The sequence below is a fragment of the Paenibacillus sp. H1-7 genome (assembly GCF_022354825.1).
Lineage (GTDB): Bacteria > Bacillota > Bacilli > Paenibacillales > NBRC-103111 > Paenibacillus_S.
The window spans coordinates 6,282,009-6,339,679 of record NZ_CP031168.1; the positions used below are offsets into that span (position 1 = coordinate 6,282,009).

The following is a 57,671-nucleotide window of genomic DNA, read 5'->3' on the forward strand; positions in this document are numbered from 1 at the left end:
CATATCGGCGGCATCCTAAAGCTGCTGAACCGGCTTCCGATTGATGAGGTTTTTATTATTGTCAACGGCTCCTCGAATCCCAACATTCGAGCCCTTCGTTCTTTATCCCGCTCCGTTATTATATGTTACCCTCAAACCGTTGGACAGGAAATCAGCCGGGCAGCCGTTTCAAAAATGGCCAAATCGGAGCTATTGCTGGTTCTGGACGGAGACCATCCGCTTGAAGAGGAGCAGCTGATTCGAATGATTCATGAAATGGATAACGGATTGGATCCCGATAAGGGAGAAAATCGTTTAGCAGATAGAGACGTGACTACGGTTTACCATTAGCGAAACAGAGCACAGGCAAGGGGGGCATAGCATGCGGTTGACCAGCATTATCATACCTAATTACAACGGAATTAAGTACTTGAAGCCTTGTGTAGAATCTATTCTAATCCATACATCATCCCCTTACGAAATCATCGTTGTCGATAACGGATCGGACGACGGTTCCATCGAATACTGCGAGCAGCAGAAGCTCAAGCTTATTTCATTGCCGACGAACTGCGGATTTCCGGCTGCTTGCAACTACGGTCTTAAGATGGCTGTCGGAGACTCGCTGTTGCTGCTGAACAACGATACGCTGCTTACGCGCAATTGGCTCGACAATATGCTGAGATGCTTGTACAGCTCGGCTGATATCGGCATTGTCGGCCCTGTAACCAACTATGCGACCGGTAAACAGAAGATCAAGGAGCCTTTCACATCCCTAAATGAGATGGCGGCAAGGTACAATGACCCCGATGCTTCCAAATGGCATCAGGTGGATCGCATCGTCGGGCTATGCTTCTTGTTCAAGCGGGAGCTGATGGACCGTGTCGGGCTGATGGACGAACGATTCTCGCCAGGGTATGTGGAGGATGACGATTACTGCTATCGTGCGCGGCTTGAAGGTTTTCGCCTGATGGTAGCCGGGGATGCGTTTATTTATCACAAAGGAGGCGGAAGCTTTAGAAAAAAAGGGAGGAAAGCCGTAAGACAATTGCTTCATCGAAATTACGCGCAGTTCATTGCAAAGTGGGGAGTACACCCGCGCACCTTTATTTGAGCTTCAATTAAGGAGGATGCCTCCCCCTTCCTTCCCCCGCCTCCTGGGCAAATGCCGTGATTCATAGAAGGCGAATGGCATATGTTATGGTGAAAATCAATACGGAAAGGAGGATTGAGAAATGCAAAAGCAGCTCACCCAAATTATTGAGCATATGGCGAACTCGCAGACGGAAATGGCAAAAATATTGGAATCGCAGCGTCATATCATCCTTCATGCTGCAGGAATCATCCACGATATCCCGCATGATAATCCTTCTTTTGGAGATATTGAAACGTTAACGGACAACGCGCTCAATGTAACGAAGAGTATGGCCGCATATTTGAACAGTCTGGCTGATTTGGAAGACACATTGGCCGATAATCTCATGCTCGTGCTTAAAGAGGTAGAAAAGCCGGACGGTGAAGAATAGATTGAAACTATTGATGGAGGCGAGGGGCTAGCTTTGAGCAGAACGAGTTCTTACCATAAGCTGCTGGTGTCCGCAGTCAGCTTTCAGAAAAACGTCTATTTAATTTTGGAGGCCAAATCGTTCGAAACGACCCGTGCCTGCCGCTGGATCTGTAATCACTTGGCCGCAGAGCACTTGGGTGACCATAACGATCAGGTGAAGAAGTGCTTGGAAATTCACGAGCAGCTGATTGAAGTTATCGACGGTTTGACAAAGATGGAGCAAGCACTCACCAAAAACCTGCAAGCTATTCTTGACGATGGCGAAGCCGACAACGGGGGCATCTCCGGATAATACAACGATTTTATGGGAGGATGCTCCAGATGAAGTGGCACGAGCAGGAAGTGAGGATGAAGCTGCATATATTGAACTCCTTGGCCCGAAGCCAACGCGCTTTGGCCGTTATCCTGGAGAGCATGGCGGATGTGGCGGGAAGCTCGCAGATGGTGGCCAAAGGGCTCGCTGAACAAATCGAAGCCTTCAGCAAGTATCAGAGGCAAATCGCAGTCAAAATGATCGGAGTGAAGCTTCGGAGAAGACGATACGGCAAGCCGGCAAAGCCATGGCTTAACCGGAAGCTTCATGTGCGGAGGAACCGGCCTGTGAAACGCCACAATTCCTCTGCATAACGTTAAGCACAAAAAACTCGGCCAGCCTGCTGGTCGAGTTTTTTCTCTTTTAGAACATGTTATTTGAATCCCAGAAGCCTTAGCCGCTGCTTTATCAGCTGTCCGACATGATAAGGCGAGTAGTAGGAATGAATGGTTTTCTGACCGGCTAAAGCAATTCTTCTTGCCCAATCGGGCTGAATAATCAGCTTGCGCATAAACTCCGATGCATGGTCAATATCCGGCTCAGCCCATTTTTGATGTGCATCATACGGCCCCCAATACTCCCCTACATCTACTAGCTCGTAATTAACGGCACAGGAATTGCCCGGATGCATGAAATCCGTATTCCCTGACCAGTTCGTTCCGACCACCGGCTTGCCCAAATACATCGCTTCCGCCAGGGGCAGGCCAAAGCCTTCCGCACGATGAAGCGAGACGAAACAATCAATGCTGCTGATTAACGCATTGACCTCCTCGCGCGTCAGCGTCTGGTCGATAATATAAATGTTCGCGTGCCCTGCCGCTGCCTGCTGCAGCGCTGCCGTCTCCTCCGGATTTGACTGCGCATTGTTCAATTTGATGACCAGTCCGACTCGTGGGTCTTCGCCTGCAAATGCCCGTTTAAAGGCCTCGATGGCTCCCAGAGGATTTTTACGCTTTTGGTAGCTTTGTGAGTCCGCCATCGCACAAAACAGGTAACGGTCATTCGGCAGCCCGAAGCTGTCCCTGTTCAATCCAAGCGGTACAGGGACTTGAATCCCATGCGGTATACGCACCACAGGTACTTTGGACTTCGTGGAAATGCTGTTTAGTACAAAGTTGGAAGGAACCCAAACCTCTTGTACTACATCGAAGCCGGCACAGTGAGACTGCGGATAATCAGGCAGCTCCCAATGCCAGTAGCCTATATTGTATCTGTCCCTGGTGATGCGAGGACCGAAATACGCCGCAGCCGGCTTGATCCTGTCTCCGTTAATGTGGAATAGATTCACCTTGTATACCGCGCTCTTCATTTCCATATGCGCCCAGGTCGTGTCATCTTCACGGAAATCGTGCTGCTCCGGATAATTGATAGTGCCGAAAGGAATGTCCGTATTGATCAATGATCTTGCAGCGAGCCGGACAGACTCTCCAATCCCCGTTTCAGCCCGAATGAAGCCGATCAGATTAACTCCCCTAGGATAAGCTGATTTTCTCCTTCTAAGCTTGACAACCCTCCGTGCGGCTTTCTTTATTACGGATTTGGTCTGTTTTTTTACAGGTTGTTTTTTCTTAACAGAAGGATCACTTTTTTTGTTACCCGTATTTTTTTTAGTTACTTTCGTTTGCTCGGGATTAGCTTTCTTTTTAACGTCCTTAACTACCGCACGCTTTGCCTTGGTAGTGCCGCGCTTTAGCTTCTTTTTCCTCGTTGGCTTCGGGGGGGCAGCTTGCATTTCCGGTTCATCTTCGAATGAAAACTGCTCATTCATAGTTTCATTTTCAATACCCTCTGCCATTCCTTGCTGATCGCTCACTGTACGATATCCCTCCTTCTCCAAACAAGCAGAGGTCCCCCTGAGGGAACCCTCGCTCCGATAACGTTATTTGGCTCTATTATGGCTGAGCTCTCCAATAGTTCAAAAGATCCTTTAACGTTTGGTCAAACGGAATTTCCGGCTTCCAGCCGGTCTGCTTATGAAACTTGGAGTAATCCCCAAGCAATATTTCGACATCGGAAGGCCGCAGCCGTTGAGGGTCCTCCTTGACTTCGATATCCACCGAGCTTAAGGCCAGCAGCTTGTTCAGCACTTCCTCTATCCTCCAACAGGTGCCGGATGCAATATTATAGGTCTCCCCGGAAACTCCATGGTGAACAGCAAGCCAGTAAGCCCTCACGATATCCCGCACGTCGGTAAAGTCCCGTTTGGCCTGCAGGTTGCCCACGTACAGCACAGGAGGCTGTTTGCCTTTCTCAATCTCTGCGATTTGCTTGGAAAAATTGGACGTAACGAAGTTCTCACCGCGTCGAGGTCCCGTATGATTGAATGTCCGTGTCAGCACGACATGCAGCCCGTAGCTTTTATTATACTGATAGCCTAGAACCTCTTGGGTCACCTTGCTAACTGCATAAGGACTCAAGGGACGCAGCGGATTCGTTTCCTTGATAGGAACCTCGTGCGGCTCGACATGACCGTATTCTTCGCTGGAGCAAGCGATCTGGATTTTGCAGTCCGGGTGGATGCGCCGCACCGCTTCAAAAATATTGACTTGACTGGAGACATTGTTATAGATCGTGTCCATCGGCGAATTCCAGGAAGTCGGAACAAAGCTTTGTGCGGCCAAATGGAATATTAGATCCGGTTTTACTTCTTCAATCAAGCTTTCCACAGAGAACGGGTCCCTAAGCTCGCACTCGACCAGCCGGATATCCTTTAAATGCTTGATATGGTCCAATCGGCTTCTTTGACGGATCGTACCGGTAACTTCCACTTGCTGATCCAGCAGAAATTCAGCCATATGGCTGCCGACAAATCCGGTTATTCCGGTTACTAGCACTTTCATAGAAGTAGGATCCTCCTTTAGTCTTCCAGTTGTTTCAGCATCGTTTTGATATGCTGCTCCTGGGATTTATGGCAAACCAGCAGACCATCGGCCGTAGAAACAATAATGACATCCTGAATTCCGATAACAATCGCTTTTTGATGTTCCGTATAGATAATGCTGTTGTTCGTCAACATGGAGTTGACGTCCCCCATCATGATGTTTCCTTCCGAATCGGTTCCAAAAACTCTTTCCAGCGATGTCCAGATTCCTACGTCGTCCCATTCGAACGTAACCGGAATCGTATAAATCATCGAAGCCTTCTCCAATATGGCGTAATCGATGGAAATTTTGGGCAGCTGATGATATACTTGCTCCCATTGTCCGCCGCAGCCTTCCAGCCGGGTCCACATTTCTCGTTGATACAGCATCATATAATGCTTAATCGTCGATGGCTTCCATATAAAAATACCGCTGTTCCAGTACATGTTTTTTTGCTGAATCAGCTGCTTCGCCTTCTCAAGGTGCGGTTTCTCGATAAATGCTTTAGCTACAACGACGCCGCCTTCTCCATCGGGTTCCTCCGTTTCGATATAACCATACCCTGTTTCTGGCCGGGTAGGCACGATGCCCAGCGTCACGATCGAGCGGCCTTTTTGCGCGATTTGCTCCGCTTGAAGTAGCGCCTCCCATAGGGCCTGGGCATCAGGAATATATTGATCCGAGGGCGTCGTTACCAATACCTCGTCATTTCCGCCAGAGAGAAAGTGCAGGGCAGCCAGTGCGATGCATGGCCCCGTATCTCTCGGTTCGGGCTCCAGCAAAATCTGCTCCTGCTTCAATTCAGGAAGCTGCTCGAAGACCATCGGGCTGTATTGTCGAGTCGTCAGCACATAGATGGATGTCAAGGGCAGGAACTGCGCAAACCTGCGAACCGACTGCTGCAGCATCGTCTCCGTAGAAGTCAGGGACAGAAATTGCTTCGGCTTCTGCTTGACGCTTCTGGGCCAAAACCGCGTTCCTTGGCCTCCTGCCATAATAATGATTTTCATTGGCCTATCCTCCTTTACCACGCAATCCGCATAAACTCGAGCAGTTCCGACAGCATAGAGGCATAGGACGGAACCTCGTAATCGATATCCTGCCGGGTGCACTTCAGCGTTCGATCCAGCTCAATGCCGTCATAAGGATGGATTCGGATCTCGTTTCGGTGGAATAATTGCTGCAGCATGAGAAGCAAATCATACTTGCTAATGATCTCAGGCGAGGTGAGATGGACGATTCCGCTTAAATGCTTGCCCTGCTCCAGTGTAAAATGAATGAATTTGGCAAGTTCCAGCGACGTCACACCATTCCACATGACATTAACGAAGCCTCTGATATCGCCCTTCTGCCGTAAAAACCAGTCCAGCAGCCCGATTCCTGCAGCATCGGGTTCAGGACCAATCAAAGAGGTGCGGATCGTTATATGCCGCGATTGGTTTATCTCTCCAAGCGCTTTGGTTTTGGCGTAGACCGATGTTCCTTCCGGGATGTGACGTTCCTCGTAAAGGCCCCGTTGACCTGAAAACACACCGTCGGTGCTCATATGAATCAATCGAATATTATGTCGATTGGCCAGCCTCACCAGCTGGTGAGGCAGCAGTCCGTTGATCCGATAAGCCTCCACTTCACGCTGACGCGCCATGTCGTTAACAATACTTGTACCGTTCACAATAACGTCGGGAGCCACGATGTCGATCAGCTTTTCGACCATCACATCATCATTGGCATCAAGGTACAAGCCTTTGGGCAGCAGGCTTTTTTGACGCGTCGTACAAAAAACTTCATAGGGGGTTCGTTCAAGCAGGTAAGGAATAAGGAGATGACCGACTATTTCATCGCCGCCTATGACTAGTACTCTCAAAGCAAAGAGCTACTTTCATTAGGGGATGGCCCTCCGCAAGGACTAATAGGTTCGGACATAGTTTTGCCTCTCTCTTAAGGAATCCCGCGACTTAGATGCTCGTCGGGTAAGTACTACAATATATTAGATGGGCAAGTACATCGGAACGTCACTTGTACCTGTGTATACGTACAAATGTAAGAGAAAAGACGTCTTTCGACGTCTTAGGGGGAGAAAACCTGGGGGAGCTGCTCGCCCGGTTCATATCCATTTTGTTATTGAGCTTGCCCTTCCTGCAATCCTTTGGCATAGCCCGCCCGAAAGCCTTCATCATAGCTTGCGTCAAAAGCTTTATTGTAGGCAAGCCTGTGAGTTTTTCCCGGACGTGTTTTTGTAGTGCTTTTTTTAGTCTTTTTCGCCTTGCTGCTGCGAGCCTTCGTTTGCTCGCTTTTCACCGTTTTGGCTGCCTTTACCTTCTTTTTGCTTTTTGCCGTCTTTTTAGTTCGGACTGCTTTTTTTTTATTTTTATCCACTGCTTTATGGATCCATACTTTCATTGATTCAGCACCGCCCTGCGATATTGTTTGTCCTTATCCCCTTTGCAATAACCTCTTGTGTAACATATGCGCAAGACGGGATACAGGTCAGAAGTTTACGAAAAATAGGCTTGGCATCGCTTGCCGGGACATACGATCCAGTCTATTTATATATGAGGCAAATGTCGTTTTTGCTATAGACTACCTTTTATCAATGCGATCACACGTTCCTATTTATACAAAAAAAAGACCAATTCATTCCACAGGGAACGAATGGTCATTTATTCAGCAAGTCGGATCAAGGAACTGCTATATGAACAAACAATATGGCTTCATCTCGGTCGGCAGCCTACTACCCGTTTTTTACAAAAATATCATCTACGACAATACGCTCGACAAGCGAGTAATTTCGAGACAATAAGTATTCTCTCAAGACGGAATCATGATAGTTATTCTCAACTACGAAGCAACGCACGTCCACTTTATCCAAATCGATAGACTGTATCACCTTCAACTCGGAGCCTTCGGTATCGATACTGCAAAAATCAATATGCTTGATTTGATTGTTATCAAGGATGGACTGCAGCTTGAACGTGTTAACACGGATGATTTCCTTCTCGCCCTTATAGCTGTCTATTAAATTCAGGTGGCGTATGTCATAGCTATCAACCAGGCCGCTCAGCATTTCTACGCCTTTCGCTACGAGAAAATCCTGCTCTCTCTCCTCCCCTGCTATGGCCCCTTCAATACATACGCACTTGCGGTTACGAATGAGCTGGTTATATATATGAGGCATTGGTTCTACACAAATTCCGTTCCATCCCATTTGCTTTTCAAAAAAATAGCTATTGCTGAAAGTCACCCCATCATATGCTCCGATATCTACAAAATATCCTCCGCACTTCCCCTCGAATACGAGCTCGTTCAAATATTTATCTTGGCCGAATTGGCTGTAATAGCTCAACGTTTCATCCCTCCATGATCAATTAAAGCTCCGCTGATAAACAAGGTCGACAAAGCACTTTATCGTATCTTATGCTCAGAAAGACCGCGATGCATGGAGAGTTGTCTATAGCAGAAACAATAACTATTCCAACTGACGAATCGAAGCAAGCAGCTGCTTCAAGGTATGCTCCAGCTCATCCAGAGCCAGATCCAGGGCCGGCAGGTCCGCCCCTTCCGTATCTTTAATCATGGATTCCACCTGCCCTGCCGCCACATACAGCTCGGCCGCCGATAAGTTGCCGGCTGCACCTTTAAGCGTATGTGCGAGCCGGTGCGCCTCGATAGGATTGTCCTTCTCAAGTGCCTGCCGCAGCTGTATGGAGAAATCATGATAGTCCCGCTCGAATGTTTTGACCATTTGCAGCAATATAGGCGTTCTTCCATTAAGCCGTGCCAGCGCTTTGCGCACATCGATCCCCTCTAGCTGCAGGATCGGCTCATCGCCATCCGGCTTGTCTGCACTGGCGGCGTGCCCGCTGCCCGATACGCCAAGCCACTTGCGGATCGTGGCGAACATCGGCTCCGCCTCGAGCGGCTTCGTGATAATATCGTCCATCCCGATACTCAAATACATTTCATGATCGTCGCGGATAACATTCGCCGTCATCGCGATGATAGGAAGCCCGTCGTAACGGGAGTCGCTGCGAATCCGCTTCGTCGCTTCGATTCCGTCCATTTCCGGCATGTGGATGTCCATCAGCACCAAATCCCACTCTCCGTCCTCCAGCTTCCGGAGCGCCTCCCTTCCGTCCTGGGCCACCTCGACATAATATCCGCGATAGCGAAGCATTTCGAATGCAACCTGCTGGTTGATCGCATTATCCTCCGCCAGCAAAATCCGCTTCTCCACCGGAATCGGCATCCCTGTCCTTATGCTCACCTCTGACGCAGTCGCTCCCTGCTCCGCCATGAAGCGCCGCTCCAATACCGCTTCAATCGCACGGAACAGCTCCGGCCGGCTGAATGGCTTAACGATCATGCCGTCGGGCCGGTAATCGATCGGCATTCCCATCATCTCATCCCGCCCGAAGGCGGTTGTCATGACGAGGGTCATCATTCCGGCTTCCGCAGCCGCTTTCTGAAAGGTAACCCAGGTTTCCGAGCCGTACATATCCGGCATCTCCATATCCAGCAAGGCCAGTACGCAGCCACTGCCGGTACGCTGTGTCTGCTCGATTTTGGCATAGGCCTCCTTCCACGAAGCGACAGGAACCCCTTCCAAACCGTAGGAGCTCAATAAAGAGCACAGATGATCTCTCATCACCTCGCTGTCCTCTACGACCCATACCTGCATTCCAGCGTAGGCATCCCTCACCTTGTACTCCCTTATCCCGGACTGCCGCGAGCGAGCGAACGAAACGGTAAACCAGAACGCAGTTCCTGCTCCCGGCTCGCTCTCTACCTCGAGATGGCCGCCCATCATATCGATCAAATAGCTCGAGATGACAAGTCCCAGTCCGCTTCCGCCGTATTTCCGGCTCGTCGAGCCATCCGCTTGCGTGAACGGCACGAACAGCTTATCCATTTGCTCCTTCGCTATGCCAATGCCTGTATCCTGCACCTTAAACTGCAGCTTGACCGATTCCAAGTTTCCCTCGATCAGCCGAATGCCGACGATAACCTGCCCTCGGCGGGTAAATTTGATGGCATTGTTGCACAAATTCAGAAGCACCTGCTCCAACCGCAGCGGATCGCCCAAGAGCCCATCCGGAATATTGTCCGGGATGTCCATGATCAGCTCGAACTGTTCTTTGCCTCCGAGAAAGACGCTCACGGTTTCGCTCAGCCGTTGGATGATGTCTTCGGGATGAAAGACGACCCGCTCCAGCTCGAACTTGCCGGCCTCCATTTTGGAAAAATCCAAGATATCGTTAATAATCCGCAGCAGCGTCTGGGAGGAGGATAAAATGTTACGCAAGTAATCGCTCTGCACGTCATTCAGCTTAGTACGCTGCATCAGCTGCGACAAGCCGATAATGCCGTTAAGCGGCGTTCGTATTTCGTGGCTCATTCTCGCCAGGAATACCCCTTTGGCCCGGTTCGCCTCCTCCGCCTCCTGCTTAGCCAGCACAAGCTCCTGCTGTACCCGCTTCTGCTCGGTAATGTCCCTGGCGATAGCCACTACCCCGATAAACTGCCCGTTACGGTCCCGCAATCCGTTGGAGTTGTGGGATACGGCTACGCGAGTCCCGTCTTTACGTATGAAATCCCAATCGCGATCGTAGGAAAATTCGATGTTCCTTAGTTCTTTGAACACCGTCACGTCGGGCGGCACCCGCCTTCCCAGCTGTCTGGTCAGCTGCTCCGCCAGCTCCCGAAGCTGATCGGGATCGTGGAACAGTAGAGGCGTCGCCTTGTACAAGACTTCCTCCGCCCGGTAGCCCAACAGCTTTTCCGCCGCTTTGCTGAAGTAATTGACCGTATAGTTCGAGTCTAGTGAGATGATAGCAAAATCGTTCTGGTTAATGATCGCCTCCATCCGCTCGAACATTTCCTTCAGCTGCGCCATCATGCCGTTGACCGATTGGGCCAATGTGCTGATCTCATCGTCATTTTGGATCGGAATCGGACTCAAGTCGAAATGCCCTTCCGCCACGATCGACGTCACCGATGTAATTTCCCTGATCCGTTTAATCTCCCGGTTGAACAGAATCGTAATCAGCAGCAGCATTACGGCTTCCGTCACAAGAATCGTTACGATCGTCTTCCATTGCAGCAACTGCAGCGGCTGCTCGAACTCCTGCAGCGAAACCTGATGCACCATAATCCAAGGCGTTCCTTTGACGGCCGCGTAAAAAACAAGCTGTTTGGAGTCCCCATGGGTCGTTTCTCCATACCCATTCCTTTGATTGATGATTTGATCGACGATTTCTTGGATCGACGTGTCCCTGATATTAGCTCGCCCGATCATCGACTTATCCGGATGGTAGATGATCGTTCCGTCAGTCGTGAACAGCAAGGTCGTATCCCCGCTGCCCACCTTGAAGTCGGTATGCTGGCTGAACGCCGTCTCGACCAGAATCGATACGTTCACAAGACCCGCCACGTCCTTTTCTCCATACACAGGAACCTGTAGTGTGAACAAGATGTTATTGGAATTCTTTCCTTGAAACGCATCGGAGACGACGCTTCGGCCCTTCAAAACGCCGTAAAATCCCGGCTCATCACTAATATTAATCGTGCCCCCGGAAGTAAACGTAAGATTGCCGTCCGTATCGGAAAAGCCGATATAGTTAAACTTGCCGACAGACCGCTCCGCTTCCTTGCTCAAATAAGCGAGCCGCTCTTCCATCGTTCCGAAGCGCACCTGCTCCGTCCGGCTCATGACCTCCACTTCCGCAAGCCGGTTCTCAATCCACGCCGACAGATTATAGGCCCGGGTCATCACCTTGGCATTCGCGTTGTCCTGCAGCGAAGCGACAATTTGATCTTTGGCGGCACGGTAATTGATGAATCCGACAAATAACAGCGAGATACTAGTAATTAATGATACAAGAATCATCATTTTCGACCGAATGGATAAGCTGTTCATCCAGAGACTCCCCTTATACTCCATAAGTATCCAAAACAAAAACTCCTAAGGCTTGAACCTTAAGAGTTGCCGATATATTTGTACCCGATTCCCCAGACGGTTTTGATCAGCTTGGGCTCCTTCGGGTCCAATTCGATTTTCTTGCGCAGATTGGCGATATGGACATCAATGGACCGGTCATTGACGAAGGAATCGATTCCCCGCAATGCATTGATAAGCTCGTCGCGGCTGAATACCTTCTCCTTATTGGCAACGAATAGCTTCATAATCTCGAATTCGGAGTACGTCGTATCCACGTAGGCATGGTTCACATAGATCGCCCGCCGCTCATAATCCAACGCTATCGGCTCGTCGTCATCGGACATGCCTGATGCATGAACGTTATGTACCGCCTGTTCCATTCTTTGCGGCTGCATGTGAGCGCGCCGGATCAATGCCGCTACTCTCGCCGTAAGCTCTCTCATACTGAAGGGCTTACACAGGTAATCGTCTGCGCCTGCGACCAGAGCATCGACCCGGTCCAGCACTTCCGTCTTCATGGAGACGGCCAATATCGGCACGCAGGATGTTTTGCGGATTTCCAGGCACAGCTCGATACCGCTAATGTCAGGCAGCATGATATCCAATATGACGAGGTCGGGATCGAACTCCTGCAGCAACTCCAGTCCTTCCTTGCCGCCGGCGGCTCGCTTCACGGAGTACCCTTCTTCCGATAAATACATGGTCGACATTTCCCCTACCATGTTATCGTCCTCAACTACCAATACTTTATAGTACATCCATGAATCACCTATTCCGCTTGATTGTTAAAAAAGAGTTAGAAAAGATAGGAGTTTTTTAACATATTTTTTGTATTTATGACATTCTTTTTAAGTAATCTATAATAATGATCTAAAAGTACTAGTTTTTCTAATACTTTAAATATACTATATTAAGGAAAACTTCGTCTATCATTCGAACTAAAAAAATATAAAATTGTTATCGCTTACAGTGTGGTGGCGATACGATTGCAGATCGGATTTGATATCGAGGCTATACATGCCCTTCGATACGTCCCTGCACAAAAAAACCGCAGCTTAAGCTGCGGCTCCAAAAGTATGAAATTAGTCCTTTCCTTGCTGGCTGCGTGTGCCTGCAGCCATCGCGCTTCCAATAATGCCCGCGTCGTCGATCCATTGCGCCTGCGAGATGGTCAATCGGTCCCAATACCCGGAATAGACCGACTGCTTCAATTGCTCCCGCATCGGAGCAAACAACCGTTCTCCGGCCATTGCGCCGCCGCCCCCGATAACAATTATATCCGGGCTGTACAGCGTCACGGCGCAGGCCAAGCCTTTGCCCAGCAGCCTGCCGGTATGATGCATCACTTCGATAGCCAGCGCATCGCCGGCATCGTAGGCTTTGGAGACGTCCGCTGCCGTAATGCGGTCGACCGGACCGCCGTTCAGCCATTCCGTAAGAATGCTGCTGCGTCCTGCTGCGATCTGCTCCCGCACCTGTCTGGCGATACCTGTCGCCGAGGCAACCGTCTCCAGGCAGCCCTTTAAGCCGCAGCCGCACGTATACGGGATTTCGTCCAGAGGAATATGCCCGAGCTCCCCTGCCATATAACCACCGCCGTAGTAAAGCCTGCCTTCGTTCACCACCGCTGCGGCGAGACCTGTACCGATCGTGATGCCCAGCACGTGCTCATAGCCTTGAGCCGCTCCGCAAACCGCTTCGCCATAGACGTACATCCTGACGTCGTTATCGATGAAGGTCGGAATGCCGGTCCGTTTGCGGATCTCTTCAGCCGTAGGGACGTTTGTCCATTGAAGATTGCTAGCAAACAGCGTTATTCCATTGGCCGGATCGATAAAGCCCGGGGTGCCGACTCCGATCGCCGCCACTTGATCGCGGCCCAATTGAGCGGATTGAAGGAGCTCCCCCACCATCCGGTCGATCTTATCGAATACGTGCGCGCTTCCAAGATGCGCTTCCGTCGATTGCTTAATTTTATTCAACAGCTTCCCGCTGGCATCGACCAATCCGCATACGATATTGGTTCCGCCGATATCCATACCGATTAAATAACTCATATTCAATCCAATCCTTCCCGGCTCCTTAGTAATGTTGATCCGCAACGAATAACTCCACATTGGCTAGGGCCAGCGCGTCAGCCAGCTCCTTACCCGGGGCTTCGTTCGTCACGCATCCGTATAACGACGTGAGAGGCGCGATGCTGAACAAGGAAGCTCTCCCGATTTTGGAATGGTCGACGACCGCATACGTCCGGATCGAACGTTTGATCAGCATGCGCCCGATCTGCGCCTCCAGCTCGGAATACGTCGTAACCCCCTGCTCCAAGGCAAAACCGTCCGCTCCCATAAACATCTTCCCGATATTCAGGCTCTCGACAATCGACTCTGCCAAAGGGCCGCACAGCTCAAAGCTGTTCTTGCGCATGACGCCTCCGGTAAGCACGACCTGGACTCCGTCACTGTCGGCAAGCTCCATGGCGATATTGACCGCATTGGTGACGACGGTGATGTTCTTCCTGCCCTTAATCTCCTTGGCAATGAGATACGTGGTCGTACCGCCTGTCAGCCCTATGACATCGCCTTCCTCGATCAGCGAAGCGGCCTTCGCTGCAATCGCTTCCTTCTCTACCCAGAGAAGCTGTCTTTTCTCATGAAAGGAAGCTTCCCGGATGCCGGGAATCCCTTCGAACTGAGCGCCGCCGATCGTTCGGATGACAGCCTCGGTTTTCACCAAAACATCGAGATCCCGGCGCGCCGTCGCCTCAGAGCAATGAAATTTGTCCATAATATCCTGGATTGTTATTTTCCCTTGCGTCTTGAGCACATTCAAAATTTTGCTGCGCCGTTCTTCCCCTTTGGACAATTCCTGGTCGCCCATGTCTGCTTCACTCCAACTACCGTTTGTAATAGCCAATAAGCCGAACTTGATGGTTATGTCGATAATTATATGAGTTTATAATGACAATTTCAATCATTTATTTGATTCCTTCTTGCAAAAAGCGCATAATATTACCCCAAAATGTGGATCTTTGGCATCGAGAACAACAATCCGTATGGTTAGCAGGGAGACCCAATTAGAACTTAATATGTATATTAAAAAACGCGGAGATCTTATTAAAAGACCTCCGCGTCCTATGATGGTTATGGATTAGTTCGCAGTACCGTATCCTTCGTAAACCCACGTTCTGATTTGCTCAGCAGCATCTGCTTTTGCTTTTGCTTGAGCATCGGCATCGTTTGTCAAACTGTTAATGTATGGATCGATGACAGCAGTCAATGCAGACACCAGATAATCTCCGGACAACCCGGTTGCGCCTGCCAGGCTTGCACCTGAATTAACCAGATCCTGTACGTCGGCCAATTCTTGGTCAGCGATGGTTGCCGCATCCGAAACGACCAGTTTCAAACGATCTTGCACTTGCGCGCTGATATCAGCAGCTTCTGCCGGCTTGCTTGCGCTGTAGCCCCCAGTCGATAGTGCAGCTTCGATTTGCTTTGCAGCGTCCGCTTTAGCCTGTTCTACAGCTGCGGAATCCGAAGATCCGGCGGAATCGATTGCTTGGTTCATCAGCAAGATCAGGTCTGCTGCCAGCTCGCTTTGGGACATGCCGACGGCTTGAGGAATCGTTGCTCCGTCTTTTACTTGCAGCAATACTTCACTATAATCTTTATCTGCAATATTGGAGGCATCGCTGATCAAGGAAGCCAAGTGCAGCTTGATTACACCAGCGAAGCTCGATGTGGAAGCCTGCTCGCTTACCGGACCTCCGCCAATCGTAATAGCTTCGGAGATTTTCTCAGCCGCTTCTTGCTTAGCTTGTTGAACTTTCTCAGGGTCTACCGTTAATTGGCCTACCGCATTGTCGATGCTTTGGCTCATCAGGCTGTTCAGAGCGTCAAACAGTACCATCTGAGGCATTCCCGATGCTCTTACCAGGCTCGCACCGGCTTGAAGCTGCGATTCGATATTCTCGAAATCTTCATCGGACACGGCTGCTACGTCGGAGACGATCGATTTAAGACGTTGTTGAATAACGGCGTTGAAATCTACAGTCGCTACATCCTCAACAGGATGATATCCGTTTTGAAGCGCTTCGCTGATCTGCTGTGCGCCTTCGTTCTTCAGCTTCTGGATTTCTTCTGCAGAAGCGCCGCTTTGCGTATAGTCGATGTAGGCGTTAAAGTTGTTAACCAGCTTCTCTGTCAGCTCGGAGGAGCTCAGGCCGGTTGCTTCCTCCAAATTTTGTCCTACGGACAGCTCGTATCTCACATGCTCTTCGTCTTTGGCGGATACACCGGCAGCGTAAGGAATCAGGTTGTTCAAGTATTTCGCTACGACAGGCGATACCGGTGCTGCTTCTGCTGCGAATGCGTTCGTTCCAGGAGCACAGGCAAAGCCTCCAAGAAGCAGTGCAGCTGCCACGCTTCCGCTAATGGCTTTTTTGGATAACAGTTTGGTTTTTTTCATTTTTGTCTCTCTCCATTCCTTTTGTCTCTATATATTTCGTATAAGAAATATTTCTATACGAAATATATCATAGTTAAACTTGTCTGTGAATCCATTTTGTGATACATTTCGTGAACTATTTATGAACTTCGTTAAAAATTCCTTAACAATTGTTATGTAAAAAATCACTACCTTCATAAATAGCGGATTCACAATGGCTTTACAAAACAAAGTATACCATAATGTTTACTAAATAAAAAGTAGTGACTTATATAAATTATACACCTTATTTTTCCTTTGAGGAAAAACCCATTAACAACAGTCAACAGCCACTAACGGTTCTCGCTAGTATCCTTACCGGATGAAGCGGCTTTCACATTGCTCCGGATCCGATGTAATACTTGGTTGAATTGACTTAACTCCTCAATGGATATTCCCTGCAGCCAACGGCTGACGATCGCCGTTTCTTTGGCCAGCAGCTGCTCCAGCATGGCTCTGCCCTCATCCGTAATGACAAGACAAACGACACGCCGGTCACCCTTGGTCCGTTCTCTTTGCAAATATCCGAATTCGATCAGCTTATCGCTCAGCAAAGTCACCGCGCTTGCCGATAAAGACAAATATTCCGCCAATTGGGATACCTTCACCGCTCCCTGAGCCTCCACCATTTCGAGAGCGCTAACTTGCGAACCGGAGAAGCGATGGTCCACATACTTGCAGTAAGATATTAATTTTCTCATAACGAGCCTTGCCGTTTCTTGCACTTGTGCGAGCTTTGCTGCGTCATCCTGTTCTTGGACCATTCGTATGACACCTCATGTCTATAATGGGACAGTTCCCGCATTCCTGAGCCGGATATGCGGGAACTGTTATCATTTATTTGAACACAGCTACAAGACGTTTGGCTTCGCCGAATTCCGTTTGAATCGATTCGTACACCTGGATGGTGCAGGAAGGATCTTGATAATCGGCGCGAACCTTGTTGAAGTCCACTATAACTTCTCCAGAAACAAGCTGGTTGATTCCGCCGGTTTCGGTGAACGACAAGTTTTGCTCGGCAAGGGTGCGGCCGGCTGAATCCACAAGAGCGACCTTCATCTTGGAGAAATCCTGATCGACAACGACGTCGTCGGTCTGCTTCACATCCAGGAACATTTTGAGCTTATAGCCGTACGTTAAGGTCGGATTGGCTGCGCTCAATAGGTTGGTGTAAGCCTGGATGCTCCAGTTTTCCACTTTCACCTGGAATGGATAGAACGACAGGACATCCCCTGCCTCAGCCAGCGGCTGCATCGCTACATTCAATGCGGCGACTGCCGACCGGTAAGGAGCGGCGGTTTGCATATCGGACAGCTTGAGTACCAGGTTCTCTCCGCTTTCGGTATTAGGAACGACGAAAGAATACGTTACAATATGGCTCAGCTTCGGCATCAGCTGTTTAGGCGGGTTCACCTGACGGCTGCCCGTATAAACAACGCCTTGCGGCGAATCGAGCTCCGTGCCGAAAGCAGGCAGCGGAAGCGGAGAATCGCTGCGGTTCGTCAGCTTGAACTTGGCAACGGCCGTTTTGTAGCCGATTCCTTGATTCTCATGCATGCTCAGCTCTACCAGCGATACGTCCACATCGGCAGGAATCGCTTTGTTGATGGAATCAAACACAATCTTGTCATTGTAGTTATACGTTACCGGCTGCAGATTAGAGGACAACCGGCCTTCAGGCAGAACGATTTGAACGCGTCCTACGTTGTAATTGACAGCTACAGCCTGCCCTTTGGCGTCCGTTTGCACGAAGCTCTCCGGCGTCAACACGTTGATGCTCTTCAAGACGGTATCCTGATTTGTTTCTACTGCATAATGCACATATTTTTTCTCGCCCGGTTCAACCGTTACTTTAGCTTGCTCCACTTGCTTGCCTTGGAAGGAAGAGATGCCGTCCTTGCCTTCGAGAATGAGATCCGGCACCGTTATCGTGCTTGTTCCCGTATTCTCCACGAGCATTTTTACGACATAAACCGTCTTTTGTGCATTGGTTTGCTTATCCATATCGACAGGAGTATAAGTCAAAGGAAGATTGCTGGACGAGATGGCGAACGGCTCACCCCAGTTTTTGATAGCCGCCGGATCGGTAATGACCGCGTCGCTGCCTGCCCAGCCAAGTCCTGAAGCCGGAACCGTCAGCACGGCGGTTTCCGTCTTCGGATATACGTTCCAGTCGACATCGACCCATTGAAGCTCGGACAAGGTAACTGCCTCTTTATTCGTCAGCTTCACCATGTAGCTCAGCTCGGTATCCGACATAGGCAGCGCGGAGCGTGCGTTTGAGGAGCTGCCGACCAGCGTGTACACGGCTCCGTCCGCAGTTTTGGCGCGAAGCTCATAATCGGGAATCCGCTTCGGGTCTGCGCTGTTGTTTCTTAGATTGACCACAAGGCCGATGCGAACACCGTCCGACGTTTTTTCATTCAGTACGCTTTTGACCTGTACTTGAAGCACATCGGTCAACTGCTGATAGGCGGGAGCGTTCGCTGCGGCAACAGGTGCCGGTTGATCCGCCCAGACCGAGGCCAAAGGCAATGATGCGCTGGACATTACTAAGGTGAAGGCCAATGCTGTTTTTCCCCATACGTTGTTCATCGTTTGTTTCCTCCAGAATGGTTTGCAGTATCGTGATAAGTGTTGTTATAAATGCTGCTGTAAGTGACTTAAGCTTTGACGGGTTCCGTTACATTGATGCCCGTTCCTGCAGCTGCCGGAGCCGGGGCCGGGGAAGCTTGCGCTTCCTTCGATTCTTGCGGAGGTGCCGCTGCAGGAGCGTCCGCCGCTTTCTTCTTGTCTCTTAATAAGAAAATTAACGGGATACAAATAAATGCCGGTATAGCCGAAACATAGAACGTATCCGCAATGGAGCGGACCATCGCTTCCTTTTGCATCAGACCGGCCAAATAGGATGCCCCTGTGGCTGCCGCCGTAGCCGAATCGATGCCGCCCTGGATCAGGGAAGCCGATATGCCGGAAATAAACTGATTGGCTGTATCCGAATAGCTCGGTACGTTCTCGGTAATGCGATAGAAGTGAGAGTATTGCCGCGAGCTCATGATCGTGGTCAATATGGCGATCCCCATCGAGCTCATAACTTGCCGGAATACGTTGGACAACGGCGAAGCGTCTTTAATTTGTTCCTTCGGTATATCAGCCATACCGACAGTAGAAATCGGCATCATACATAGCCCGATCCCGAATCCCCTGATCGTCAGTACTACGTTGATCCAAAGATGCGAAGTGTCCGCTGTTAATGAATGCAATTCATACGTGGTCACCCCAAGAATAAGCAAGCCGATAATACCAAGCGGCATAATCCCCATTTTCGTCAGCAGCTTCCCGCTGATCGGCATCATCAATGCCATCGCTACCGATTGCGGCAGCAGCAAAATCCCCGAATCGAGCGCGGTCATTGACTGGACGTTTTGCAGGTAAATCGGCATGAGGAAGGTTCCCCCCATCATCGCCATCATGACCAGGCCCGCCGTCAAAGTACTTGCCGAGAACTTAATATTTTTGAACACCCGCAGGTTGAGCAGCGGCTCCTTTACCGTGAACTCCGCCCAGATCAAGAGCGCCAGGCTGACTGCGGAAAGATAGAACAGACTAACGATATACAAGGAAGTCCATCCTTCGGTTTGCCCTTTACTAAGAGCAAGGAGCAGAGAACCGAAGAAGACGACGGAGCATATCGCACCCAAAATATCGAACTTGAGCGTCGTATTTTTGGGACTTTCTTTCAATAGAACATAACATGCGATAGCAGCGACAACTCCGACCGGCACATTCAGAAAGAACAGCGTCCTCCAGCTGTAATACTGGATCAAGTAACCGCCTAGCGTCGGCCCCAGCGCCGGAGCAACCATCGCCGCAACGCCCCAGATCCCCATGGCTAAGCCGATCTGATTGCGCGGGACGATTGTATACATGACCGTCATGCCCACCGGCATGATAAAGCCGCCCGTTAAGCCTTGAAAAATCCGGAACGCAATCAGGCTCGAATCGTTCCAGGCGATCCCGCAAAGCAGCGATCCGATAGTAAATCCGATAACGGATAGCAGCAGGACCGACTTGGTGCCGAACCGTGAAGCGAGAAATCCGCTGGCGGGAATAACGACGGCGGAAGCCAGCATAAAGCCGGTAACGACCCATTGGATTGTAGATGTCGGAACTCCGAATACCGAAGATAATTTCGGCAGGGCAACGTTCACCAGACTGCTGCTAAGCACCGAAACGAAAGTAGCCAGGATGATCGCAATGAGAGGAAGCCAGAAGCTGGTTTCGCCCTTATCGGCCGGTGGAGCTTGTGTGTTCATAGCTGTTTCAGCCACAATAACGCCCCCTATTCCACTTTCACCTTATTGCCGTCCGCCAACTGCTCCGATGGATTAATTACGATTTGAACGTTATCTTTCAAGTTCGCATTGTCTTTGACATAAACCCAATCCGCATTTTTGTCCGTTGCCGAGACTTCTACAGCTTTGACGGCATCTCCCTGAATGACATAGACGAAGGTTTTATTATCCTTCTTGACCAGCGCCGATTTCGGCACCTCCAGCCCCGCCTGCTGCGGACTATCCTTCAGATGAACCTCAGCCAGCATCCCCGCAAGCAAAGCTCCGTCCGGATTGCTGACGCTGACTTTTACAGGGAAGGTCGTGCTGTTGGCATTGGAAACCGGGCTGACAAACTCGATTTTCCCTTGGAATGTCTTGTCGGGAAGATTGCTCACTTTGACATCCACCGGGGAGCCGGCTTTCATTTTGCCGATTTGCGTTTCCGGCACGCTTAATTCAACCTGAACAGGATCCATTTTGACAACCGTCAGCAGCACTACGCCCGGCTGTGCCATTTCCCCTGGCTGAACGCTGCGTTTGGACACTATGCCGTCGATCGGAGAAACGATAGACGCGTTGGCCAATGCATTGTTGGCCAGCTCCAGTCCGGCTGTCAGCCGGTCCACATCGGCCTGCAGAGCTTCGATCGTATTCCCCGTCGCTCCAATTTTAGCCAGCTCCAGCTTCGATTTCGCTGCAGTCACTTGCGCCGCCGCTCCTTGCTGCTGCGCCTGCACCTGATCGTAAGCCGCTTTGGCTTTCTCGTATTCGTACGTCCCTTTATCCATATCTTCTTTAGTAACGGTAGAAGTGCTGTCATACATATTTCTCAAACGGTTATACGATTTTTGCGCCAGATCGAAGCCGGATTTCGCCTGCTCCACACCCGCGTTCACTTGGTTCAACGCCGCTTCCGCACTTTGTACGGCGCTCTCCAAGCCTTGAATCTCCTGGCTGCGCGCTCCCGCCTGCGTATCGGCAAGCTTCGCTTTGGAGGCTATCAAGCCCGCTTCCGCCTGCTTCACCTGCGAGGTCAAGTCGTCGGTTTCCAGCTGCACTAGCACATCGCCTTTTTTGACTACGGCTCCTTCAACCACCTTGACGTCCGCTACTTTACCGCCGGCCTTGGCTACGATTTTATTCTCCTGATCGGGAATAATTTTGCCGCTGAAGCCCGCATCGCTGCTTTGACCGAGCTTGATCGCTTTAACAGAAAGCGCCGATGACGCACCGGCCGCATTGCTCCCGGCATCTCCGCATCCAGGCAAAGCTACGGCTATGGCTAAAGAAAGGATCGCCGGGATCCATGTCATCTGTTTTTTTCTCATGGTCGTATCTCCCTTACCCTTTCAAATGAATTTTAATAGTAGTACTCATGCCTGGTGCAATGGCGAGTCCTTGATTGTCTTCGATCGCAATTTTGATCGGGATGCGCTGCGTTACCTTGGTAAAGTTGCCGCTCGTATTGGTGGCAGGCAGCAGGGAAAAGGTCGACGCCGTCGCTTCACCGATTTCCGTTACTTTCCCGCTCAGCGTAGAGCCAGGGAACGTATCCACCGTGAAATCAACAACCTGACCGACCTTCACCCGGTTAATATCGACCTCTTCAATGTTGGCCGAAATGTACAATTTGTTCTTGTCTACGATCATGGCAATGGTCTGTCCGGGGGACACCACTTCGCCTGCGCGCGCCATCGTTTTGATTACCGTTCCGTTGATAGGCGCACGCAATGCCGCTTGATCGAGACTGCTAGTAGCCAAATTGGTATTGTCCTGCTGGCCTACGATTTGATCCGACAAGACGGTATCGCCTTCGGCAATCGCAAGTGAGGTAAGCTTGGCGGATATTCTCGGCATGACGCGGTAAATATCGCCAGTTATTCTAGAATCCTCCGTCTTGATAAAATAATGCGCTTGATACCAGTAGGAATACCCCCCGCCGATAGCGGCAACCAAAGCTACGGCCAGGATGGTATACAATACCTGTTTCCTCTTCATGGTTTCTCCTCAACCTTCTTCTCTAAATAATTGGTCAGCAGCTCTAATGAACGGATGATATTGTCCAGCTCCTCAGGACTTAAATCCGCCAATAAATTTTCGTAAAAGCTTTCCTGGAAAAAATGCAGTTTCTCTCTTTCCGCCTCGATTTTGCTTGTTCGCTTGATCCAAACAATGCGGCGGTCCGTTTCATCGCGAACCCGCTCAAGCCATCCGTCCCGTTCCAAGCGGTCGATGATGCCCGATACCGTACTGTAAGACAGCTGCGTGCACTCCGAAATTTGGCCGATAGTCTTACGTTCGAAATATACTTGCCCGATCGTCGCAATTTGCGGAGTCGTCAGACCGATCTCCTTTAAGTCTTTCCCCATCATTGTATTGAAAATTTTCGTCAATTTTCGTATAGAATTGCCAATTTGCAAAGCTCTGCTCATGGTAGTCAACCCCCTGAAATTATTTCGTAGGCGAAATATTTTACAAAAAATATACCACACCAGGGTTGGTTGAACAAGGTAAATACTAGGCAGAACCGGCTAATTGAGACATCCGGCTGCTGTCAAACATACGGCCTGTGAGGAGTTTTCCGGACATTCGTCCTGCTTTCGCCGTGCCGGGTTCTATATGTATGCAGCCTCCTTTCGGCAAAATTACTTTAAACCGCGAACTATTTCGCATAAGAAATATTTCTTTACGAAATAATAACATGATTGAATTATTTTGAAAAGAACTATTTTCACAACAATTATTACGGAAAAACGACACTTAATGGACACTTATTCATCGCGAAAAAGGTCGATACCTCAACAAAAAGAAGCCGCTCCGGAAGAGCGGCTTTCCCTTAAGACTATGCCTTGGCGCCTATAGCAATCCAGTTTACGACTCCTTGCAGCTCCGGTGTGCGCTGATTACGAATAACTTGTATGATGGCACCGTCTTTGAATTTTTCCCGAATCACCGGATAACAGGAGCGCTGACTCGCCGTAGCGACCATGACATAGTTTTCGTCTACGAATGGTTCGTCGAATTCCACGATCATTTCCACCATTTCCTCGTTCAAGCGAATTTGGAACAAGGAGAGCCCGAATTGCTGGGTCACATTTTGTTTCACGGTCTGAACCGGCTGGAACGACAGCTGACGAGGCGTTACCGAGCCGTCGGCAATATGCTCCGTCCGAACGGATTCCCGCTGAAGATGCTCGCTGCCGACGGATTCGGCTGTCAGTGAAGCAGCCTGCGGTTCAATCTTTTCCGGCTCTACAGCCTGAATATTTTGAAGCTCCGGTTCTGCATCCGGGGTTTCATGAATTTCCGGTACCTCGACTTGAGGTTCATGAAGCTCAAGCACCGCGGCTGGAGCTTCCGTGCTTTCCACCGCCGCAGGCAAGACATTGCTCTGTTGAACTGGTGTCAGCTGGGACGAAATGGCGGAGCTAATCTTCTCCATCAATCCCGTTTCTAAGTGAAGCAAGGAGATGCTTCCAGGCAGCAGATGGTAGCCGGATATCGATTCCTGCTTAATGTGAAGACCGTCGATGGAGTCGTTGCTCAAATGCTCCATCCTGACCGCGCCCGGCGCCAGCTTCGATCCTGTCACCGAGCCGTCCTGCAGCTTCGCGGTGCCGATCGCATCCGAGACGATATGCCGCCCCTCTATAGCCCCGCTGGCGATTTTCGTTGCCGTCACGGCCAGCTCCTGCAGCTTCGAAGTACCGATGGCCTCCAGCGCCAGATGTCGGCTCTCCACCGAACCGGCCGCCAGCTTCGCACCGTTTACCGCCGATTCCTGCAAGTGCCCGGTACCGATCGATTCTGCCGACACATGACGGCTTTCCACCGCAGCATCCGTAATATGACCGGCGTAGACAGAGCCTCCCGACAGCTTAACGCTAGTTACCGCGCCGTCCTGCAGGTGCCCGGTGCCGATCGATTCAGCCGACACATGACGGCTTTCCACTGCTGCATCCGTAATATGACCGGCATATACGGAGCCTCCCGACAGCTTAACGCTAGTTACCGCACCGTCCTGCAGGTGCCCGGTGCCGATTGTTTCTTCTGCCACGTGGCGGCTTTCCACTGCAGCATCTGTTATATGGCCGGCGTATACGGCGCCTTCCGACAGCTTCGCGTTCGTTACCGTTCCATCCTGCAGGTGTCCGGTACCGATCGATTCTTCTGCTACGTGACGGCTTTCCACTGCAGCATCTGTTATATGGCCGGCGTATACGGCGCCTTCCGACAGCTTCGCGTTCGTTACCGTTCCATCCTGCAGGTGTCCGGTACCGATCGATTCTTCCGCTATGTGGCGGCTTTCCACTGCAGCATCTGTAATATGGCCGGCGTATACGGCGCCTTCTGACAGCTTCGCGCTCGTTACCGTTCCATCCTTCAGGTGTCCGGTACCGATCGATTCTTCCGCTATGTGGCGGCTTTCCACTGCCGCATCTGTTATATGGCCGGCGTATACGGCGCCTTCCGACAGCTTCGCATTCGTTACCGTTCCATCCTTCAGGTGTCCGGTGCCGATCGATTCCTCTGCTACGTGGCGGCTTTCCACCGCGCCGTCTGTCACATGGTCGGCGTACACGGAGCCCGCCGAGAGCTTCGCGCTGGTCACCGTTCCATCCTTCAGGTGTCCGGTGCCGATCGATTCCTCTGCTATGTGGCGGCTTTCCACCGCGCCGTCTGTCACATGGTCGGCGTACACGGAGCCCGCCGACAGCTTAACGCTCGTCACCGCTCCATCCTTCAGGTGTCCGGTGCCGATCGATTCCTCTGCTACGTGGCGGCTTTCCACCGCGCCGTCCGTCACATGGTCGGCGTACACGGAGCCCGCCGACAGCTTCGCGCTGGTCACCGTTCCATTCTGCAGGTGTCCGGTGCCGATCGACCCCTCTGCTACGTGGCGGCTTTCCACTGCTACATCCGTAATATGTCCGGCGTACACAGAGCCTCCCGACAACTTAGTGCTCGTCACCGCTTCATCCTGAAGCTGCTCGGTGCTTACGGCGTTTGCCGTCAGATGCTCCGTCGCAACAGAGTCAGGCGCCAGCTTCGTTCTTGTTACCGAAGCATCCTGCAGATGCTCCTTCGCTACCGCATCGCTGCCGAGCTCACGGCTGCCTACGGCTCCGGCCGCAAGGTGCCGCGCTTCGATTGTATCCGCGGCCAGTTTTGCTCCCGTCACCGATGCGTCTACCAGCTTCTCTGTGGTTACCGCGCCGACGGACAGCTGTTCACTGCCTACCGCTCCGGCCGCGATATGCGCCGAGTCTACCGAGCCGTTCGCCAGCTTCGCTCCCGTCACCGACTGATCGCGCAGCTGCTCCGTTCCGATAACTCCGGAAACTAAATGCTCGGTATGCACGGAACCGTGAGCCAGCTTATCTCCGGTTACCGCTTCATCCTGCAGCTTTGCGGTGCCGACCGCCTCTGCCGCCAGATGACGGTTCTCAACGACGCCTAGAGCAAGATGCTCCCCGCTTACCGAATCCTGAGCCAGTTTGTCGCCGCTAACCGCCCGGTCCTTCAGCTGCCCTGTACCGACTGCATCTGCCTTCAGATGGGCCGTATCCACTGCGAATTTCGCCAGCTTCTCGCCGGTGACCGCTCCGTCCTGAAGCTCAGCCTTGCCGATAGCATCCGGAGCTACATGAGCGTGAGTGACTACATGCTCAGCCAATGCATGGCTGCCAACCGCTCCATCAGCAATGTGCGCCGATTGTACAGAGCCGTTCGACAGCTTGGCGGCCGTTACCGCTCCATCCTGCAATTGGTCCGTACCTACGGCCCCTGCCGTGATTTGCTTGCTGCTGACGGCCCCCTCGACCAGATGGATGCTGTCAATGACTCCGCGCGCCAGCTTCGCTCCCGTAACGGATTGCTCTTGCAGCTGAGCGGTGCCGACGGAACGAGCCGAGAGATGCTTCGTCAAGATGGAATCCCACGCCAGCTTCGAGCCTTTGATCGATTCATCCTGCAAATGAGCTGCAGTTATCGCTCCTTCTTCCAGCTGAACGCTGCCTACCGAGCCTTCCGCCAGATGCAGCGACTGCACCGATCCCTTCGCCAGCTTCGCGGCTGTTACCGAATCGTCCTGCAGATGCTCCGTGCCTACGGATTTTTCACCCAGCTGACCCGCACCGACCGACCGCTCTGCCAGATGCACCGACTTCACGGCGCCATTTGCCAGCTTCGCTCCCGTAACGGCTTGATCCTGCAGCTGCTTCATCCCGACAACCGTATCCGCCAGGTGCTCCGTCGTGACGGCTCCAGGCGCCAGCTTCGCTCCCGTAACGGCCTGCTCTTGCAGTTGGTTGGTGCCGACTGTGGCATCTGCAAGATGCCTTGCTTCCACAGCGCCAAGGGCGAGCTTCGATGCGGTGACCGACTTCTCTTGCAGCTGAGGCGTGCCGACCGTGCCGCTGGACAAATGAACGGCTTCCACCGATTTGTGAGCCAGCTTCGATGCGGTAATCGATTGATCCTTCAGCTGCTCCGTACCGACAATTCCGGCTGACAGGTGCGCCGCCTCTACCGCTCCGGCAGCGAGCTTCGATGCCGTAACGGAGTTCTCCTGCAGCTTGGTGCTGCCGACCGCACCGGGTGCGATATGCTGCTCCCCGACCGAATCCGGCGCCAGCTTCGATGCCGTTACCGATTGTTCCTGCAAATGATCCGCACCGATGGCGCTCTTGCTCAGCTGTTCGGAGCCGACGCTGCCCTTGCTCAAATGCGCGGTTTCGACCGAGCCCTGCGCGATCTTCGAGGCCGTTATCGACTGATCCTGGAGATGAACGTTACCCGTGGATCCCGGAGCCAGATGGGACGATTTGACGATCCCGGCGGCCAAATGCTCGCTCAGCACCGCCTGGTCGGCCAGCTTCTCCGACGTCACCGACCGGTCCGCCAGCTTCTCTCGAGTAACCGCCTCCGCCGCCAGATGGGGCGGCTTGATGGCCGCTTTGGCTACATGCGGCGACTGTACCGCTCCTACAGCCAGATGGTCTCCCTGAACCGCTTCCCGTCCGAGCTTTTCACTGGTAATGCTGGCATGAGCAATCTTGGCGGTTGTGATCGACAGGTTCGACAATTTATCGGTCGATACCGATTCGCTCGCGAGCTTGGAGGTCGTTACGCTTTGGTTCGCCAGCTGTGTGCTTAATACGGCACCTTCCTGAATGTGTTGATGCTGGATGGAACCGAAGGCAATCTTTTCACCCGTCACGGAGCGATCCTGAAGCTTGGAGGTAATGACCGATTCCTCCTGCAGATGCTCCTTGCCTACCGTATGCGGTCCGATATGGGAGGACTGAACCGCTTTTTCCGACAGGTGTCCTCCATTTACGGAGCCTGCAGCCAGATGGTCGGAGGTAATGGATTTTTTGGCTATTTTACCCGAGGTTATGGACATATCCGTCAGCTTGGCAGTAGTTACGGAGCCGTCTCCGAGCTGGAACGTGCCCACGCTTTGCTCCGCCAGCTTGCTTGAGGTTACCGCACCTTCCGTCAGATGACGGTTCTCCACGCTTCTCGCCTGCAAATGTTTGGCTTCCAGTGCCGAATCCTGAATATGCGATCCGGTAATCGAATGCTTCGCCAGCTTCTCGGACTGAATGGAGCCATCCTGCAGATGCTCTCCACCGACGGATTCCCAAGCCAGATGATCTGCGGTGATTTGACTGGCCGCGATATTGCGGCTGCGAATGATTTCCTCCGCCAAATGCTCATGCAATACGACATTGGACTTAATATGCTCCGAAGAAACGCTCCACGGAGCCAGCTTTTCTACCGTCACCGCATGATTGCTAAGCTTCTCCGAACCGATTTCTCCATCCGCTATTTTGATAGAGGTAATGGAGTGGTCTCTCAATTTCTCCGTCGTGACGGACAAATCGGCGAGCTTTGCCGTGTTGATTACATAGTTCGCCAGATTATTGGTCAGAATCGCACCGCTCTTGATTTTCTCGGATGTAATGGATTGATTCAAGATCAGCTCGCCCGTAATCGCTTCTTCAGCCAAATGCTTCGTATGGATGGATCCTTCGGCGATTTTCATCGCGTCGATCGTTTTGTCGGCCAGCTTCTCGGACGTAATGCTGTTGTCCTGCAGCTTGTCGCCGCTGATCGCCCTCTCCTGAATTTTTTCGCCGGAGATGGCGTGTGGAGCGATATGCTCTTCGGTAACCGAGCGAACGCCGAGCTTTTGCTGCGTTACGCTGCGATCCTCCAGCTTCGATGAACTCACAGCATAGTCAGCCAGCTGATCCCGTCCGATAGCTCCACGCTTGACTTGACTTCCGTTGATCGAGTTGCGTGCAATCTTTTCCTCTGTAACCGATTCGTTTGCAAGATCATCCGTATAAACAACCGGCGCTCCTGCCGCAGTTTGTTTGCGTTCCTGAACCATGGATTGCACCTTGCTAGATTTGGGGGGCACCAGCTTCAGATCCTTGGCCCGCTCCTTCAGCTCCGCTTTTTTGGGAGCCGGCTTGACTGCCTCCTTCTTGACTGGGACTTCCTCATCAACGATCACCATATCCCCGCTCGAGATATTGTCAAGCGAATCCTCCATCGATTCCGCTTGCAGCTCCTCCAGCACCAGGTGACTGATCGTAGCGTCAGTTACCTCTTCTTTACGGGGGCGGACCGGTTTATCGGACTGAACGTCATCAAGCCACTTTAACTCGTTAAAAGTGCCGCTTCGCTTGCCGCCGAGCGGAGTTATTTTGGCGACATTACGGCCGCTTCGCTTCTTCATCCTGCACTTCCTCCCGTGATGGTGGTTCACATGTTGTACCTTTTTACAATAGACTAAAGCCACCATAAAGTAGTCTTTTGTAACATATGCATTCACCCAGAAGGAAGTCATTGCCTAGAGCGAAAATAGGCGCTAACCCAATCAAATTTCAAATCAGGCGGGCCATTGTCACAGGATTCGGCACAACAGTCCAAGTGACAAGCGGTACACAGCGGCTGGCGCCGGCTGACGTCATTTTAATCTTCGGAGCGCTTCCAGAGCAGCTTCCCTATCGTCAAAATCAAAGCGTTGTCCCCTCACGAGCTGATAAGCTTCATGACCCTTACCTGCAATCACGACGACATCGTCTTCGCGCGCGATGCTTATGGCCCTATGAATAGCCTCCTTACGGTCGGCGATCATCTCATAATGTGCGGCTGGAAACTGCGATTGCTCCAGTCCCGTACATATATCCTTAATAATGGCATCCGGATGCTCATACCTCGGATTATCGGAGGTCAGGATGATGCGGTCGCTATACCGCGCAGCAATACTGCCCATCTGCGGCCGTTTGTCCCGATCTCTGTCGCCGCCGCAGCCGAATACGGTAATAACCTGCCCGCGGACAAACGCCGTGACCGCCTTCAAGGCTTCCTCGAGGCCGTCCGGCGTGTGCGCGTAATCTATAAGCACCGTAAAATTTTGCCCCGCCTCCAAGCGTTCCATCCTTCCCTTCACCGGCTTCATGGCACACAAGCTCCCGGCAATGACAGTGAGGGGAAGCTGCTCGATCAAAGCGACGGCAATAGCGGCGAGCGCATTGTATACATTGAACAGCCCTACCAGAGGGATGTGGACTTCCATTTCCTCTTCCCGGTAAACGACGGTAAAGTCCGAGCCTTCGTCGGTTAACCGGATATGCTTTGCCATCACATCGGCATTGTTGCCGATTCCGTAGGTTATCGGCTGTGCGGCCGTCAGTCCGGCGAAATAGCCGGATGCGGCATCATCCGCATTCAATACGGCGAACGTTTTGTCGGCTGAGGCGGCATTGCCTAAACGTGAGAACAACAATCCCTTGGCCTCCCGGTAAGCCTCCATCGTACCGTGATAATCCAAATGATCCTGCGTCAGGTTCGTGAATACAGCGGTACGAAACTGCGTGCCGATGACTCTTCCCATATGAAGCCCCTGCGAGGTGACCTCCATCACGCAGTAATCGGTCTGCTTGTCGGCCATGGCAAGCAAGTTGCGCTGCAAATCCGGTGGTTCCTGCGTATTGTTGGCGAACTGCTTCTCTTCTTCTCCGATTCTTGTGGCGATGTTCCCCATCAATCCCGTCCTAAAACCACGATGCTTTAAAATGTGCTCAATCAAATGGCTAGTCGTCGTTTTACCGTTCGTCCCCGTCACACCGATGACTTTTAAGCGGTTCGAAGGATAGCCGTAGTAGAGTGCCGCCATTGTGGCTAGAGCATATCTGGCGTCGTTCACGAACACCCTCGGCACTCTCGGATCCGCTTGCACTTCTCTTTCCACAACCAGTGCCGCCGCGCCCCGCTTCACCGCGTCCTCCGCATAATCATGGCGATCCTCCAAGATTCCGGCAATCCCGGGGATGCACACAAACAGCTCCCCCGGCTTAATAAGCCTCGAATCCATCTGGATGCCGGTTATCGCAATCTCGCCGTCTCCTTCGATCCGTGCGTGGTGCAATCGGGCAGCCAAATCCTTCAATAACATCGCATCGTCCTCCTCGCGGGTTCTGATTACCATCTTAATCCAATATGCAAATGGTTTGCCGAAAATGACGCGCTTGTTATCAAGATATCAGAATAACGTCTTGGCTTTTTAACAAAACAAAATAACCCCGCACAAAAGAGGAGCTTTGGCAATCAGATATTGAGCAGGAGCCCCGATTATGCAAAAAAAGCCGTCCGATTCTATCGAACGACTTGATTCCTATCTATCAGCATCAATGCTTTATTTCAATAAAAAAATGCGGTTCCCATCAGCGCGGAAACGGACAGCACGACGAGCGGGTGCAGACGATACTTGGCGATCCCTACGACCGCGAAGATAAAGATAATGACGACCGCAAGCGTATGGCCATTGAGGCCGAGCAAAGGCTGTCCGTTAATCCCGACCCGATACGCTGCAAAAATAACCATGGCGGCAACCATCGGCTTCAAGCCGTATAATACGGCCTGCATTATGCCGCCCTGACCTTTTTTATAAAGAAACATCGCAAGAGCTATAATAATAAGAAACGATGGCAAAATCATACCTAATATGGAAGCAATGGCACCTGTAATCCCCGCCGTCTTGAATCCTACCAGAACCGCGCTGTTCGTCGCAATCGGTCCAGGAGACATACCGGCTAACGAAACCGCGTCGGCGAAGCTGTCTGGTGTCATCCACTGGTTGCCGATCACTTCATGCTCGATGACGGACAGGATAGCATATCCGCCGCCGAACGATACAAGTCCAATTTTGAAAAAAGTCCAAAACAATGCCAATAAAATCAAGGACAACCCCTCCCCTCATGCTCTGTCATATGCCGTCCCCCCAAATATATTGACCCGGAGCAACGGCTGCCGGTATCGGTTTGTCGGTTGAATTCTGCTTCGCCGCAGCTGTCAATACGCTTCCCATCCGGCGCTTCCACTTGTATACGGCGACTCCTGCGGACGTTCCTATCAGCAGCAGAACCGCCGGATGCAGTCCTGAGAACAACAGCGCCGCCAACGACGCGATCAGCAATAGAAGCGTCATCTTGTCGGAAACCGCAGATTTCATCATCCGCCAGCCGGATACGGCAATGAAAGCAACGACTGCCGCATGGATACCTTCGAAAGCAGCCGTCACCTTCTTCGCATCCTGGACCGCCGTATATCCAATCGTTAATAGGAGCATAATAATAAAGGTAGGCAAAGAAATGCCTATTACGGCAGATATCGCCCCTTTCCAGCCTGCAAGCCGATAGCCGATCATGGTGGCTGCGTTCACGCCGATTCCACCCGGTGCCGAGCCGGCCAAGGATAAGGCGCCGCTCATTTCTTCCGAATCCATCCAGCCTCGCTGCTCTACAATTTCCTTCTCGATAACCGGTATCATCGCGTAGCCGCCACCGAACGTTATCGGACTGATCTTGCAAAAAGACCAAAATATTTCCCACAGCAAAGACGCTTTCCCGCCATCTCTCTTGTTCATGCTGCAGCATCCCCCTGTCCGCTCTTTTATGTACCCCCATTATAGCTTACTTATTATCTTTTTGGAATAAACTCTAGCATAAATCTTTTTTATTTCAATGTTAAAGAGTGCTTATGCACATAAAAAGGGCCAAACGGCCCCTTAGTATAGCGGAATACTATGAATTAAAATATCACTTTAATTCATTTTAGTTTTTTCTTGCTTTTACTTTTTTTAGGAGATTGCTCTAATAGCTTCAATAGACGATGGGCTGTCCAGTCCCACGTAAAATGCTCACGGACTCTTTTCAAGCTCTCCTGACCGAATCGCTGCGCCAGCCCCTCTTGCGTCAAAATATCGTGAATCCTTTGCGGCAGCTCCCTGTTTACGAACGACGAATCGATCAGAAAGCCCGTCATTTCATGCTCGATAATTTCCTTCATCCCTCCGGCGCGGGTAGCCACTACAGGGACACCTGACGCCATCGCTTCCACATTGACAAGACCGAATGCTTCCTTCTGATTGGAGGGCACTACAAGCACGTCGGCCAAGTGGAACCACCTTGAAATTTCCGTATGCGGAACGTAAGGGATAAACCGGACGTGCTGCGGCATTCGGGAACCCAGCTCCCATAAATACTTGACATAAGGTGTCGCCCGGTTCGAGCCGTACGTTGCGCTTCCCACAACGAGCAGCACCGCCTCCGGAATGCGCTCCACAATTTGCGGCATCGCGAGCAGCAAGTTATGCACACCCTTGATTTTAATCAGCCTGCCGACATACAGGATAATTTTTTTGCCGGCCAGACCCATTTGGTGAAGCGTCATTTGCCGTTGATGCTCGCTTTCCTCCGTCCAGCGTGATGTAAAGCCTTCCGTATCGACCCCCAGATGGTTCACGACCATTTTGTGCATCATGCGGGGAGCTTTACGAATCATTTCCTCTCTCAAAAAGTGGCTGTTCACGATGATGCGATCAGCGGCGGCAAGACACGACCGAAGCTCGGAAGCCCGAATATGCGGCCTGGATACGAAGGTAAGCGAATGCAAAACAAGCCACAAGCTTGCCTTGGGATGCCTGCGGCGCAAGTAACGGATGAACCGGGGACGATTTTCCACCTGAATGACTTGGGGCCGGTAAGCGGCAAGCTTGCGGCTAACCCGTTTCATATAAGAACGCGGAGTCACTGCCCGTACCCTCACATACCGGACACCATCCAAATCCTCCACGGAAGGCCGGTCCTTTTCCTTTTTGCCGAACACGACAGGAGTTGCATCACGAGCCAATCGCTTGGCCACCTGTTCTATTACTAGCTCGACCGAGCTGCTGGTAGCCGAAGGAACGGCGTAGGAACCTGGCGACACAATGGCAATTACAGGTCGTTTCATAAGGGCGCCCCCTCTGCGAGATGATTCCTTTATGCATGCAGTGTATTCACTTGTCTGCACACAGGGAACGTCCAACAGACAACTTCTCCCGCCCCTTTCCAGGCAACCTTATGTTCTAATACGGACAGGCGTCACAAGGATCAATCAATGCCCACCACACCTGTCCATACGCTATGGACAATACTCACATATGATGTGCTTAGAAATGCTAACCGTGTCCAGCTTTGTAGGAAGGAGTGAAAATCGTGCAGCATTCATATGTGGGCATCCTCGTAAACGACAAATTGTATAACAGCATTCCTGTGGGGGATACGAAGTATGAAGCCATTGATTTTTACGTGGAGGCAGGCAGGAGATATGGAGTGACTCCGTGTTTCTTTCGCATCCATGACGTTCGTTCTGCAAATCCATGGATCAAGGCATACGTCAAGCAAGATGACCGCTTTGTTCTAACTCGCGTCCCGCTGCCAGTCGTCATCCATAACCGGGCCCTCTATCACGGCCGCAAAAAGTTTAGGGAGCTTGGCTCATGGGCCGACGGCGGCACACTGTTCTTCAATCAATGGAACCGGTACAGCAAGCTGCAGACCCAGCATATTCTCTTGAACGAAACATCCTTGAAGCCTCACTTGCCCGAAACGTTCACAGCGACCTCACGGCATATCGACATGATGATGAAGCAGTATGACAAGCTTATTATTAAACCGGACCAAAGCGGTGTAGGACGGGGAATCATGCTGCTCGAGCGAAACGGAGACAACTGGAAGCTGACGTATCCGGCAAGCTTGAGCGTACACAATCGACGCTGGAAGCAGATGGAGTTTAAAGGAAACCGGATCCCTTCCTTATTAACGCGATGGCTGCGCAAAAAGAAATTCATCGTTCAGCAAAGGCTTCCTCTTGCCACTTTCCAGGGGAGACCGTTCGATATGAGAGTGTCCGTCCAGCGCGACGGATCGGGAGAATGGCAGGTGACCGGGCTCGTCGCCAAGGTGGCGCCGCACAATCGTTTTTTGACCAATGTGGCGCAAGGAGGCTCTTTACAGCAGCTTCAGGACATATTAGCCCAAGAATATCCGCAGCTGCAGCAGCAGGACGTCTTTCAAGCGATACACGAATTCTCGCTCAAAATCGCCCGGATCTTGGGATCCAGCCTGCCGCACATGGCGGATCTCGGCCTCGATATTGGCATTACGAAGGACGGCGTTCCGCTATTCATCGAATGCAACGGCAAAGACCAGCGGTATGCCTTCCGCGAGGCAGGGATGACGGAGGAATGGAAAGCTTCTTACTACAACCCGATCGCTTACTCCAAATATTTGTTGGACCAGCGGAAGCAATAAAGAGCGGCTCGTATCGGGCCGCCCTTTTGTTTTTCAACGACAACATCAGGAGCTAATGGTCTCCGTTGTAACGGAAGCAGCTCACCGTATGATCGTTCACCATCCCCGTAGCTTGCATGAAAGCATAGCAGATCGTCGTACCGACGAATTTGAAGCCGCGCTTGCGTAAATCCTTGCTCATCGCATCGGATTGCGGCGTGCTGGCAGGGACATCCTTCAGCGACTCCCGATGATGTACGAGCGGAGCCCCTCCGACAAATTGCCATATGTAAGCATCAAAGCTGCCAAATTCCTTTTGCACGCTCAAAAAAGCTTTCGCATTCGTAATCGCCGACTGCACCTTCAGACGATTGCGGATAATCCTCTCGTTCGACAGCAGCTCCGCTACCTTGGCGTCATCGTACGCGGCCACCTTTTCCGGGTCGAAGCGATCGAACGCCTCACGGTACGCTTCACGCTTTTTCAGCACCGTATACCAGCTCAAGCCCGCTTGCGCCCCTTCGAGGATCAGCATCTCGAACAGCTTTTGGTCATCGTGAACCGGGACGCCCCACTCCTCGTCATGATATTGTTGGTACAACGGATCTTCATTGACCCAGCCGCATCTGGATTTTTCCATGATTATTCCCCTCTTTCTGTGAGACGTCACATCATCCCACCTATTGTAACACAGGGATAGGACAAGTTCTGTCACATACATATACAAGGAGAATTATCGAACATTTGTTCTCATTTGTCAATAACGGGGACTACCGCTCACGACAGCTTCATCATAAATGTCCAGGGCCGCTTGCACGGCTTTGCCGGTATGGACGTTTACTTGATGACGAAGCAGCACCGCCTCGAGAGCTCCAAGCAGATGAAGCACATTTCTCTTGCTGCAGCTGAACCCCATCGTTCCGATTCTCCATATTTTCCCTTTCAGTGGCCCGAAGGAGCTGGCTATTTCGATTCCGAACTGCTCCAGCAGCATCATCCGCACCGAATCCCCATCCACTCCGGCAGGAATCCGGATGCAAGTAACAACGGTCATTTTGCAATCCGGTGAACCGTACAGCTGCAGCCCCATAGCCTGAAGTCCTCCGACCAAGGCTTGCTCATGGAGCTTATGGCGGGCAAAACGCGCCTCCAGCCCCTCCTCCAGCACGAGCCGTACCCCTTCGCGCAGTGCATACAGCATCGAAGTCGCCTCTGTATGATGATTCAGTCTGGCAGGGCTCCAATAGTCCTGCAGCATGCTCAAGTCAAAATAGTTGCTGCGGATGGTTTGTGCCGGCATCCCATCAAGGGCGGCGCTTTTATCGCTTAGCCCGCGCTCGATTTTTTTCCTGCGCAGCACTTTGGCCTCGATCCTGTCGTTATAGGTGATGGGCGACATGCCTGCGGGGATGGACAAACATTTCTGCGTGCCTCCGATAACCGCATCCAGCATCCATTCATCCGTCTTCACTTCTACACCGCCGATGGTGGCGACCGCGTCGACGATCAACAAGCTGCCCTGCTCCCGGCAGGCGCGACCGATGTCCGCAAGAGGCTGGATGCGTCCGGTAGAGGTTTCTCCGTGGACGATAGCCACGATGTCAGGCTTTTCGCGCTGCATTGCATCTATGACTTCTTCAGACTCGAACACGTATCCCCATTCCTTCTCGATAGCGACGACCCGGGCTCCGCAGCGCTCTGCGATTTCCCACAAAAGATAGCCGAACCGCCCGTACACCGGTATGAGCACCTTGTCTCCCGGCTCGATAACGCTTGTCATGACCGCTTCGATCCCGCTTCGGGAGGTACCGTCGATAGGATAAGCCCACCGGTTGTTCGTTTGGAACAGGCTTCGCAGCATTTCCATCGTTTCGTTCATCAGTCCGGTAAACTCCGGATCGAACTGCCCGAGAATCGGGAACGACATGGCGCGAAGCACGCGTGGATCTACCTCTACCGGCCCCGGTGTCATTATGGTTCGAAGAGATGGGGCTAAATCGTTGTACCGCTTCATACGACCCCTCCTTTATACGCTTCTGCATAACCCAGCTGATACAGCATCCTGCCGAGCACATATACCCCTCTGCCCAAGTCATCGGGCGAAGTGTACTCCAATGGCGAATGACTGATCCCGCCCCGGCTCGGAACGAAAACCATAGCGGTGGGGCACATGCGCTGGAATACCTGGGCGTCGTGGCCCGCCCCGCTGACCATTCGCTTATAGGATAAACGATGCTCACGGCATATCGTTTCCGTCAAATCCGTCAACGCCGGATGCATCGGCGCCGGCTTCACATCCATCCATAGCGAATGAGCCATCGCCACCCCGTTGTAATCGGCTATCGCCTTGAATTCGCTTATCATTCGGGAGCAAAAATCACCCAGCACATTCTCATCATCATGCCTCACATCTACAGTAAACGCCGCTTTCCCCGGGATGACATTGGGTACGTTCGGCTCCAGCTCAAGCCGGCCCACCGTTGCAACAAGGGGAGCTCCATGAAGCGTCGCCGATTGGCGAACGGCGCTTATCATCTCTGCCGCTGCTGCAAGCGCGTCTTTCCGCATTCGCATAGGCGTCGTACCGGCATGGTTTGCTTCCCCGGTTATCTGGATGGCAAATCGTTTTTGGCCGACGATGGCTTCCACTATACCAATGGATGTGCTCTCGCGCTCCAGCACGATCCCCTGCTCGATATGAAGCTCGACAAACAGCGCAATATCGCTGCGCCTGCAGTCCTTTTGCTCCGGGTTCCCGAAGCCGGCCGACTTCATTGCCTGCCGGAACTCTATGCCGGTGCTGTCTCTCATGCCCTCAATATGCCCTTCGTCATACAGCCCCGCTATGCTCCCCGATCCCCAGTAGGTCATCGGAAAACGGCTGCCCTCTTCTTCAGCCAGCGCTATAACCTCTATGCTGCGCCGTGGTTTGCCGAACCGTCGCTGCAAATGTTCCACGGCTAGGAGAGCAGCTATAATGCCGTAGGCACCGTCATAGCGGCCGCCGGAGGCGACCGTATCGATATGCGAGCCCGTCAGAATGGCAGGCGCATCACAATCCTCGCCTTCCAGCCTGCCGAACAGGTTGCCCGCACGATCGAAGCTGACAGCGAAGCCGGCCCGCTTCATTCGCTCAGCCAAAGCGAGCTGGGCTTGGGCCCAGCTGTCGGAATACAGCAGCCGGGTAACACCTCCTTGCGGATCGGCGCCATAGCCAGACAGCCAATTCAGCAGCTGCTCGGCCTCCCGGCCGAAGCTGGCGGCTAGCTCCGCTTCTCCTTCACCCGGCAGCTCGCTCCATGTTTCCATATGTGTATGCCTCCCTGCATTTTGTCATGTCCGGCTGCATATCAACAATCTGCAGCGATTGCCCCTTCGGCCGTAGCCGTCTTACGTACTGCAGCAGGCTTAATCCACTGTCCGTGCCCTTTCGGACCCAGTCCTTCCTCAAGCGAATATACACGTTCCCCGCGACTGAATGTCGTGACGACCCGGCAGTCGAACGTTCTGCCCACGTAGGGACTCTGTTGATGCCGCGAGTACAGATGCGCCGCTTCGAGCGTATAGCTCTCATCCATCTTAACGATCGCGAGATCGGCATCAGCCCCGATGGCGATCTCGCCCTTGCGCGGATGCAATCCGAACCTTCGCGCAGGCTGATAAGACAGCATTCGCGCCAAGACCGGCAGCTCTATACCGCGCTTCAAGTGCCCTTCGTGGAGCATCAGCTCGAGCGTGCTTTGCGCTCCGCTAATGCCTCCCCATGCGCTGAAAAAGCAGCCGTCGCCAGCTGCCTTCAGCTCCGGAGGGCAAGGCGAATGATCCGATGCGATGATGTCGATCCTTCCTGCACGCAGCGCCGCCCAAAGGCGCTCCTGCTCGTCGGCGCTGCGCAGCGGAGGCGCGCATTTGGACACCGGGCCGAGCGACTCCATGTCTTCCTCGGTCAGGGCCAAATAATGCGGGCACGTCTCCGCCGTAACGTTCAGCCCGACCTGCTTCGCACGGTCGATCAGCTCAATGGCCGCCTCGCTGCTTATATGCACAAAGTGCAGCGAGCAGCCTGTGTGACGGGCATACAACAATGCCCGATTGACCGCCTCCAGCTCCGCAATAATCGGGCGGGTTGCCGCATAATCGCGGGCGGTGCGCCTGCCTTCGCGCATGGCTTTGGCCGCGAGCGTCGAGGTAAGAGAGTCGCTCTCTGCATGGAGCGCCAAAATCCCGTTCATGGCGGCGATCCGCTTCATGCCTTCATATAACGCGAGGTCGTCAACCTCGCGGAATATATCGTCCCCTTGGCCGCCGGGGTCCGAGAGAAACGCCTTGAAGCCGATAGCTCCCATAGCGGTGAGCGGCTCCAACTGGTCCCGGTTCCCGGGCACGAGTCCTCCCCAGATCGCGTAGTCCACATAAGATTGCCCCCGCGCAGCCTCCAGCTTCTGCTCAAAAGCCGCAGCCGTCACCGTAGGCGGCCTGCCGTTGAGCGGCATATCCACATACGTAGTCGTCCCTCCTGCGGCTAGCGCCGCCGATCCTGAAGCGAAGCCCTCCCAGCTTCCGAGGCCCGGTTCATTGAAATGAACATGAACATCCACCACTCCCGGAAACACATAGCAGCCAGAGGCATCGACGGTTTTCATCGATACCTCCCCACAGGCCTCCAGACGTTCGCCGAGTCCGGCGATACGCCCGTCGCGAATGCCGATATCCAATTGGCGAGCCTCATCGCGCAGCACGACCATTCCGTTTCGAATTACGGTATCGAACGTTTCCGGCATATCGGAAGCCCCCTCCGAAAAAATTGATTATTTATGCGTTACAGAGTGCGCTCGACCGGTTTCCCTGCACGTAACGCGGTTTTTCCGCGTTACAGCACCACTCTCGCGACCGTCACCACTTATCGGCAATCCGTAACACGGTTTTTCCGTGTTACAGATCACGCTCGCACAATTTCCCTGATCGTAACGCGGATTTTCCGCGTTACAGCTTGCTTCTCGCGACCGTCACCGCTTATCGGCGATCCGTAACACGGTTTTTCCGTGTTACAGAGTGCGCTCGCTCATTTTCCCTGCCCGTAAAGCGGTTTTTCCGCGTTACAGCTCCCTTCTCGCGACCGTGTCCGCTTATCGAAGAGCTGTAACGCGGATTCTCCGTGTTACAGAGTGCGCTCAACCGGTTTCCCTGCACGTAACGCGAATTTTCCGCGTTACAGCTTCCTTCTCACGACCGTCACCGCTTATCGACGATCCGTAACACGGTTTTTCCGTGTTACAGAGTGCGCTCAACCGGTTTCCCTGCACGTAACGCGAATTTTCCGTGTTACAGAGTGCGCTCAACCGGTTTCCCTGCACGTAACGCGAATTTTCCGTGTTACAGAGTGCGCTCAACCGGTTTCCCTGCACGTAACGCGAATTTCCGCGTTACAGCTTCCTTCTCGCGATCGTCACCGCTTATCGACGATCCGTAACGCGGTTTTTCCGTGTTACAGAGATCACTCGCACATTTTCCCTGCACATAACGCGGATTTCCCGCGTTACAGCACCACTCTCGCGACCGTCACCGCTTATCGGCGATCTGTAACACGGTTTTTCCGTGTTACAGAGTGCGCTCAACCGATTTCCCTGCACGTAACGCGGTTTTTCCGCGTTACAGCACCACTCTCGCGACCGTCACCGCTTATCGACGATCCGTAACACGGTTTTTCCGTGTTACAGAGTGCGCTCGCACATTCCCCCTGCACGTAACGCGGTTTTTCCGCGTTACAGCACCACTCTCGCGACCGTCACCGCTTATCGACGATCCGTAACACGGTTTTTCCGTGTTACAGAGTGCGCCCGACTAGCTTCAACTCCCCCGGTAGGTGCTGTACCCCCCGGGTGATACCAGCAGCGGAACATGGTAGCTTCTGCCCTCATCGCCGACACAGAAGCGGATAGGCACCCGATTCAGGAACGGCACCCCGCCGCCGGCCATTCTCGCCCCGGCTTCTCCCGCCGTACCCTGGAAGTAATCCGCAACGAAGAACACAAGCTCGTATTCGCCTGCCTTCAGGTCGGCACCCTCCAGCAGCGGACGCCCCGTCCGGCCGTCCGAATTGGTTACGCTGCAGCCGAGTAGCGTTCTTGCCTCCGCTTCGCCGATTCGGTACAGCGCCACTTCGATTCCGGCCGCCGGCCGGCCGCACGACAAGTCCAGCACGTGCGTCGATATTTTACCCGCCATAAGCATCAGCCCTCGCTTTGCACCAGTGTCTTATCACCGCTGCGAGCCGCCGCCAAGTCCTCCTGCGTCATCGAAAACCCTTGGAAGCCGTAAGGAGGCCGCGGTTCCGTATACACTCTTCCTTCCGAGCCCGGGACGTGCTCGACGACCGTTTCCCACGTCCGGTTGTTCGATTCGAACTGGACCTCAGCAAGTTGCGGGAAGCGCTCCAAAATCCGCAAGCCGATATAATAGATCAGATTTTGAATCGACGGGCTGTTTTTCTCATGAAACATGGTGTGGGCAATATCCCTGATTTGCTCGGCGGGCACATATTTTCCCGAATCCGTGGACAACGAATCTTCTACATCGGCATATTTCCAGTGAATGTCGAGATAGATGAACAACGGACGGTCATAAGTTTCCGGAAGTGTCGTATATTCATCCCGGACAAAGTTCGCAAAGCCGCTGCCCTTCACTTTGATCAGCTGCAGATCCGCCAGACCGCAGCGGTGACTTACTATATCCGCTTCTCCGTCCTCGGAGCGGACGATTTCGAGCGTAGCCGTCGGGTGGTCGTTGTGCGAATAGCGGTACACGAGTCCGCTATCCGTCAAACCGCCCGCACCAGGCACCTGCAAGCCCAGGAATGGAATCCGGTCTCCGGTCAGTATGATCCCGGTCATCTGCGGATACGTCTCAAGAAACCGCCGGCTGACGAATTCCAGGAACCCTTCCGTCGTATCGCCGTCAAATTCCGCCGCATGGCGAAGGATAAAATTTTTCATCGAGTCGGTCGCCACGACCTTCGTATTGTCGCCTTCGGTAAAGGAAGCCAAGAACTGCTCCCCCTGCACTGCAATCTTAATGTTGTGGGCAAAAATCACATTATCGTCACCGGTAAAGGCCGACTCCGGTATTTTCGCAATCCCCTTCATCGGTTCCCCGAATGTTCTGTAGACCAGCACATCACCTTTGCCGTAATACATTACTCGCTCTTTGCTCATCTTATTCCCCCGCCTCTCCCGACTTTATAATATCTTCCAAGCGCAAACGCGCGATTTTGGCCACTTCCGACAATGCCCTCCCGAATTCATCCGTCTTTTCATGCGTCACCCGCTCACGGATCGCCGACAATATCTCCTCCTTGCCAAGCCCTCTGACCGCAACGATAAAAGGAAACCCGAAGCGGGTAACATACGCCTCGTTCAATGCGGTCATTTCGTCGAATTCCTCCGGCGACAGCCGGTCCAGCCCTGCTCCCCGCTGCTCCTTTTGCGAAGCGTCGGTCAGCTTCATTCGTCCCGCTAAATCCGGATGCGCTCGGAGAAGCGACAGCCTTTCCCCTTCCGAAGCCTCCTCAACCTGACGCACCATCAGCAGGTGCAGATGACTGAGCGAGCGGAAAGGTTTGGCCCCGTAAGCCCGCTCGGCCACCCATGGTGAATGCTCGAACACCCATCCGATGGATTCGACGAACTGCTGCTTGCTCATTTCGCTGAGTTGATGGACCGTAAACTTCATGCCGCGTATCCGCCTCCTTTTTTGAGTCCCAATCCCAAGCCGTACCGATTTTGCCCCTTAGTATCTTTTATGTTATTTTTCATTACACAAAAACTGATAAACATTAGTTAATGAAATATTTATGTTATGTTATATGACACAATTATATGCATGCTCTCGAAAAGGTGTCAACCACTTCATTTCGACAAGCAGTACATTGTCCTAGCGAATACAGGTTTTTTATTCTAATTCTTGTATTACATCGCACTCGAATTGTATTTGATCTATTGAAATATAAATGTAATGTTACATGACATAAATGCAGTTTAGAATAGGGTTATATATCTGCCTAATCTGAATCAAACCGCCTGCACGAAAGCGGAAAAATGTCTTATTCCAGAAACGACGAGGAGCTGAATTCATCTCGAGCCGCGATTCAAAAAGGATACAAAAAAGAGTAGAAGCTTTTGATGGAGGCAGGTATCTCACAGAACTTCACCATTCGTTTGAACAGTGTGAAATTGCACGCTTTGTTGAAAAACGACGCCGGAGCATTACTATTCAAAAAATTTACGTCATGGGAAGGCGTCGTCAATGGAGATACCCCTAAGGTAACCAAGCACTTAAAGGCACGGGTATCGGACTGTAACCCCTCTCGGATCGGAACTTCCTGGCAGCACTGAATTTAGCAGACTCCTTACCCAAGCAGCACGGCTTCAATAACAGCAAAAGGCTGTCGCCTCAAGCAGATGAACCTGCTCAAAGTGACAGCCTCTTTCCCGTACCCGCTCCTGCGATCACAGCAAACAACGCGTAGTCCGGGTTAAATCATGGATTTATAACGAAACGCCGAGAAATCCTCTCGTTAATTGAAAATCAATATTGCCTTGCCGATAAAGCCGCGGAGTATAGCTGTGCTCCAAGACCTGCTTGCAGCTCTCCAAAATCTGCTCGTTCCAAGCGGACGGAGCCCCGGTTAACAGCAGATCCAAGTCGTCTGCATAAGCTTCCTGCATGGCCGGCTCCGACGCAACTTGCAGCATGGGCACGAACGGATGCGTCTGCATCGGCCGGCGATGAACCAGCGCAATGATCAATTCTACCCCCGTTGCCGCCAAGCCCGTCACCGTCTCCACCCAATGCTCGGTCGGGGTTTCCATAATGTGGAACCCGCTTCTGTCGGAATGTTCTCCGTAAGCCAAGGACGGCTTAACATCGGATGAAGCCAATACAGTGTCCCGGTACGCAGCCGTTGTAAGGAGTCCGCTGTTCTCCGGTACGACCACCATACCGCCGGCGCCGGCAATCCATTGGGTCAATATGCCGAGCTGCTCACCGGCAGCCTCTCCAACCGGACCATCGCTCACGATTCCGATGCGCAGCCCTTCCAGACCGGTCTGCTCCGTCAACGTCGGCCCAGCTGCCGACAGCTGATCGGCAAACCACGCCTCCACCTTGCGCGACACCTTTTCAATGCCGCCGTCCAGTTGAATGCTGGCATAGCCCAGCCGGCTCGGGTCAATCCCCATCTCCTCCATCCGGTGGCGCATGTAGTCATTATGCGTTTTCTCGCATCCATGCTCCAGAAGCAGACATTGCCTGACCAGCGGGTGGGTGACGTAGCCGATCATGGTGCGGGAAAACAACTGCTCCGCCTGACCGCCTGAATTACCGCAGCCTTCCGTATGAGCCAAAGCAACAAAGCGCGAGAGATGCCCGGGTTGGCCGAGCCCCTTTTTGTTCATCTGCGATGCGATCATTTTGGCCACCTGCCCGGCACACAGACTGGTCGGCACGATTAACCCGATCCGGTCGCTGGCCCGATGATCTTCGAAGCGGTTGAAGGTGAAGCTGATCGGAGGGGCAGCTTCGGCTGCGTCCGTGCGAATCGCAATGGGTTCCCCGGTCGGCTGAGGGGCATGAAGCAAGGAGTCCAGCCGGCTTGCATCGGTTTGCCGCCAGTTACGCCAAATTTGCACCTGCGCATGGCCGGCCTTCTCGCCTACACTGCGCTGACCTGAGGCAACCTGCACCATCCGTTCAAAGGTGTCCTTGCCCAGCTCATCCATGGACACACCTTCCTGATAGCGCCCCGCATTGATATCCATATCATTGGCAAGCAGCTGGAAGCGCTGCGTCGTCGTAACGACCTTGATCGTCGGCACAAAAGGAAAGTTCGTCACCGAGCCGTTGCCCGTCGTGAAGAAAATGAGATTGCAGCCCGATGCCACCTGTCCGGCAATGCTCTCGAGGTCGTTACCCGGGCTATCCATAAAGTAAAAGCCGGATTCCTTCATAAGTGCGCTATAATCAATGGCGTAGTCAAGGACGGTAGCCGGGTCTTTCTTTTGGGCGGCGCCGATGGACTTAAGATAAATGTTATAAAGACCGCGATATTTGTTGCCTCCGGACGGATTTCCTTCCGCGTTGGCGCCGTGCCAAGCCGTCCGCTCTTTGAATTGCTCGATCAGCTTTAAAAAGGTGCGCGCGGTTTCCGCATCGCGAACCTTTTGCAAAATATACGTCTCGGCACCGATCAATTCATCGGTTTCGCACAGGTTGGCGCTTCCGCCGAAGCGTACAAGCTCCTGCGCAACCCAGCCTAGAAGCGGATTGGCCGAAATGCCGGAGAAGGCATCGGAGCCGCCGCAATTGAGCGCAATTTTGAGATGGCTGACCGATTCAGGGGTCCGTTCGACGGCGTTGACCGTCGGCAGCCAATTACGAACAACAGCTTCACCCCTATCCAGCTGCTCTTCAAAACCGCCTTGAATGGTCAAGAACCGGTGCAGCACTTCATTCAATGGATAATTGTGCGCGCGCAGATACGACTCCACCATCCCATTGTTGATGGATCCCATGCCGTCATCGACTATCAGCACGGCGCCCACGTTAGGGTTGACGATAAATCCGGCCAGCGTTCGCAGCAGCATCTCCAGATTATTGGGCCGATCCGTAGCTCCCTCGGTATGCGCCACGGGGACAATTCCATCCACCTGGGGATATAGCTTCAGATCGTTTTGAAGACGGGCGGCGAGTTGGGTCACATAGCTCCCCGTACGCGAGGTTGTGCCCAATAGCACAACGTTGTTGCGGGTACCGACTCCGCGAGCCTGACTGCGCCGATAGCCTAAGAATGTACGCGTATCCGGATAGTCGGGCAATCTCGTGGCCGGCTGAAATTTCTCTTCGTCCAGAGCAAAGGCCGGAACTTGATCGATAAAATTAGGCGCCGCCGGCAACGTAAAATCAGGCGAACGCCCGTGAAGCGCCTCCAGAACGTCATTATTGATCACATAATTGCCTGGATGTATCGGCTGAATCGCTTCTCCAAACGGCAGTTCCCAGGACAATAAAGCCTCCCCCGGCGCTATGGCCTGCACGGCAAAGCGGTGGCCCTCCAAGACGGTATAATCCAAGGTCAACGTTTGATCTTGACAGGAAATGACGGTGCCGGCATCCAGCCTGCGAGTGGCAACGGCAACATTATCTCCTGGCAAAGGAAGCCTGGCGACTTCGTCAAAGCGGTAAGAAACGCTCATAAATTTCTAGCTCCTTATTGGATGATTTGAAAGAGTTATTTACAAATCCGTTGTATCCGTGTGCATGCTGTGTAAAAGCTTCCGTCGAGTTGTTGAATACGCTTACGGTACTAACCGCCCGTATGGGCAGCGGATCGTTCTACTCTTGTCCGGCAATAAGCTGCCTGTATGCTTCTGCAGTGAGCAGTGGATCCAGAGCTTGATCCGTATCGCCGTCCACCTCGACTTCGACAATCCACCCGGCCTCGTAAGGCTCGCTGTTAACCAGCTCCGGCGAATCCAGCAAACCTTCATTCACTGCCGTTACCGTCCCCGCAACCGGACTGAACAGATCGGACACCGTCTTAACGGATTCGATCGTTCCCATGGGCGCATGCGCCTCCAGTCTGGCTCCGACCTTCGGCAGCTCTACAAACACAATATCCCCAAGCTGCTGCTGGGCGAAGTCGGTAATGCCGATTCGGACCACCGCCGCTTGTCTCTTTTCAGCCCACTCATGCTCTTCCGTATAACGCAAACCTGCTCTTACTTCGCTCATCGTCAACACCCACCCGTTTCATCAAAATGTTCAAGCTTTTTGACGTTTCGTTGGAACTCGTTCCCAAAGACCAAAAAAGGACAGGAAAAGGCAGCTTGCCTTGTTCTCTGTCCTGGGTACCTGAGAGTTTAGGGCCGGGTGACTGCAACGCTCCCTTGCCTTTACCCCTTTGGTGGCTTACGCTCTCTCCAGAGGCGCGTCGGATGCCGGTACGTTTACCTGTGAGATTAATCGCCATCCGGCAGGTGTGGCGACTTGCTCCTTCGGTGCCTCACGGCCGCTTGCGCCGCTGCGGTCTCTCCCAACCATCGTCATACGCTGTATTGACATTATACCTCAAGCGTAATTCAACCGATATGGAGATGTCAAGAATCCGCTCCAAATGTTTCCTGAAGTTTCAGTTGACCCGGGGCCGCGCTTTAGATCATAATGAACATAGAGCAATGCCAATCGAATATGCGGATGAACGTATTGGGAGAGATTACCTGTATCCACGGTAACGCCGAAGGAGTAAGCCCGTCTTAAGACAGGTGAATCTCTCAGGCAAAAGGACCTTTACCGGACGCGCCTCTGGAGAGCACCCCGCTTCATGAAGCCGGGTCACCCAAGGGGAAACTTGCAGACCGCTGTGCCATTGAAGACGGCTGTAAGGTAACTCTCAGGTACAAGGGACAGAGCGAAACGAAATCGCAGACATGCTTCAGCATGTGCTGCAGACCGTTTCGTCCTGTCCTTTTTTGGCTTTTCTTTGTTTGGGAATGACCATCCAAATAACGACCGAGGTGATTCAAGTGAGTCCGTCTTTGAAAAGAACGCCGCTGTTCCCTCTGTATGCCCAATTTCCTGGCGTCCGCTGCATCGATTTCGGCGGCTGGGAGCTGCCCGTCCAATTTTCCGGCATTATCCGGGAGCACGAAACCGTCAGGCAGCAGGCCGGCTTGTTCGACGTCTCGCATATGGGCGAATTTCTGCTGACCGGCGACGATGCCGAAGCATTCCTGCAACGAGTCATGACCAACGACGTCTCACGGCTGGCTGACGGCCAGGCGCAGTATACGTTGATGTGCTATGAGCACGGTGGCGTCATCGACGATCTGATCGTCTACCGTCTGTCGGCCGGTCAATTTATGCTTGTCGTTAACGCCTCTAATATCGATAAAGACTTCCGCTGGCTGGAATCTCATCTCCCCGGCGGCGCAACCCTCGTAAACAAATCTGACGATTTGTCCCTTCTCGCATTGCAAGGCCCAAGCGCCGAAGCCATCGCCGCCCTAATTACAGATGCCGATTTGAAGGCGCTGCCGCCATTTCATTTTATTAAAGAAGCCGAAGTATGCGGCGTTCCCGCTCTCGTCTCCCGTACAGGCTACACCGGCGAGGACGGATTCGAATTTTACGTTGCCGCAGCCGATGCCCCCGCGCTGTGGACGGGATTGCTGGCAGCAGGCCAGCCGCACGGTCTTCTCCCTGCCGGACTTGGGGCGCGGGATACGCTTCGGTTCGAGGCGAAGCTGCCGCTGTACGGTCAAGAGCTGAGCGATTCGATCACACCGCTGGAAGCGGGACTCGGATCTTTCGTCAAGCTGGCGAAGCCCGATTTCATCGGCCGGGAGGCCCTGCAGAAGCAAAAGGAGCAGGGCGTGCCGCGCAAGCTGGTCGGCATCGAGATGATCGACCGCGGCATTCCCCGCTGCCACTACCCCGTCTATGCCGGCGGAGCGTTGATCGGCGAGGTGACTACAGGTACGCAATCGCCGACGCTGAAGCGTAATCTGGGCCTTGCGCTCATCCAAGCGGATTTCGCGCAGCCTGGCACCGAATTGGAAGTGGAAATCCGCGGAAACCGGCTCAAAGCGGCTGTTGTCCCAGCGCCGTTCTACCGGCGGGGCGCAAAAGCTTAGCCTTACGCATGAATACAGAAAAAGGAGTGGACTCATACGATGAGCAAACACCGGTATTTGCCAATGACCGACCAGGACCGGTCCGATATGCTGAGCGCGATCGGCGCCGCTTCGGTGGAAGAGCTGTTCCGCGACATTCCTGAATCCATCCGTTACCGGGGAACACTGCCGATGTCCGGCGCATTGGACGAACTCTCGCTCATGAAGCATATGAAGCGGCTCGCCTCGCGCAATGCGGACACCGGCCAATATGCAAGCTTTTTGGGCGCCGGTCTGTACGACCATCATGTGCCTGTCGTCATCAACCATATCATTTCTCGCTCGGAATTTTATACCGCCTATACGCCGTACCAGCCGGAAATAAGCCAAGGCGAACTGCAGGCGATATTCGAATTTCAATCTTACATTTGCGAGCTGACCGGCATGAAGGTGGCGAACGCCAGCATGTACGACGGCGCTACTGCGCTCGCCGAGGCAGGAGCGCTGACTGCCGGCGCGACGCAGCGGAAGCAGATCGTCATTTCGCGCACCGTGCATCCCGAGGCGCGCGAGATTATGCGGACGGCGGCAAGAGGCATGAACCTGACGGTGACGGAAATCGATTATGCCGATGGCGTGACCGATCTGGAGCGGCTGGAAGCGGCCATAACCGACGATACCGCCGCCGTCATCGTGCAGTCGCCGAACTTCTTCGGCTGCATCGAGGATATTGCGGCGATGGAGCCGCTCATTCACAGCCGCAAGGGGCTGCTCGTCGTTAGCACGAACCCGCTGTCGCTCGGGCTTCTGGAAGCCCCCGGCAAGCTCGGCGCCGATATCGTCGTAGGCGACGCCCAGCCGCTCGGCATTCATCCGGCCTTCGGCGGACCGACCTGCGGCTACTTTGCCGTGGCCGAGCCGCTCATGCGCCGCATGCCCGGCCGGATCGTCGGCCAGACGGTCGACCGCGACGGCAAACGCGGCTTCGTGCTGACGCTGCAAGCCCGTGAGCAGCACATCCGCCGCGAGAAGGCGACCTCCAACATTTGCTCGAACCAGGCTCTGCTGGCGCTGTGCGCCTCCGTCTACTTGTCGACGATGGGCAAGGAAGGAATGCGGGAGATCAGCCGGCTGAACCTGAGCAAATCCCACTACGCCGCCCGCGAGCTGGCGAAGCCGGAAGGCGTATCGCTCGCTTTCGCCTCGCCCTTCTTCAACGAGTTTGTCCTGAAGCTGCCGGACAAGACGAGCGTTACCAGCGTGAACGAACGCCTGCTCGAAGCCGGGTTTATCGGCGGGCATGATCTCGGCCGCTTCTATCCCGAGCTGCACCATCATATGCTGGTGGCCGTTACCGAAAAAAGGACGAAAGCCGAAATCGACGAATTTGCCGTACGATTGGAGGAGCTGCTATGAAGCCCGAGAAGGCACTGATATTCGAGTTGAGCAAGCCGGGACGCGTTGCGTATTCGCTGCCCGATTGCGATGTTCCCGAAGCGGACCCGGCCGGGCTGATCCCGTCCCACCTGATCCGCAGCGAGCCTGCTGCGCTGCCGGAAGTGTACGAGGTGGATGTGATCCGCCATTACACCGAGCTGTCCCGCCGTAATTTCGGCGTGGACAACGGCTTTTATCCATTAGGATCATGTACCATGAAATATAATCCGAAAATTAACGAGGATACGGCGCGTCTTCCCGGGTTTGCCGGGATTCACCCGTATCAGCCGGAATCCAGCGTCCAGGGTGCGCTGGAGCTGCTGTACACGCTGCAGAACGATCTCGCCGCTCTCACCGGCATGGACCAAGTGACGCTGCAGCCCGCTGCCGGAGCCCACGGCGAATGGACGGGGCTCATGATGATCCGGGCTTACCACGAAAGCCGCGGTGAAGCGCGGACGAAAGTGATCGTGCCGGACTCGTCGCACGGCACGAACCCGGCCAGCGCCACGACAGCGGGCTTTGAGACGCTGACGATCAAATCAAACGAGCAAGGGCTGGTCGATCTGGACGCGCTGCGGGCTGCCGTCGGTCCGGATACGGCCGCTCTGATGCTGACGAATCCGAGCACCTTAGGCTTGTTCGAGGAGCACATTCTGGAAATCGCGGATATCGTCCACTCCGCCGGAGGACTGCTCTATTACGACGGTGCCAACTCTAACGCCATCATGGGCATCACACGCCCCGGCGACATGGGCTTTGACGTTGTGCATCTCAACCTGCACAAGACGATGAGCACTCCTCATGGCGGCGGCGGACCGGGAGCGGGACCTGTAGGGGTCAAGAGCAAGCTCGTCCCCTTCCTGCCCAAACCGCTCGTAGCTCTGCGCGAAGACGGTACGTACTATCTCGACGCCGAACGTCCGAGCTCCATCGGCCGCGTCAAAGCGTTCTACGGCAACTTCGGCATACTCGTCCGGGCTTACACATACATCCGCACCTACGGGCCGGAAGGGCTGCGTCAAGTCTCGGAATGTGCCGTGCTGAACGCCAACTACATGATGCACCGGCTCGCGCCATATTACGAAGTACCCTATCCGGGAGTGTGTAAGCACGAGTTCGTCATGTCCGGACGCGGACTGAAGCAGTACGGCGTGCGCACCATCGATGTAGCCAAGCGGCTGCTCGATTTCGGTTATCACCCGCCGACCATTTATTTCCCGCTGAACGTCGAGGAATGCATCATGATCGAGCCGACGGAGACGGAGAGCAAGGAAACGCTCGATGCGTTCATCGATACGATGATCCGGATCGCCAAAGAAGCTGAGGAGCAACCCGAGCTGCTGCTGAACGCGCCGTATACCACCGTCGTCAGGCGGCTGGACGAAACGCTCGCCGCGCGCAGGCCGGTGCTGAATTGTACGTGCGGCTAAGCCGTCTTACTAGCCGCGGAATCTCTGACCACGGTCGAGCCCGTCGGCTCCTGCGTTCATCCGCAAATTCAGCTGGATGAATCGGCCGGGCCGACTAATAAAAGCTCTATCAAGGCCTTTCCTGGATAATCGGCTTTAAAGTCTTGCTGCTGCATAATTCGTGTTATCACCAAATAGATTAAACGTCCGATGACTCGGAGTCTATGGAAAAAAGGGTTCTTGTGCCAAAAGCTGCTTTGGCCAAGAACCCTTTCCTTTACCGGCTCGCCCCGCCTCATTACTGCGCAGGCAGCTCCCTCTCTTTTATATAGGCCGCAGGGGGTTTACCCGTTTCCCTTTTGAACACTTTATGAAAATACGACGGATCGCAGTAGCCCAAATAATCGGATATATCCGCAACCGTCCTCTGCGAATGCTGAAGAAGGTATACCGCCGTTTTCATGCGAAGCGCATGGATATAACCGCCTATCGTCTGCCCCGTTACTTCACTGAACAGCGAAGCGGCATAGTTCGGGCTTTTGCCGATAACGTCGCCAAGATGCTCTTTCGTCACTTTTTCGCGGTAATGGTTTTGAATATAGGTCTTCATTTGCTCCGCATGGCGCTCCTTCACTCCGGATCGTTTCCCCTCGTCGAGTTCCCTGTTCCAATGGGTCAATATTTCCAAAGCCAGCGACTGGCACATCGCTTCGCAATAAGTGAGCCTTTCCTTCCATTCCTCATGCATCATCCGGAACCGCTGCAGCAGCAGCTCGTATTTGCCGGTCTTCCATTTGCAGCTTTCTTCCGCAGATAGAATGGGGAGCTGGGGTGCAGACTTATCGTTTCGGAATGTGATCACGTACTTTTCGTGGGTCACCGTCGGTATGCTTTTGCCGTAAAACGGCGTTCCAGCCGGGATGAGCAGCATATCCCCCTTTTCGAGCATCTGCTTGTCGTGGTTAATCCAGTACAGGCATTTGCCGTAGCTGACCAGGACCAGAACATGCCATGGCGCTCCGTGCTCATAATCCTCATACCATTGCACACCCGTATCCTGCCTTACATCCACCACGTACAGCATGGCCGACACCCCCTTTTGCCACAAAAAACTCCTGCTTTATGCTCTGCAGCTTCATTTTATCGTACTATTATACATTTACCGTACTATATTTCATAGTTTTATTCGACAATTTTCCCTACAATGAATATCAACAGCATATATAGAGGAGAGGAACCGACTGATGTTACGTAAAACAAAAATTCTTTGCACCATGGGACCTGCAAGCGATTCCGTCGAAACCTTAAAGGAAATGCTCCGTTCCGGAATGAACGGCGCACGCATTAATATGGCTCACGGCGAATTGGCCGATCATGCGGGACGCATTGCCAGAGTGCGGGAAGCCGCGGAGGCGCTGGGAGCAACCGTCAGCATCCTGATCGATATTAAAGGCCCGGAAATTCGGACCGGCTTATTGGAGGAGCCTTCCTACGAGCTGCGCACCGACGACACGATAACATTAACGACAGAGCAAATAAAAGGAACGGCCAACCGCATTTCCGTATCGTATCCGCAGTTGACGGACGATGTGAAGCCGGGATCGCGGATTTTGATCGACGACGGCTTGATCGAGCTGAAGGTCGAGTCCATTGAAGGCACGGAAATTTATTGCCGCATCCTGAACGGCGGAGTGATCAAATCCCGCAAAGGCGTTAACTTGCCTGGCGTACGCACGTCTTTGCCTGGGGTTACGGAGAGAGACGTTCTGCATATTCAATTCGCGGTCGAGCAAAATGCCGATTTCATCGCCGCCTCTTTCGTGCGCAAAGCGAGCGACATTCTGGAAATTCGCCGCATTCTCGAGGAGCATAACGCCTCCCACATTCAGATCATCTCGAAGATCGAAAACGAAGAGGGCGTAGACAATCTCGATGAAATATTGGAAGCGTCCGACGGGCTTATGGTTGCGCGCGGAGATCTCGGAGTGGAAATTCCGGTGGAAGATGTGCCGATCATCCAAAAGCAGATGATTCAAAAAAGCAACGCCGTAGGCAAAACCGTCATTACCGCTACTCATATGCTCGATTCGATGCAGTCCAATCCGCGTCCGACCCGTGCTGAAGCGAGCGACGTTGCCAATGCCGTATACGACGGCACCGACGTGCTCATGCTGTCCGGCGAAACCGCTGCTGGCAAATACCCTGTCGAATCCGTTCGCACGATGGCTGCCATTGCCACGAACATCGAGAACGTGCTGCCGTACGATGAAATGCTGACCCAAAAAGCGGCACTGCACAAAACGAATATTACGGAAGTCATCAGCCGTGCTGCCGTCGGCGCCTCTCTCGATCTGGAAGCCAGTGCTATCGTGACGCCTACAGAAAGCGGCTTTAGCGCCAGAATGGTGTCCAAGTACCGTCCTAAATCGCCGATTATCGCCGTTACGGCCAACGATTGGGTACAGCGCCGTCTTACCTTGTGCTGGGGCGTTACCCCGGTGAAAGGCCCGAAGGTCGATTCCACCGACGCCATGTTCGAATCGGCGCTGCGTTCGGGTGTACAATCCGGCGTCATTAAAAGCGGGGATCTGGTTGTCGTCTCCGCAGGAGTTCCGGTCGGCCAATCCGGCTCCACCAATTTGATTAAGATCCAGCATGTAGAATAAAAGTAAAAGGCAGCAGAGCCCATACGGTTCTGCTGCTTTATTTTTCACTCCCACTGCGATATGTTGGTCAACTTACCCATACCGCTATAGCTCAAACAAATCGTTCACAGACGATAGCCACCCTCGCAGCTTCTCCTCCAGCTCATGAGCAACCGGATGCTGGGACGCCCGCTGCAGCGTCAATGGATTAAGCTGGTATGGATCCTGCTCCAAATCATACAGAAGACGAAGACAAAAGCTCGGGTCTACGGCAGAGTATCCCCTGTGGACGACGTATGTGTACCGCCGGGTCCGCACTCCGCGCCAGCCGAACCGCTTATTATCGAGCCCTTGCGCCGCAAACTGCTCGATCACATCCTTGCGTCCCGGAAACGCGCTGATGAACGCCGGCTCATCCGATACCGGCTCAAGTCCGAGCACGGCAGGCGAATAGTCGCTGCCTTCCACGGTTTGCGGTACGTCCAATCCAGCGAGTCCAAGCAGCGTCGGCATAATGTCTACGCTGTTGAACAGCAAAGATGTATGACCGGCACCAATCCGGCCGGGCCATCTCATTACGCACGGAATGCCTATCGATTCCTCATGCCAGGAATGCTTGGCCATGAGTCCGTGCGATCCCATCAGCTCTCCGTGGTCCGACGACAAGACGACCAGCGTATTTTGCTCCATGCCAAGCTCCTGAAGTGACTGCATCAGCCTTCCGAACTGCTCGTCGATTCCCGTTACGGCCGCGCAATAGTCCCGCATGTACCGTTCCAGATTGTCCATTCCATCGGCGAACGGCTCTCCCGTATGGGCAGCCAGTCCATCCGCTTTCACGTTAGGGCGCCAGCGAAGCGGGATGTGATCATATAGCCGCTTATACCGGTCCGGCACCAGGTCAAATGGACTGTGCGGCGGATTCCACGAAACAAACAGGGCGAACGGCTCTTCCTGTCCGGAGCGTTGCCGCAAAAATTCAATCGCCCGATCCGTCTCATGCTCGACAGACCATTGATCCGCTTGGATCATCTCCGGCGTGTCTCGCCAATAATGAGGCGTCAAATGCTCGTCGTACGTCCCGTAGGAATACCACTCGTCGAATCCGTGCCGCTTCGGTCCCGGAGGCGTATAAGCATCCCAGTCTCTGGCTCCGGAAATCGGCTGCTCCGATACATTTTGCTCCGGAAGATCGAGATGCCATTTGCCGATATACCCGGTACGGTATCCTTCCCGCTTTAACACGTCTCCGATACCGATCGCATCCTCACGAAGCGCCACGTCCGCTCCGAGCTTGCAATTCGTGTATACCCCGTTCGTCTGCGGGTAAGTTCCCGTCATTAATGCCGCCCGGTGCGGCGAGCATATCGGCGTGCAGCTGACCGCGTGATCGAATACGAGACTCTCTGCCGCAAAGGCGTCGATATTCGGAGTAATCACCGGATCCTCGTTCCGGAAGCCGACCGCCTGCCTGCGCCACTGATCCGCAAACACATACAGGATATTGGGCTTCTTCTCACATTTATCCCGCGTCACCCGTCTCTCGTGTAGCTCCGCACCGTTGTCCACGTTACTACTCATCCTTTCACAGCTCCTGCGGAAATGCCTTCCACAAAGTGATCCTGAGCGAGGAAGTAAATAATGATGGTCGGAATAATCGCACATACGGCTGCCGCCATCAGCGGAGCGTACTCTGTTGCGTGCTCGGTCTGAAAATGCTGCATTCCGAGCTGAAGCGTGAACAGCTTATCGTCATTCAAATAAATTAACGGCCCGAGAAAATCGTTCCACGAATGCATAAACGTAAAGATCGTAAGACTGGCGATAGCCGGTCTCATCAATGGCATCATAATTCTCGTAAAAATACCGAATTCGCTTAACCCGTCAATCCGGGCTGCTTCAGACAGCTCCTCGGGAATGGACATATAAAACTGGCGGAACAAAAATACGCCGAACGGACTGAATGCGCCGAGCAAAATTAACGCCCAATGCGAGTTCAGCAGCCCGAATTCCTTCATCAGCAAAAACTGCGGAATCATCATAACCTGGAACGGAATCATCATCGTTGTAATGTAGAGGAAAAACACTTTGTCCCGCTCGGGAAACTTGACCTTTGCGAACGCATAAGCGGCCATGGAGCAGGTGACGATCTGCAGCAATGTCGTGGTGACGGCGATTTTAATCGTATTAAAATAGTAAGTAAAAAACGGCAGCTCGCTCCATACCTTTGTATAATTGGAGAAGTAAAACTTGCTTGGAATCCATTGAATCGGAAATCCGAACACTTCTGCTTCCGATTTGAACGAAGCCGATATCATCCACAAAAACGGCATGATCATCGATCCGGCAACCGCTATAAGGATCAAATAAACAAGGCCTTTGCCGATCCGGGTCCCGATCGAGCGGGTGAGCTTCAAGGAATGCGGCTGTTTGGAGGTTTGTGCAATATCATTCATCATTCGTCATCCCCGTTCGTCGGTTAGTAGTTGACCCATTTTTTCTGGCCGCGGAATTGAATTATCGTAATCAGGACGATGATCGCGAACATCACGTAAGCCATCGCCGAAGCATAGCCGTATTCATAGCGCTGGAACGCGGTGTAATAAATATCGTAAACGAGCACGTGCGTCGAGCGTCCGGGCCCGCCTTTGGTCAGCAGGAAGATGAGATCGAACACTTTGAACGAGTTAATGATACCCATAATGACCGTGAAAAAAATAACTGGAGACAGCATCGGAATCGTAATTTTGACCAGCTGGGACAGCTTGCCCGCCCCGTCGATTTCAGCAGCCTCGTATAGATCCTTCGGAATGCCTTGCAGCCCGGCCAAGTAAAGCACCATGTAATAGCCGATGTTTTGCCAAATGCCTACAATAATTACAGAAAGCAATGCCCATTGCGTCGATGCCAGCCATGCCGGCGGATTTTCGAAACCTATGCTGCGCAGCATGCCGTTAATCGGGCCCATCGTCGGGTTGTACAGCAGCTGCCATACGACGGCTACGGCAATGGTTGCAGTAATGTGCGGCAGGAAAATCGCCGTGCGGAATATTTTTAGCCCTCTTATTCCTTTGTTCAGCGCTACGGCGGCAAGAATAGCGAGCAGCAATGTCACCGGCACGGAAACGACCATCATGATCAAGCTGTTCACTAGCGAGATGCGGAACGATTCGTCGCCGAGCAATCTTTTATAATTGTCCAGTCCGGTAAAGGCAATGTCGCCAAAGCCGTTCCACTCGGTAAAGCTCATAAGGAACGATGCAATGACAGGGAAGCAGATAAACGTTAAAAAGCCCAGTATATTCGGAAGCAAAAATGCGTATCCTACCAGCCGGTTTCTTCTCGTTAATGCTCTGGATGCGTTCATGATGTTATCAACTCCTTGTGAATCGAGCTTT

Annotated in this window: 45 protein-coding genes and 3 riboswitches (1 of these 48 only partly in view); of the genes, 10 read left to right on the top strand and 35 right to left on the bottom strand. The window is 53.0% G+C overall.

Annotated elements, in window-relative coordinates; translation table 11 throughout:
* From DVH26_RS27800 to DVH26_RS27820, 5 genes are all read left to right on the top strand, one after another.
* Positions 1 to 330: the end of a glycosyltransferase family A protein gene (locus DVH26_RS27800; protein WP_239627801.1), read on the top strand. It extends 450 nt beyond the left edge of the window; the window shows 330 of its 780 coding nt (coding positions 451-780); its start codon lies off the left edge, out of view; the stop codon is at positions 328 to 330.
* Between the two features lie 31 nt (positions 331 to 361).
* Positions 362 to 1,090 (top strand): glycosyltransferase family 2 protein, encoded by a 729-nt coding sequence (locus DVH26_RS27805; protein WP_239627803.1) that lies wholly within the window; start codon positions 362 to 364, stop codon positions 1,088 to 1,090.
* Positions 1,091 to 1,211: 121 nt separating this feature from the next.
* The gene (locus DVH26_RS27810; RefSeq protein WP_239627806.1) at positions 1,212 to 1,502 is read left to right on the top strand and encodes a nucleoside-diphosphate sugar epimerase; all 291 of its coding nucleotides are present in this window, start codon (positions 1,212 to 1,214) and stop codon (positions 1,500 to 1,502) included.
* 33 nt (positions 1,503 to 1,535) lie between these two features.
* Complete coding sequence (locus DVH26_RS27815; protein ID WP_239627809.1) at positions 1,536 to 1,835, top strand: alpha-helical endospore appendage domain-containing protein; 300 nt, start codon at positions 1,536 to 1,538, stop codon at positions 1,833 to 1,835.
* A 29-nt stretch (positions 1,836 to 1,864) separates the two neighbouring features.
* On the top strand, positions 1,865 to 2,170 hold the full coding sequence (locus tag DVH26_RS27820) for a hypothetical protein (RefSeq protein WP_239627811.1): 306 nt from the start codon (positions 1,865 to 1,867) through the stop codon (positions 2,168 to 2,170).
* Positions 2,171 to 2,229: 59 nt separating this feature from the next.
* On the opposite strand, the gene DVH26_RS27825 is transcribed toward DVH26_RS27820, so the two are convergent.
* The 22 genes from DVH26_RS27825 to DVH26_RS27930 form a co-directional block, all read right to left on the bottom strand.
* A complete protein-coding gene (locus tag DVH26_RS27825; RefSeq protein WP_239627814.1) occupies positions 2,230 to 3,669 on the bottom strand; it encodes a glycosyltransferase family 4 protein in 1,440 nt (479 codons plus the stop codon).
* A gap of 79 nt (positions 3,670 to 3,748) precedes the next feature.
* On the bottom strand, positions 3,749 to 4,696 hold the full coding sequence (locus DVH26_RS27830; protein WP_239627816.1) for a GDP-mannose 4,6-dehydratase: 948 nt from the start codon (positions 4,694 to 4,696) through the stop codon (positions 3,749 to 3,751).
* Between the two features lie 17 nt (positions 4,697 to 4,713).
* The gene (locus tag DVH26_RS27835) at positions 4,714 to 5,727 is read right to left on the bottom strand and encodes a mannose-1-phosphate guanylyltransferase (RefSeq protein WP_239627819.1); all 1,014 of its coding nucleotides are present in this window, start codon (positions 5,725 to 5,727) and stop codon (positions 4,714 to 4,716) included.
* Between the two features lie 14 nt (positions 5,728 to 5,741).
* The gene (locus DVH26_RS27840) at positions 5,742 to 6,581 is read right to left on the bottom strand and encodes a dTDP-4-dehydrorhamnose reductase family protein (RefSeq protein ID WP_239627821.1); all 840 of its coding nucleotides are present in this window, start codon (positions 6,579 to 6,581) and stop codon (positions 5,742 to 5,744) included.
* A 254-nt stretch (positions 6,582 to 6,835) separates the two neighbouring features.
* The gene (locus tag DVH26_RS27845) at positions 6,836 to 7,117 is read right to left on the bottom strand and encodes a hypothetical protein (protein WP_239627824.1); all 282 of its coding nucleotides are present in this window, start codon (positions 7,115 to 7,117) and stop codon (positions 6,836 to 6,838) included.
* 331 nt (positions 7,118 to 7,448) lie between these two features.
* Positions 7,449 to 8,060: an FkbM family methyltransferase gene (locus DVH26_RS27850; RefSeq protein WP_239627826.1), complete on the bottom strand. Its 612-nt coding sequence runs from the start codon at positions 8,058 to 8,060 to the stop codon at positions 7,449 to 7,451.
* Between the two features lie 123 nt (positions 8,061 to 8,183).
* Positions 8,184 to 11,633, bottom strand: coding sequence for a response regulator (locus tag DVH26_RS27855; RefSeq protein ID WP_239627829.1), 3,450 nt, complete (start codon positions 11,631 to 11,633; stop codon positions 8,184 to 8,186).
* Positions 11,634 to 11,692: 59 nt separating this feature from the next.
* Positions 11,693 to 12,412 carry a response regulator transcription factor gene (locus DVH26_RS27860; RefSeq protein WP_239627831.1) on the bottom strand — a complete coding sequence of 240 codons (720 nt, stop codon included), beginning with the start codon at positions 12,410 to 12,412 and terminating at the stop codon, positions 11,693 to 11,695.
* A 324-nt stretch (positions 12,413 to 12,736) separates the two neighbouring features.
* A complete protein-coding gene (locus DVH26_RS27865; RefSeq protein ID WP_239627833.1) occupies positions 12,737 to 13,711 on the bottom strand; it encodes an ROK family protein in 975 nt (324 codons plus the stop codon).
* A 25-nt stretch (positions 13,712 to 13,736) separates the two neighbouring features.
* The gene (locus tag DVH26_RS27870; protein ID WP_239627835.1) at positions 13,737 to 14,531 is read right to left on the bottom strand and encodes a DeoR/GlpR family DNA-binding transcription regulator; all 795 of its coding nucleotides are present in this window, start codon (positions 14,529 to 14,531) and stop codon (positions 13,737 to 13,739) included.
* A gap of 270 nt (positions 14,532 to 14,801) precedes the next feature.
* Entirely contained in the window at positions 14,802 to 16,121 is a 1,320-nt protein-coding gene (locus DVH26_RS27875; RefSeq protein WP_239627837.1) for a hypothetical protein, read from the bottom strand.
* A gap of 311 nt (positions 16,122 to 16,432) precedes the next feature.
* Positions 16,433 to 16,903 (bottom strand): MarR family winged helix-turn-helix transcriptional regulator, encoded by a 471-nt coding sequence (locus DVH26_RS27880; protein ID WP_239627839.1) that lies wholly within the window; start codon positions 16,901 to 16,903, stop codon positions 16,433 to 16,435.
* Between the two features lie 73 nt (positions 16,904 to 16,976).
* Positions 16,977 to 18,734, bottom strand: coding sequence for a hypothetical protein (locus DVH26_RS27885; RefSeq protein WP_239627841.1), 1,758 nt, complete (start codon positions 18,732 to 18,734; stop codon positions 16,977 to 16,979).
* Between the two features lie 68 nt (positions 18,735 to 18,802).
* Positions 18,803 to 20,455 carry a DHA2 family efflux MFS transporter permease subunit gene (locus DVH26_RS27890; RefSeq protein ID WP_239635506.1) on the bottom strand — a complete coding sequence of 551 codons (1,653 nt, stop codon included), beginning with the start codon at positions 20,453 to 20,455 and terminating at the stop codon, positions 18,803 to 18,805.
* A gap of 26 nt (positions 20,456 to 20,481) precedes the next feature.
* Positions 20,482 to 21,804, bottom strand: a complete 1,323-nt coding sequence (locus DVH26_RS27895; protein WP_239627843.1) for an efflux RND transporter periplasmic adaptor subunit — start codon at positions 21,802 to 21,804, stop codon at positions 20,482 to 20,484.
* A 13-nt stretch (positions 21,805 to 21,817) separates the two neighbouring features.
* Entirely contained in the window at positions 21,818 to 22,474 is a 657-nt protein-coding gene (locus DVH26_RS27900; protein WP_239627845.1) for an HlyD family secretion protein, read from the bottom strand.
* Entirely contained in the window at positions 22,471 to 22,908 is a 438-nt protein-coding gene (locus tag DVH26_RS27905; protein ID WP_239627847.1) for a MarR family winged helix-turn-helix transcriptional regulator, read from the bottom strand. The genes DVH26_RS27900 and DVH26_RS27905 overlap by 4 nt, the downstream gene beginning before the upstream one ends.
* Before the next feature lie 410 nt (positions 22,909 to 23,318).
* Complete coding sequence (locus DVH26_RS27910; protein WP_239627849.1) at positions 23,319 to 29,231, bottom strand: WIAG-tail domain; 5,913 nt, start codon at positions 29,229 to 29,231, stop codon at positions 23,319 to 23,321.
* Positions 29,232 to 29,462: 231 nt separating this feature from the next.
* Positions 29,463 to 30,953 carry a UDP-N-acetylmuramoyl-L-alanyl-D-glutamate--2,6-diaminopimelate ligase gene (locus DVH26_RS27915; RefSeq protein WP_239627851.1) on the bottom strand — a complete coding sequence of 497 codons (1,491 nt, stop codon included), beginning with the start codon at positions 30,951 to 30,953 and terminating at the stop codon, positions 29,463 to 29,465.
* Between the two features lie 245 nt (positions 30,954 to 31,198).
* Positions 31,199 to 31,738 carry a chromate transporter gene (locus DVH26_RS27920; protein WP_239627853.1) on the bottom strand — a complete coding sequence of 180 codons (540 nt, stop codon included), beginning with the start codon at positions 31,736 to 31,738 and terminating at the stop codon, positions 31,199 to 31,201.
* Positions 31,739 to 31,763: 25 nt separating this feature from the next.
* Positions 31,764 to 32,423, bottom strand: coding sequence for a chromate transporter (locus tag DVH26_RS27925; protein WP_239627856.1), 660 nt, complete (start codon positions 32,421 to 32,423; stop codon positions 31,764 to 31,766).
* A 182-nt stretch (positions 32,424 to 32,605) separates the two neighbouring features.
* Positions 32,606 to 33,790: a glycosyltransferase family 4 protein gene (locus DVH26_RS27930; protein WP_239627858.1), complete on the bottom strand. Its 1,185-nt coding sequence runs from the start codon at positions 33,788 to 33,790 to the stop codon at positions 32,606 to 32,608.
* 245 nt (positions 33,791 to 34,035) lie between these two features.
* Here DVH26_RS27930 and DVH26_RS27935 point away from each other — a divergent pair, with 245 nt between their 5' ends.
* Positions 34,036 to 35,133: a YheC/YheD family endospore coat-associated protein gene (locus tag DVH26_RS27935; protein ID WP_239627859.1), complete on the top strand. Its 1,098-nt coding sequence runs from the start codon at positions 34,036 to 34,038 to the stop codon at positions 35,131 to 35,133.
* A 52-nt stretch (positions 35,134 to 35,185) separates the two neighbouring features.
* On the opposite strand, the gene DVH26_RS27940 is transcribed toward DVH26_RS27935, so the two are convergent.
* The 9 genes from DVH26_RS27940 to gcvH all read right to left on the bottom strand — a co-directional run bounded on the left by DVH26_RS27940 (position 35,186) and on the right by gcvH (position 46,899).
* Complete coding sequence (locus DVH26_RS27940; protein ID WP_239627861.1) at positions 35,186 to 35,752, bottom strand: DNA-3-methyladenine glycosylase I; 567 nt, start codon at positions 35,750 to 35,752, stop codon at positions 35,186 to 35,188.
* Between the two features lie 117 nt (positions 35,753 to 35,869).
* Complete coding sequence (locus DVH26_RS27945; protein ID WP_239627863.1) at positions 35,870 to 37,126, bottom strand: pyridoxal-phosphate-dependent aminotransferase family protein; 1,257 nt, start codon at positions 37,124 to 37,126, stop codon at positions 35,870 to 35,872.
* Positions 37,123 to 38,421 (bottom strand): allantoate deiminase, encoded by a 1,299-nt coding sequence (gene allC / locus DVH26_RS27950; protein ID WP_239627866.1) that lies wholly within the window; start codon positions 38,419 to 38,421, stop codon positions 37,123 to 37,125. The genes DVH26_RS27945 and allC overlap by 4 nt, the downstream gene beginning before the upstream one ends.
* Before the next feature lie 41 nt (positions 38,422 to 38,462).
* Positions 38,463 to 39,893, bottom strand: coding sequence for an allantoinase (locus DVH26_RS27955; RefSeq protein ID WP_239627868.1), 1,431 nt, complete (start codon positions 39,891 to 39,893; stop codon positions 38,463 to 38,465).
* A 1,066-nt stretch (positions 39,894 to 40,959) separates the two neighbouring features.
* Complete coding sequence (uraH, locus tag DVH26_RS27960; RefSeq protein ID WP_239627870.1) at positions 40,960 to 41,337, bottom strand: hydroxyisourate hydrolase; 378 nt, start codon at positions 41,335 to 41,337, stop codon at positions 40,960 to 40,962.
* Positions 41,338 to 41,342: 5 nt separating this feature from the next.
* On the bottom strand, positions 41,343 to 42,323 hold the full coding sequence (pucL, locus tag DVH26_RS27965; RefSeq protein ID WP_239627873.1) for a factor-independent urate hydroxylase: 981 nt from the start codon (positions 42,321 to 42,323) through the stop codon (positions 41,343 to 41,345).
* A gap of 1 nt (position 42,324) precedes the next feature.
* A complete protein-coding gene (gene uraD, locus DVH26_RS27970; RefSeq protein ID WP_239627875.1) occupies positions 42,325 to 42,840 on the bottom strand; it encodes a 2-oxo-4-hydroxy-4-carboxy-5-ureidoimidazoline decarboxylase in 516 nt (171 codons plus the stop codon).
* Positions 42,841 to 43,655: 815 nt separating this feature from the next.
* On the bottom strand, positions 43,656 to 46,361 hold the full coding sequence (locus tag DVH26_RS27975; RefSeq protein ID WP_239627877.1) for a UxaA family hydrolase: 2,706 nt from the start codon (positions 46,359 to 46,361) through the stop codon (positions 43,656 to 43,658).
* Between the two features lie 139 nt (positions 46,362 to 46,500).
* On the bottom strand, positions 46,501 to 46,899 hold the full coding sequence (gcvH, locus tag DVH26_RS27980) for a glycine cleavage system protein GcvH (protein ID WP_239627880.1): 399 nt from the start codon (positions 46,897 to 46,899) through the stop codon (positions 46,501 to 46,503).
* A gap of 197 nt (positions 46,900 to 47,096) precedes the next feature.
* Positions 47,097 to 47,213, bottom strand: a riboswitch (glycine riboswitch).
* Between the two features lie 148 nt (positions 47,214 to 47,361).
* A riboswitch (glycine riboswitch) is annotated at positions 47,362 to 47,464 on the top strand.
* Between the two features lie 3 nt (positions 47,465 to 47,467).
* Positions 47,468 to 47,576: riboswitch (glycine riboswitch) on the top strand.
* Between the two features lie 81 nt (positions 47,577 to 47,657).
* On the opposite strand from gcvH, the gene gcvT reads away from it, so the two are divergent.
* From gcvT to gcvPB, 3 genes are read left to right on the top strand one after another with little or no spacing between them, the layout of a single operon-like run.
* Entirely contained in the window at positions 47,658 to 48,800 is a 1,143-nt protein-coding gene (gene gcvT, locus DVH26_RS27985; protein ID WP_239635507.1) for a glycine cleavage system aminomethyltransferase GcvT, read from the top strand.
* 39 nt (positions 48,801 to 48,839) lie between these two features.
* Positions 48,840 to 50,195, top strand: coding sequence for an aminomethyl-transferring glycine dehydrogenase subunit GcvPA (gene gcvPA / locus DVH26_RS27990; RefSeq protein WP_239627882.1), 1,356 nt, complete (start codon positions 48,840 to 48,842; stop codon positions 50,193 to 50,195).
* Entirely contained in the window at positions 50,192 to 51,649 is a 1,458-nt protein-coding gene (gene gcvPB, locus DVH26_RS27995; protein ID WP_239627884.1) for an aminomethyl-transferring glycine dehydrogenase subunit GcvPB, read from the top strand. Before gcvPA ends, gcvPB begins: the two co-directional genes overlap by 4 nt.
* A gap of 277 nt (positions 51,650 to 51,926) precedes the next feature.
* Here the strand turns inward: gcvPB and DVH26_RS28000 are convergent, their stop codons facing one another.
* Complete coding sequence (locus tag DVH26_RS28000; protein WP_239627886.1) at positions 51,927 to 52,712, bottom strand: AraC family transcriptional regulator; 786 nt, start codon at positions 52,710 to 52,712, stop codon at positions 51,927 to 51,929.
* Between the two features lie 160 nt (positions 52,713 to 52,872).
* On the opposite strand from DVH26_RS28000, the gene pyk reads away from it, so the two are divergent.
* A complete protein-coding gene (pyk, locus tag DVH26_RS28005) occupies positions 52,873 to 54,294 on the top strand; it encodes a pyruvate kinase (RefSeq protein ID WP_239627888.1) in 1,422 nt (473 codons plus the stop codon).
* Positions 54,295 to 54,378: 84 nt separating this feature from the next.
* Here pyk and DVH26_RS28010 read toward each other — a convergent pair whose 3' ends face one another.
* The 3 genes from DVH26_RS28010 to DVH26_RS28020 are packed head-to-tail and all read right to left on the bottom strand — an operon-like array spanning position 54,379 to position 57,640.
* Entirely contained in the window at positions 54,379 to 55,854 is a 1,476-nt protein-coding gene (locus DVH26_RS28010) for a sulfatase family protein (protein ID WP_239627889.1), read from the bottom strand.
* Complete coding sequence (locus tag DVH26_RS28015; protein WP_239627891.1) at positions 55,851 to 56,732, bottom strand: carbohydrate ABC transporter permease; 882 nt, start codon at positions 56,730 to 56,732, stop codon at positions 55,851 to 55,853. The genes DVH26_RS28010 and DVH26_RS28015 overlap by 4 nt, the downstream gene beginning before the upstream one ends.
* A 20-nt stretch (positions 56,733 to 56,752) precedes the next feature.
* Positions 56,753 to 57,640 (bottom strand): carbohydrate ABC transporter permease, encoded by an 888-nt coding sequence (locus tag DVH26_RS28020; RefSeq protein WP_239627893.1) that lies wholly within the window; start codon positions 57,638 to 57,640, stop codon positions 56,753 to 56,755.
* Positions 57,641 to 57,671 lie beyond the last annotated feature (31 nt).

What these genes read in the sequence shown, in the direction of transcription:
- DVH26_RS27805 (WP_239627803.1), top strand. Translation starts at nt 362, where the DNA reads ATGCGGTTGACCAGCATTATCATACCTAATTACAACGGAATTAAGTAC.
- DVH26_RS27810 (WP_239627806.1), top strand. Translation starts at nt 1,212, where the DNA reads ATGCAAAAGCAGCTCACCCAAATTATTGAGCATATGGCGAACTCGCAG.
- DVH26_RS27820 (WP_239627811.1), top strand. Translation starts at nt 1,865, where the DNA reads ATGAAGTGGCACGAGCAGGAAGTGAGGATGAAGCTGCATATATTGAAC.
- DVH26_RS27830 (WP_239627816.1), bottom strand. Translation starts at nt 4,696, where the DNA reads ATGAAAGTGCTAGTAACCGGAATAACCGGATTTGTCGGCAGCCATATG.
- DVH26_RS27835 (WP_239627819.1), bottom strand. Translation starts at nt 5,727, where the DNA reads ATGAAAATCATTATTATGGCAGGAGGCCAAGGAACGCGGTTTTGGCCC.
- DVH26_RS27845 (WP_239627824.1), bottom strand. Translation starts at nt 7,117, where the DNA reads ATGAAAGTATGGATCCATAAAGCAGTGGATAAAAATAAAAAAAAAGCA.
- DVH26_RS27855 (WP_239627829.1), bottom strand. Translation starts at nt 11,633, where the DNA reads ATGAACAGCTTATCCATTCGGTCGAAAATGATGATTCTTGTATCATTA.
- DVH26_RS27860 (WP_239627831.1), bottom strand. Translation starts at nt 12,412, where the DNA reads ATGTACTATAAAGTATTGGTAGTTGAGGACGATAACATGGTAGGGGAA.
- DVH26_RS27865 (WP_239627833.1), bottom strand. Translation starts at nt 13,711, where the DNA reads ATGAGTTATTTAATCGGTATGGATATCGGCGGAACCAATATCGTATGC.
- DVH26_RS27870 (WP_239627835.1), bottom strand. Translation starts at nt 14,531, where the DNA reads ATGGGCGACCAGGAATTGTCCAAAGGGGAAGAACGGCGCAGCAAAATT.
- DVH26_RS27875 (WP_239627837.1), bottom strand. Translation starts at nt 16,121, where the DNA reads ATGAAAAAAACCAAACTGTTATCCAAAAAAGCCATTAGCGGAAGCGTG.
- DVH26_RS27880 (WP_239627839.1), bottom strand. Translation starts at nt 16,903, where the DNA reads ATGGTCCAAGAACAGGATGACGCAGCAAAGCTCGCACAAGTGCAAGAA.
- DVH26_RS27885 (WP_239627841.1), bottom strand. Translation starts at nt 18,734, where the DNA reads ATGAACAACGTATGGGGAAAAACAGCATTGGCCTTCACCTTAGTAATG.
- DVH26_RS27890 (WP_239635506.1), bottom strand. Translation starts at nt 20,455, where the DNA reads ATGAACACACAAGCTCCACCGGCCGATAAGGGCGAAACCAGCTTCTGG.
- DVH26_RS27895 (WP_239627843.1), bottom strand. Translation starts at nt 21,804, where the DNA reads ATGAGAAAAAAACAGATGACATGGATCCCGGCGATCCTTTCTTTAGCC.
- DVH26_RS27900 (WP_239627845.1), bottom strand. Translation starts at nt 22,474, where the DNA reads ATGAAGAGGAAACAGGTATTGTATACCATCCTGGCCGTAGCTTTGGTT.
- DVH26_RS27905 (WP_239627847.1), bottom strand. Translation starts at nt 22,908, where the DNA reads ATGAGCAGAGCTTTGCAAATTGGCAATTCTATACGAAAATTGACGAAA.
- DVH26_RS27910 (WP_239627849.1), bottom strand. Translation starts at nt 29,231, where the DNA reads ATGAAGAAGCGAAGCGGCCGTAATGTCGCCAAAATAACTCCGCTCGGC.
- DVH26_RS27915 (WP_239627851.1), bottom strand. Translation starts at nt 30,953, where the DNA reads ATGTTATTGAAGGATTTGGCTGCCCGATTGCACCACGCACGGATCGAA.
- DVH26_RS27925 (WP_239627856.1), bottom strand. Translation starts at nt 32,423, where the DNA reads ATGAACAAGAGAGATGGCGGGAAAGCGTCTTTGCTGTGGGAAATATTT.
- DVH26_RS27930 (WP_239627858.1), bottom strand. Translation starts at nt 33,790, where the DNA reads ATGAAACGACCTGTAATTGCCATTGTGTCGCCAGGTTCCTACGCCGTT.
- DVH26_RS27940 (WP_239627861.1), bottom strand. Translation starts at nt 35,752, where the DNA reads ATGGAAAAATCCAGATGCGGCTGGGTCAATGAAGATCCGTTGTACCAA.
- DVH26_RS27945 (WP_239627863.1), bottom strand. Translation starts at nt 37,126, where the DNA reads ATGAAGCGGTACAACGATTTAGCCCCATCTCTTCGAACCATAATGACA.
- allC (WP_239627866.1), bottom strand. Translation starts at nt 38,421, where the DNA reads ATGGAAACATGGAGCGAGCTGCCGGGTGAAGGAGAAGCGGAGCTAGCC.
- DVH26_RS27955 (WP_239627868.1), bottom strand. Translation starts at nt 39,893, where the DNA reads ATGCCGGAAACGTTCGATACCGTAATTCGAAACGGAATGGTCGTGCTG.
- uraH (WP_239627870.1), bottom strand. Translation starts at nt 41,337, where the DNA reads ATGGCGGGTAAAATATCGACGCACGTGCTGGACTTGTCGTGCGGCCGG.
- pucL (WP_239627873.1), bottom strand. Translation starts at nt 42,323, where the DNA reads ATGAGCAAAGAGCGAGTAATGTATTACGGCAAAGGTGATGTGCTGGTC.
- uraD (WP_239627875.1), bottom strand. Translation starts at nt 42,840, where the DNA reads ATGAAGTTTACGGTCCATCAACTCAGCGAAATGAGCAAGCAGCAGTTC.
- DVH26_RS27975 (WP_239627877.1), bottom strand. Translation starts at nt 46,361, where the DNA reads ATGAGCGTTTCTTACCGCTTTGACGAAGTCGCCAGGCTTCCTTTGCCA.
- gcvH (WP_239627880.1), bottom strand. Translation starts at nt 46,899, where the DNA reads ATGAGCGAAGTAAGAGCAGGTTTGCGTTATACGGAAGAGCATGAGTGG.
- gcvT (WP_239635507.1), top strand. Translation starts at nt 47,658, where the DNA reads ATGACCATCCAAATAACGACCGAGGTGATTCAAGTGAGTCCGTCTTTG.
- gcvPA (WP_239627882.1), top strand. Translation starts at nt 48,840, where the DNA reads ATGAGCAAACACCGGTATTTGCCAATGACCGACCAGGACCGGTCCGAT.
- gcvPB (WP_239627884.1), top strand. Translation starts at nt 50,192, where the DNA reads ATGAAGCCCGAGAAGGCACTGATATTCGAGTTGAGCAAGCCGGGACGC.
- DVH26_RS28000 (WP_239627886.1), bottom strand. Translation starts at nt 52,712, where the DNA reads ATGCTGTACGTGGTGGATGTAAGGCAGGATACGGGTGTGCAATGGTAT.
- pyk (WP_239627888.1), top strand. Translation starts at nt 52,873, where the DNA reads ATGTTACGTAAAACAAAAATTCTTTGCACCATGGGACCTGCAAGCGAT.
- DVH26_RS28010 (WP_239627889.1), bottom strand. Translation starts at nt 55,854, where the DNA reads ATGAGTAGTAACGTGGACAACGGTGCGGAGCTACACGAGAGACGGGTG.
- DVH26_RS28015 (WP_239627891.1), bottom strand. Translation starts at nt 56,732, where the DNA reads ATGATGAATGATATTGCACAAACCTCCAAACAGCCGCATTCCTTGAAG.
- DVH26_RS28020 (WP_239627893.1), bottom strand. Translation starts at nt 57,640, where the DNA reads ATGAACGCATCCAGAGCATTAACGAGAAGAAACCGGCTGGTAGGATAC.